Source organism: Campylobacter sp. CNRCH_2015_1657, from assembly GCF_025772685.1.
Lineage (GTDB): Bacteria > Campylobacterota > Campylobacteria > Campylobacterales > Campylobacteraceae > Campylobacter_D > Campylobacter_D lari_D.
The window spans coordinates 1-57,671 of record NZ_JAKMSO010000004.1 but is presented as its reverse complement, the minus strand read 5'-3'; the positions used below and the strand labels follow the sequence as shown (position 1 = coordinate 57,671).

At 29.9% G+C, this 57,671-nt stretch carries 56 protein-coding genes, 1 tRNA gene, 1 other RNA gene and 1 pseudogene (1 of these 59 running past the window's edge); 45 read left to right on the top strand and 14 right to left on the bottom strand.

The features are described 5' to 3' along the window. The 20 genes from L8X27_RS04060 to L8X27_RS03965 form a co-directional block, all read left to right on the top strand. Window positions 1-657, top strand: the 3' portion of a protein-coding gene (locus L8X27_RS04060) for a 3'-5' exonuclease (RefSeq protein ID WP_263671144.1). 123 nt of this gene lie to the left of the window's left edge; only the last 657 of its 780 coding nucleotides appear in the window; its start codon lies beyond the left edge, outside the window; the stop codon is at window positions 655-657. Window positions 658-715: 58 nt separating this feature from the next. Then, window positions 716-1,702 (top strand): UDP-glucose 4-epimerase GalE, encoded by a 987-nt coding sequence (gene galE / locus L8X27_RS04055; RefSeq protein ID WP_263671143.1) that lies wholly within the window; start codon window positions 716-718, stop codon window positions 1,700-1,702. After that, window positions 1,696-3,390 carry an ABC transporter ATP-binding protein gene (locus tag L8X27_RS04050; RefSeq protein WP_263662223.1) on the top strand — a complete coding sequence of 565 codons (1,695 nt, stop codon included), beginning with the start codon at window positions 1,696-1,698 and terminating at the stop codon, window positions 3,388-3,390. Before galE ends, L8X27_RS04050 begins: the two co-directional genes overlap by 7 nt. Continuing rightward, the gene (locus tag L8X27_RS04045) at window positions 3,387-4,451 is read left to right on the top strand and encodes a glycosyltransferase (protein ID WP_263671142.1); all 1,065 of its coding nucleotides are present in this window, start codon (window positions 3,387-3,389) and stop codon (window positions 4,449-4,451) included. Before L8X27_RS04050 ends, L8X27_RS04045 begins: the two co-directional genes overlap by 4 nt. A gap of 1 nt (window position 4,452) precedes the next feature. Next, window positions 4,453-5,553: a glycosyltransferase gene (locus tag L8X27_RS04040; RefSeq protein WP_263668096.1), complete on the top strand. Its 1,101-nt coding sequence runs from the start codon at window positions 4,453-4,455 to the stop codon at window positions 5,551-5,553. Between the two features lies 1 nt (window position 5,554). Beyond that, window positions 5,555-7,693, top strand: a complete 2,139-nt coding sequence (locus tag L8X27_RS04035) for an STT3 domain-containing protein (protein ID WP_263671141.1) — start codon at window positions 5,555-5,557, stop codon at window positions 7,691-7,693. Then, a complete protein-coding gene (gene pglA / locus L8X27_RS04030; protein ID WP_133319735.1) occupies window positions 7,690-8,817 on the top strand; it encodes a N,N'-diacetylbacillosaminyl-diphospho-undecaprenol alpha-1,3-N-acetylgalactosaminyltransferase in 1,128 nt (375 codons plus the stop codon). Before L8X27_RS04035 ends, pglA begins: the two co-directional genes overlap by 4 nt. After that, on the top strand, window positions 8,810-9,412 hold the full coding sequence (pglC, locus tag L8X27_RS04025) for an undecaprenyl phosphate N,N'-diacetylbacillosamine 1-phosphate transferase (RefSeq protein WP_039626890.1): 603 nt from the start codon (window positions 8,810-8,812) through the stop codon (window positions 9,410-9,412). Before pglA ends, pglC begins: the two co-directional genes overlap by 8 nt. Next, window positions 9,399-9,995, top strand: a complete 597-nt coding sequence (gene pglD, locus L8X27_RS04020; protein ID WP_133319737.1) for a UDP-N-acetylbacillosamine N-acetyltransferase — start codon at window positions 9,399-9,401, stop codon at window positions 9,993-9,995. Before pglC ends, pglD begins: the two co-directional genes overlap by 14 nt. After that, complete coding sequence (gene pglE, locus L8X27_RS04015) at window positions 9,992-11,152, top strand: UDP-N-acetylbacillosamine transaminase (RefSeq protein ID WP_263681070.1); 1,161 nt, start codon at window positions 9,992-9,994, stop codon at window positions 11,150-11,152. The genes pglD and pglE overlap by 4 nt, the downstream gene beginning before the upstream one ends. Before the next feature lies 1 nt (window position 11,153). Beyond that, window positions 11,154-12,917, top strand: a complete 1,764-nt coding sequence (gene pglF, locus L8X27_RS04010; RefSeq protein WP_263666384.1) for a UDP-N-acetylglucosamine 4,6-dehydratase (configuration-retaining) — start codon at window positions 11,154-11,156, stop codon at window positions 12,915-12,917. A gap of 113 nt (window positions 12,918-13,030) precedes the next feature. Next, complete coding sequence (locus L8X27_RS04005; protein WP_039619063.1) at window positions 13,031-13,408, top strand: chemotaxis response regulator CheY; 378 nt, start codon at window positions 13,031-13,033, stop codon at window positions 13,406-13,408. 12 nt (window positions 13,409-13,420) lie between these two features. Further along, window positions 13,421-14,257: a 50S ribosomal protein L11 methyltransferase gene (locus L8X27_RS04000; RefSeq protein WP_133319740.1), complete on the top strand. Its 837-nt coding sequence runs from the start codon at window positions 13,421-13,423 to the stop codon at window positions 14,255-14,257. After that, entirely contained in the window at window positions 14,257-16,179 is a 1,923-nt protein-coding gene (gene ftsH, locus L8X27_RS03995) for an ATP-dependent zinc metalloprotease FtsH (protein ID WP_263671139.1), read from the top strand. Before L8X27_RS04000 ends, ftsH begins: the two co-directional genes overlap by 1 nt. Then, window positions 16,179-16,796, top strand: coding sequence for a phosphatidylserine decarboxylase (locus L8X27_RS03990; RefSeq protein ID WP_263681069.1), 618 nt, complete (start codon window positions 16,179-16,181; stop codon window positions 16,794-16,796). Before ftsH ends, L8X27_RS03990 begins: the two co-directional genes overlap by 1 nt. Beyond that, window positions 16,793-17,503 carry a CDP-diacylglycerol--serine O-phosphatidyltransferase gene (pssA, locus tag L8X27_RS03985; protein WP_133319743.1) on the top strand — a complete coding sequence of 237 codons (711 nt, stop codon included), beginning with the start codon at window positions 16,793-16,795 and terminating at the stop codon, window positions 17,501-17,503. The genes L8X27_RS03990 and pssA overlap by 4 nt, the downstream gene beginning before the upstream one ends. Before the next feature lie 61 nt (window positions 17,504-17,564). Next, on the top strand, window positions 17,565-18,119 hold the full coding sequence (locus L8X27_RS03980) for a PepSY-associated TM helix domain-containing protein (RefSeq protein ID WP_263671138.1): 555 nt from the start codon (window positions 17,565-17,567) through the stop codon (window positions 18,117-18,119). 49 nt (window positions 18,120-18,168) lie between these two features. Continuing rightward, window positions 18,169-18,258, top strand: a tRNA-Ser gene (locus L8X27_RS03975). A gap of 99 nt (window positions 18,259-18,357) precedes the next feature. Further along, window positions 18,358-19,827: a DNA methylase gene (locus L8X27_RS03970; protein ID WP_263671137.1), complete on the top strand. Its 1,470-nt coding sequence runs from the start codon at window positions 18,358-18,360 to the stop codon at window positions 19,825-19,827. Further along, window positions 19,820-20,014, top strand: coding sequence for a hypothetical protein (locus tag L8X27_RS03965; RefSeq protein WP_039668753.1), 195 nt, complete (start codon window positions 19,820-19,822; stop codon window positions 20,012-20,014). The genes L8X27_RS03970 and L8X27_RS03965 overlap by 8 nt, the downstream gene beginning before the upstream one ends. 18 nt (window positions 20,015-20,032) lie before the next feature. Here the strand turns inward: L8X27_RS03965 and ciaB are convergent, their stop codons facing one another. Continuing rightward, window positions 20,033-21,868, bottom strand: a complete 1,836-nt coding sequence (gene ciaB / locus L8X27_RS03960; RefSeq protein ID WP_220567233.1) for an invasion protein CiaB — start codon at window positions 21,866-21,868, stop codon at window positions 20,033-20,035. A 64-nt stretch (window positions 21,869-21,932) separates the two neighbouring features. Here ciaB and L8X27_RS03955 point away from each other — a divergent pair, with 64 nt between their 5' ends. The 3 genes from L8X27_RS03955 to L8X27_RS03945 all read left to right on the top strand — a co-directional run bounded on the left by L8X27_RS03955 (window position 21,933) and on the right by L8X27_RS03945 (window position 23,671). Continuing rightward, a complete protein-coding gene (locus tag L8X27_RS03955; RefSeq protein ID WP_133319755.1) occupies window positions 21,933-22,337 on the top strand; it encodes an acyl-CoA thioesterase in 405 nt (134 codons plus the stop codon). A 64-nt stretch (window positions 22,338-22,401) separates the two neighbouring features. Then, entirely contained in the window at window positions 22,402-23,331 is a 930-nt protein-coding gene (locus L8X27_RS03950) for a ribose-phosphate pyrophosphokinase (RefSeq protein ID WP_139470980.1), read from the top strand. A 118-nt stretch (window positions 23,332-23,449) separates the two neighbouring features. Then, on the top strand, window positions 23,450-23,671 hold the full coding sequence (locus L8X27_RS03945) for a hypothetical protein (RefSeq protein WP_133319756.1): 222 nt from the start codon (window positions 23,450-23,452) through the stop codon (window positions 23,669-23,671). A gap of 4 nt (window positions 23,672-23,675) precedes the next feature. Here L8X27_RS03945 and ssrA read toward each other — a convergent pair. Together ssrA and L8X27_RS03935 are read right to left on the bottom strand one after the other, a co-directional pair. Next, window positions 23,676-24,034: a transfer-messenger RNA gene (ssrA, locus tag L8X27_RS03940) on the bottom strand. A gap of 1 nt (window position 24,035) precedes the next feature. Beyond that, window positions 24,036-24,446, bottom strand: coding sequence for a hypothetical protein (locus L8X27_RS03935; protein WP_039619086.1), 411 nt, complete (start codon window positions 24,444-24,446; stop codon window positions 24,036-24,038). Between the two features lie 87 nt (window positions 24,447-24,533). Here L8X27_RS03935 and ruvB point away from each other — a divergent pair, with 87 nt between their 5' ends. Both ruvB and L8X27_RS03925 read left to right on the top strand, forming a co-directional pair. Beyond that, window positions 24,534-25,544, top strand: a complete 1,011-nt coding sequence (ruvB, locus tag L8X27_RS03930; RefSeq protein ID WP_039619088.1) for a Holliday junction branch migration DNA helicase RuvB — start codon at window positions 24,534-24,536, stop codon at window positions 25,542-25,544. Beyond that, window positions 25,534-26,577 carry an AI-2E family transporter gene (locus tag L8X27_RS03925; RefSeq protein WP_263671136.1) on the top strand — a complete coding sequence of 348 codons (1,044 nt, stop codon included), beginning with the start codon at window positions 25,534-25,536 and terminating at the stop codon, window positions 26,575-26,577. The genes ruvB and L8X27_RS03925 overlap by 11 nt, the downstream gene beginning before the upstream one ends. A 6-nt stretch (window positions 26,578-26,583) precedes the next feature. Here L8X27_RS03925 and L8X27_RS03920 read toward each other — a convergent pair whose 3' ends face one another. After that, the gene (locus tag L8X27_RS03920) at window positions 26,584-27,885 is read right to left on the bottom strand and encodes an MFS transporter (protein WP_263681068.1); all 1,302 of its coding nucleotides are present in this window, start codon (window positions 27,883-27,885) and stop codon (window positions 26,584-26,586) included. A 76-nt stretch (window positions 27,886-27,961) separates the two neighbouring features. Here L8X27_RS03920 and L8X27_RS03915 point away from each other — a divergent pair, with 76 nt between their 5' ends. After that, window positions 27,962-28,579, top strand: a complete 618-nt coding sequence (locus L8X27_RS03915) for a non-canonical purine NTP pyrophosphatase (protein ID WP_263671134.1) — start codon at window positions 27,962-27,964, stop codon at window positions 28,577-28,579. Window positions 28,580-28,640: 61 nt separating this feature from the next. On the opposite strand, the gene L8X27_RS03910 is transcribed toward L8X27_RS03915, so the two are convergent. The 3 genes from L8X27_RS03910 to L8X27_RS03900 are packed head-to-tail and all read right to left on the bottom strand — an operon-like array spanning window position 28,641 to window position 32,335. Then, window positions 28,641-31,070, bottom strand: a complete 2,430-nt coding sequence (locus tag L8X27_RS03910) for an efflux RND transporter permease subunit (RefSeq protein WP_263671133.1) — start codon at window positions 31,068-31,070, stop codon at window positions 28,641-28,643. Beyond that, the gene (locus L8X27_RS03905) at window positions 31,070-31,639 is read right to left on the bottom strand and encodes an ABC transporter substrate-binding protein (protein ID WP_263659270.1); all 570 of its coding nucleotides are present in this window, start codon (window positions 31,637-31,639) and stop codon (window positions 31,070-31,072) included. The genes L8X27_RS03910 and L8X27_RS03905 overlap by 1 nt, the downstream gene beginning before the upstream one ends. A 9-nt stretch (window positions 31,640-31,648) precedes the next feature. Further along, window positions 31,649-32,335, bottom strand: a complete 687-nt coding sequence (locus L8X27_RS03900; RefSeq protein WP_133319762.1) for a VacJ family lipoprotein — start codon at window positions 32,333-32,335, stop codon at window positions 31,649-31,651. Between the two features lie 211 nt (window positions 32,336-32,546). Between L8X27_RS03900 and modA the strand changes: the two genes are divergently transcribed. From modA to L8X27_RS03885, 3 genes are read left to right on the top strand one after another with little or no spacing between them, the layout of a single operon-like run. Then, complete coding sequence (gene modA / locus L8X27_RS03895) at window positions 32,547-33,293, top strand: molybdate ABC transporter substrate-binding protein (RefSeq protein ID WP_263671132.1); 747 nt, start codon at window positions 32,547-32,549, stop codon at window positions 33,291-33,293. Beyond that, the gene (locus L8X27_RS03890) at window positions 33,290-33,679 is read left to right on the top strand and encodes a hypothetical protein (protein ID WP_263662211.1); all 390 of its coding nucleotides are present in this window, start codon (window positions 33,290-33,292) and stop codon (window positions 33,677-33,679) included. Before modA ends, L8X27_RS03890 begins: the two co-directional genes overlap by 4 nt. Next, the gene (locus L8X27_RS03885; protein WP_263662210.1) at window positions 33,673-34,527 is read left to right on the top strand and encodes an ABC transporter ATP-binding protein; all 855 of its coding nucleotides are present in this window, start codon (window positions 33,673-33,675) and stop codon (window positions 34,525-34,527) included. Before L8X27_RS03890 ends, L8X27_RS03885 begins: the two co-directional genes overlap by 7 nt. Before the next feature lie 86 nt (window positions 34,528-34,613). On the opposite strand, the gene L8X27_RS03880 is transcribed toward L8X27_RS03885, so the two are convergent. After that, window positions 34,614-36,266 (bottom strand): 4Fe-4S dicluster domain-containing protein, encoded by a 1,653-nt coding sequence (locus tag L8X27_RS03880; protein WP_263671131.1) that lies wholly within the window; start codon window positions 36,264-36,266, stop codon window positions 34,614-34,616. Between the two features lie 89 nt (window positions 36,267-36,355). Here L8X27_RS03880 and selA point away from each other — a divergent pair, with 89 nt between their 5' ends. The 4 genes from selA to L8X27_RS03860 are packed head-to-tail and all read left to right on the top strand — an operon-like array spanning window position 36,356 to window position 40,766. Further along, the gene (gene selA, locus L8X27_RS03875) at window positions 36,356-37,687 is read left to right on the top strand and encodes an L-seryl-tRNA(Sec) selenium transferase (protein ID WP_263671130.1); all 1,332 of its coding nucleotides are present in this window, start codon (window positions 36,356-36,358) and stop codon (window positions 37,685-37,687) included. Further along, entirely contained in the window at window positions 37,680-39,485 is a 1,806-nt protein-coding gene (gene selB / locus L8X27_RS03870) for a selenocysteine-specific translation elongation factor (RefSeq protein WP_263681066.1), read from the top strand. Before selA ends, selB begins: the two co-directional genes overlap by 8 nt. Window positions 39,486-39,538: 53 nt before the next feature. Then, the gene (locus L8X27_RS03865; protein WP_220566922.1) at window positions 39,539-40,252 is read left to right on the top strand and encodes a thioredoxin fold domain-containing protein; all 714 of its coding nucleotides are present in this window, start codon (window positions 39,539-39,541) and stop codon (window positions 40,250-40,252) included. Further along, window positions 40,239-40,766 carry a hypothetical protein gene (locus L8X27_RS03860; RefSeq protein WP_133319770.1) on the top strand — a complete coding sequence of 176 codons (528 nt, stop codon included), beginning with the start codon at window positions 40,239-40,241 and terminating at the stop codon, window positions 40,764-40,766. Before L8X27_RS03865 ends, L8X27_RS03860 begins: the two co-directional genes overlap by 14 nt. 22 nt (window positions 40,767-40,788) lie before the next feature. Here the strand turns inward: L8X27_RS03860 and gdhA are convergent, their stop codons facing one another. The 4 genes from gdhA to gltX form a co-directional block, all read right to left on the bottom strand. After that, window positions 40,789-42,156 carry an NADP-specific glutamate dehydrogenase gene (gene gdhA / locus L8X27_RS03855; protein WP_263664924.1) on the bottom strand — a complete coding sequence of 456 codons (1,368 nt, stop codon included), beginning with the start codon at window positions 42,154-42,156 and terminating at the stop codon, window positions 40,789-40,791. 12 nt (window positions 42,157-42,168) lie between these two features. After that, entirely contained in the window at window positions 42,169-42,834 is a 666-nt protein-coding gene (locus tag L8X27_RS03850; protein WP_133319772.1) for an MqnA/MqnD/SBP family protein, read from the bottom strand. Between the two features lie 247 nt (window positions 42,835-43,081). After that, window positions 43,082-44,317, bottom strand: a complete 1,236-nt coding sequence (locus tag L8X27_RS03845; protein WP_263671128.1) for a malic enzyme-like NAD(P)-binding protein — start codon at window positions 44,315-44,317, stop codon at window positions 43,082-43,084. Then, the gene (gene gltX / locus L8X27_RS03840; RefSeq protein ID WP_263671127.1) at window positions 44,317-45,708 is read right to left on the bottom strand and encodes a glutamate--tRNA ligase; all 1,392 of its coding nucleotides are present in this window, start codon (window positions 45,706-45,708) and stop codon (window positions 44,317-44,319) included. The genes L8X27_RS03845 and gltX overlap by 1 nt, the downstream gene beginning before the upstream one ends. Window positions 45,709-45,772: 64 nt before the next feature. On the opposite strand from gltX, the gene L8X27_RS03835 reads away from it, so the two are divergent. Then, window positions 45,773-46,600: a peptidylprolyl isomerase gene (locus L8X27_RS03835; protein ID WP_263660169.1), complete on the top strand. Its 828-nt coding sequence runs from the start codon at window positions 45,773-45,775 to the stop codon at window positions 46,598-46,600. Between the two features lie 18 nt (window positions 46,601-46,618). On the opposite strand, the gene L8X27_RS03830 is transcribed toward L8X27_RS03835, so the two are convergent. Beyond that, window positions 46,619-47,950 (bottom strand): acetyl-CoA carboxylase biotin carboxylase subunit, encoded by a 1,332-nt coding sequence (locus tag L8X27_RS03830; protein WP_039619123.1) that lies wholly within the window; start codon window positions 47,948-47,950, stop codon window positions 46,619-46,621. Window position 47,951: 1 nt separating this feature from the next. Continuing rightward, window positions 47,952-48,401, bottom strand: coding sequence for an acetyl-CoA carboxylase biotin carboxyl carrier protein (gene accB / locus L8X27_RS03825; protein ID WP_263666362.1), 450 nt, complete (start codon window positions 48,399-48,401; stop codon window positions 47,952-47,954). A 131-nt stretch (window positions 48,402-48,532) separates the two neighbouring features. Between accB and dcd the strand changes: the two genes are divergently transcribed. The 11 genes and pseudogenes from dcd (at window position 48,533) to L8X27_RS03770 (ending at window position 57,631) form a co-directional block, all read left to right on the top strand. Next, the gene (gene dcd, locus L8X27_RS03820) at window positions 48,533-49,093 is read left to right on the top strand and encodes a dCTP deaminase (protein WP_012661997.1); all 561 of its coding nucleotides are present in this window, start codon (window positions 48,533-48,535) and stop codon (window positions 49,091-49,093) included. Window positions 49,094-49,143: 50 nt separating this feature from the next. Beyond that, window positions 49,144-50,151 (top strand): UDP-N-acetylglucosamine 4,6-dehydratase (inverting), encoded by a 1,008-nt coding sequence (gene pseB / locus L8X27_RS03815; RefSeq protein WP_220566915.1) that lies wholly within the window; start codon window positions 49,144-49,146, stop codon window positions 50,149-50,151. After that, window positions 50,148-51,278, top strand: a complete 1,131-nt coding sequence (gene pseC, locus L8X27_RS03810) for a UDP-4-amino-4,6-dideoxy-N-acetyl-beta-L-altrosamine transaminase (protein WP_263671126.1) — start codon at window positions 50,148-50,150, stop codon at window positions 51,276-51,278. Before pseB ends, pseC begins: the two co-directional genes overlap by 4 nt. Before the next feature lie 4 nt (window positions 51,279-51,282). Next, window positions 51,283-52,546 (top strand): annotated as a pseudogene (locus tag L8X27_RS03805) (DUF4910 domain-containing protein). Then, window positions 52,543-53,325 (top strand): AAC(3) family N-acetyltransferase, encoded by a 783-nt coding sequence (locus L8X27_RS03800; RefSeq protein WP_263671125.1) that lies wholly within the window; start codon window positions 52,543-52,545, stop codon window positions 53,323-53,325. Before L8X27_RS03805 ends, L8X27_RS03800 begins: the two are co-directional and overlap by 4 nt. Window positions 53,326-53,328: 3 nt before the next feature. Next, the gene (locus L8X27_RS03795; RefSeq protein WP_220566911.1) at window positions 53,329-53,565 is read left to right on the top strand and encodes an acyl carrier protein; all 237 of its coding nucleotides are present in this window, start codon (window positions 53,329-53,331) and stop codon (window positions 53,563-53,565) included. After that, window positions 53,552-54,442: a class I SAM-dependent methyltransferase gene (locus tag L8X27_RS03790; protein WP_263659256.1), complete on the top strand. Its 891-nt coding sequence runs from the start codon at window positions 53,552-53,554 to the stop codon at window positions 54,440-54,442. The genes L8X27_RS03795 and L8X27_RS03790 overlap by 14 nt, the downstream gene beginning before the upstream one ends. Then, a complete protein-coding gene (locus tag L8X27_RS03785) occupies window positions 54,439-54,843 on the top strand; it encodes a VOC family protein (protein WP_263659255.1) in 405 nt (134 codons plus the stop codon). Before L8X27_RS03790 ends, L8X27_RS03785 begins: the two co-directional genes overlap by 4 nt. Further along, window positions 54,840-56,363 carry an HAD-IIIC family phosphatase gene (locus L8X27_RS03780; protein WP_263671124.1) on the top strand — a complete coding sequence of 508 codons (1,524 nt, stop codon included), beginning with the start codon at window positions 54,840-54,842 and terminating at the stop codon, window positions 56,361-56,363. The genes L8X27_RS03785 and L8X27_RS03780 overlap by 4 nt, the downstream gene beginning before the upstream one ends. Continuing rightward, window positions 56,353-57,420 carry a beta-ketoacyl-ACP synthase III gene (locus L8X27_RS03775; RefSeq protein ID WP_263671123.1) on the top strand — a complete coding sequence of 356 codons (1,068 nt, stop codon included), beginning with the start codon at window positions 56,353-56,355 and terminating at the stop codon, window positions 57,418-57,420. The genes L8X27_RS03780 and L8X27_RS03775 overlap by 11 nt, the downstream gene beginning before the upstream one ends. Continuing rightward, window positions 57,413-57,631, top strand: coding sequence for an acyl carrier protein (locus L8X27_RS03770; protein WP_214100219.1), 219 nt, complete (start codon window positions 57,413-57,415; stop codon window positions 57,629-57,631). The genes L8X27_RS03775 and L8X27_RS03770 overlap by 8 nt, the downstream gene beginning before the upstream one ends. The last annotated feature ends 40 nt before the right edge of the window (window positions 57,632-57,671 follow it).

The following is a 57,671-nucleotide window of genomic DNA, read 5'->3' as shown; positions in this document are numbered from 1 at the left end:
GAAGAAAGCGGAAGTGAATTTTTACCCCTGCCTTTTCATAAAGTTGTAAGCATTTGTGCAGTGATTGCAGATAAATTTGGAAATTTCATCAAAGTCAATAAAATCAAAGGCGAAAATGAAAAGCAAATGCTAGAAGAGTTTTTTAACTTCATAGATAAACACCAACCCCGCCTTGTAAGTTTTAATGGTAAAAGCTATGACATGCCTTTGCTTGTTATAAGAGCATTAAAATACAATATCAACGCAAGTGCTTATTTGGACGCAAGCGATAAATGGAATAACTACAAAAGCAAATTTGTAGAAAATAAACATTGTGATTTATTAGAATCTTTAGGAAGTTTTGGTCAAAAAGGCTTAAGACTTGACACGCTTTGTGCTATGGCAGGACTTCCTGGAAAATATGATGTGCATGGAAATGAAGTATTAGAACTTTTTTATCAAAACAAATTAGAAAAAATTCACGAATACTGCGAAAGTGATGTGTTAAACACCTATATGCTATTTTTAAAATACGAACTCATTAAAGGTAATTTAACCCAAGAAGATTATCTTAATATTTTAGAAAATTTCAAAGAAGAACTTTTGCAAAAACATAGCGATAAAAGCTATCAAAAGCCATTTTTAGAGGCCATAGAAAAAGAAAAGAGCAAGTTTTAAATTAATTAAGAAAAGTATATTAAAATAACTATTATTAAATATCACAAAAAGGATAAAAATGAAAATTTTAATCACCGGTGGCGCAGGATACATAGGCTCTCATACTTTAAAACAATTTTTAGAAACAAATCATGAAATTTGTGTATTGGATAATCTTTCAAAAGGCAGTAAAAAAAGTTTGGATGAACTTTCTAAAATCAGACCTTTTAAGTTTTTTGAGCAAGATTTAAGCGATTATGCTGGGATTAAAAAACTTTTCAAAGAAGAAAAATTTGATGCAATTGTGCATTTTGCAGCTAGTATTGAAGTTCCTGAAAGTATGGAAAATCCTTTAAAATATTATATGAACAATACCGCAAACACAAGTAATCTAATCCAAACTTGTTTAGAAACAGGTGTGAAAAAATTCATTTTTTCTTCAACTGCAGCGACTTATGGAGAGCCACAAACTCCTATCGTAGATGAGCAAAGTCCATTAGCACCGATTAATCCTTATGGACAAAGCAAACTAATGAGCGAAAAAGTCTTGCAAGATACTAATATGGCTAATCCTGAATTTAAATACTGCATTTTAAGATACTTCAATGTAGCAGGTGCTTGCATGAGTTATCCTATAGGTCAACGCTATCCAAAAGCTACTTTACTTATCAAGGTTGCTGCTGAAGTAGCCACAGGAAAAAGAGAAAAGCTTTATATTTTTGGCGATGATTATAATACTAAAGATGGCACTTGTATTAGAGATTTTATCCATGTTGATGATATTTCAAGTGCGCATTTAGCTGCTTTAGAATACCTAGAAAACAATGAAAGTAATATTTTCAATGTAGGCTATGGACATGGCTTTAGCGTAAAAGAAGTTATTGAAACTATGAAAAAAGTAAGCGGGGTGGATTTCACAGTAGAACTTGCACCAAAAAGAGCTGGAGATCCTTCTGTGCTTATTTCAAATGCTGATAAAATCAAAACCCTAACTAATTGGAAACCAAAATATGATAATTTAGAATTAATCTGTAAAAGTGCTTATGAGTGGGAAAAACAGTGTTAAAAAAACTTTTTTTCATACTCAATGCTCATGATAAGAAATTTTTATTTGCTTTGCTAATTTTTTCTATTTTTATAGGATTCATAGAAAGCTTTGCTATTTCTTTAATCATGCCCTTTGTATCGGTAGCGAGTAATTTTGAGCTTTTAGAAAAAAGCTCCTATTTTCAACCTGTATATGAGTATTTAAATTTACCAAGTTATAAGATTATTGCTTATTTTGGCTGTATATTAATCGCCTTTTATATTTTTAGAGCCTTTTTAAATGCCTTTTATTTTCATTTGCTTGCGCGCTTTTCTAAAGGGCGTTACCACAGCCTTGCTTGTCGTATTTTTGATAAATACCTACACCTTGAATATGAAAATTTTACTAACAAAAATCAATCAGAACTTTTAAAAACCATCACACAAGAAGTATTTCATTTAAGCACTTTAATTAGTGCTTTTTTACTTATGCTAAGTGAAAGCTTTGTGGTGTTTTTACTTTATACTTTATTGCTAATTATCAACTATAAAATCACCCTAGCTTTAAGTGCTTTTTTACTTTTAAATGCTTTTATTTTGATTAAAATCCTCTCACCCTTGGTAAAAAAAGCTTCCATAGCTAGAGAAGAGGCGATGAAAAATTATTTTGAAATTTTAAATGCAAATTTAAACAACCTTAAAATCATCAAACTCAAAACCAAAGAACAAAGCACACAAAAACTTTATGAAATTCAAAGTGGGCTTTTTGCCAAAGCAAACATTAGCAATGAAAGCATGTCAAGCATTCCTAGAATTTACCTTGAAGGTATAGGTTTTTGTATGCTTTGTTTTATCGTAGTGTATTTAGTTTTAAGATATGAAAGTGATATTTCATCTATCTTAGCAACTATTACTATTTTTGTGGTGGCTCTTTATAGGCTTATGCCAAGTGCTAATCGTATCATCACAAGTTATAATGAAATTACATATTATAAAAACTCTTTAGATATTATTTATAACATGCTCAATGAAAAAGAAGAAAAGCTAGGCGATGAAAGTATTGAATTTAAAGAAAAAATCGTTTTAAAAAATCTTTTCTTTGCTTATAAGGGTAAGAAAAACTTATTTAAAAATTTAAATTTTGAGCTTAATAAAAATGAAAAAATCGCTTTTATAGGTAAAAGTGGAAGTGGTAAAAGTACTTTAGTTGATCTTATCATAGGACTTTTAAAACCAAGCGATGGAGCTATTTTTGTAGATGGAATTAAGCTTGATGAGAGCAATATAAAAAGTTTTAGAAGTAAAATTGGCTACATACCTCAACAAATTTATCTTTTTAATGATTCTATTGCTAAAAATATTAGCTTTGGAGAAGAAGTAGATGAAGCGCTTTTACACAAAGTGATCAAACAAGCTAATCTTGAAAGCTTTGTAAATTCACTTGAAGATGGAGTGCATACTAAGGTAGGTGATTCAGGTTCGTTTTTAAGTGGAGGCCAAAGACAAAGAATAGCCATAGCAAGAGCGCTTTATCAACAACCTGAAATTTTAGTTTTAGATGAAGCAACTAGTGCTCTTGATCAAGAAAGTGAAGCAAAAATCATGGAAGAAATCTATAAAATTTCAAAAGATAAAACTCTCATCATCATAGCCCATAGGCTCTCAACTATACAAGGTTGCGATAGAGTATTTGAAGTAAAACATGGGCATTTAAAGGAACAAGTATGAAAATCACTTTCATCATAGCTACTTTAAATTCAGGCGGTGCTGAAAGAGTATTAGTCACTTTAGCTAATGAACTTTGTAAAAATCATGAAATAAATATTATTAAATTCCACAAAGAAGACTCTTTTTACAAGCTTGAGCCAAAAATCAAACTTTTTACCCTAGAGCAGTTTGACTTTTCCACTCTTTATAATAAAATAGCCTCACGCATTAAAAAATTCAAAGCCTTAAAACAAGCACTTAAAGACCACAAAAGCGATGTTTTTATCTCATTTTTAGATACAACTAATATTGCTTGCATTTGGGCAAACAAAGGTTTAAATACACCTTTAATCATTAGCGAACATAGCTCTTATACTTATTTAAAATCTAAAATTTGGAAGTTTTTACGCCGTATAAGTTTTCCTCATGCAAATGCTTTAACCGTGCTAAGTAATGATGATAAAAATTACTATGAAAACTTTGTTAAAAAAGTTATCAATATGCCAAATCCTTGTCATTTTAGCCCTGTTAAAGAAAATTTAGAAAAAGAAAATAATGTCATTTTCGTAGGCAGACTTGATCATAATAAAAATACTTCTATGTTTTTAAAAGCCATAGCAAGGCTAGATACAAATTTACAAAAACAATACAACTTTTTCATAGCAGGCGATGGAGAATTAAGACAAGATTTAGAACAAGAAGCTAAGAATTTAAATATCAAGGTTAATTTTTTAGGTAAAGTTGAAAATATACAAGAGCTTTATAAAAAAGCAAAAATAATCTGCCTTTGCTCTTTCATAGAAGGCTTGCCAACGGTTTTGCTTGAAAGTTTATATTATCAAGTAGCACGCATTAGCACTAAATACACAAGCGGCCATAAAGATTTAATTGATGATGGAAAAGATGGATTTTTAGTAGATTTAGATGATGAAAAAGCTTTAAGCGAGAAACTCGCCCTTTTAATGCAAGATGAAAATTTAAGAAAAACACTAGCACTTAATGCACAGCAGCGATGTAAAGATTATGAAGTGGCCAATGTAGCACAAAAATGGCTTGATTTAATCAAAGAAGTAAGGGTTTAATATGAAAAAACTAGCAATTTTTATTTATTCTTTAGGAAGCGGTGGTGCTGAAAGGGTTGTATCTACGCTATTGCCTGTATTAAATTTAAAATATGAAGTACATTTGATTTTAATGAATGATAAAATATCATATGATATTCCTGAAGTTAATATCCACTACCTTGAAAAATCAAATCCAAGCGAAAGTAATTTAGCTAAATTTTTAAAACTACCCTTGCTAGCTATGAAATACAAAAAGCTTTGCGAAGATTTAAAAATCAATTTACAATTTGTATTATTAAATAGACCTAATTATATTGCTTTAATGGCAAAATCCCTAGGACTTAAATCAACCCTTATTATCAATGAATGTACTACTCCAAGTGTGATTTATAAACATAATAATCTAAATTCTTTTATCAATAAATTTCTTATTAAAAAACTTTATAACAAAGCAGATTTAATCTTAGCAAATTCTATAGGAAACAAAGAAGATTTAATACAAAATTTCAATATAGAGGCTAAAAAATGCGATATTTTATACAATGCCATAGACTTAGAAAACATTATAGAAAAATCTAAAGAAAAAATAGACTTTAAAGATCCCTTTATATTAAGTGTTGGAAGGCTTGATCATGGTAAAAATCATGCTATGCTTATAAGAGCTTATGCAAAAGTTAAAACTGATTTAAAATTAGTCATTTTAGGCGAGGGTATTTTAAAAGATGAGCTTTTAGCTTTAATAGAAACTTTAAATTTAAAAGACAAAGTCTTTTTGCTAGGTTTTGATAAAAATCCTTATAAATACATGAGTAAATGTGACTTTTTTGCTTTTGCTTCAAGTTTTGAAGGCTTTTCCAATGTTTTAATCGAGTGCTTAGCTTGTAATACTGCCGTACTTTGCACTGATCATAAAAGTGGGGCAAGGGAGCTATTTTTAGATGATGAGTTTGGACTTTTAGTAAAAGTAGATGATGAAAAAGCCATGCAAGAAGGCTTAGAAAAAATGTGCAATGATGAAGCATTAAAAGCTTCATATAGACAAAAGGCTTTTTTGCGTGCAAAAGAATTTGATAAAATTAGCATAGCAAAGCAATTATTTGAATTTTTCAACAAGGCATAAAATGAAACTGCAACAAAATTTCACTGATAATAATTCTATAAAATATACCTGTATTTTAATCCTTATAGCCTTTGCTTTTAGTGTTTTGTGTAGGTTATACTGGGCAGCTTGGGCAAGTGAGTTTTATGAGTTTTTCTTTAATGATCAACTTATGATTACTACTAATGATGGCTATGCTTTTGCAGAAGGTGCAAGGGATATGATAGCAGGTTTTCACCAACCTAATGACTTATCTTATTTTGGAAGCTCACTTTCTACTTTGACTTATTGGCTTTATAATATTTTGCCTTTTAGCTTTGAAAGTATTATTTTATATATGAGTACTTTTTTTGCTTCTTTGATTGTTGTGCCTATTATATTAATCGCAAGAGAGTATAAACTCACTACCTATGGCTTTATAGCAGCCTTACTTGGAAGCATTGCAAATAGTTATTATAACCGCACTATGAGTGGGTATTATGATACTGATATGCTAGTGTTAGTTTTGCCAATGCTTATTTTGCTTACCTTTATACGCTTAACTATTAATAAAGACATTTTTACCCTACTTTTAAGTCCGGTTTTCATCATGATTTATTTGTGGTGGTATCCATCAAGTTATTCTTTAAATTTTGCCATGATAGGACTTTTTGGTCTTTATACTTTAGTATTTCATAGAAAAGAAAAGATTTTTTATCTAGCTATTGCTTTAATGATCATAGCTTTAAGTATGCTAGCATGGCAATATAAACTTGCTTTGACTGTATTGTTATTTGCTATTTTTGCCTTTAAAGAAGAAAAAATTAATTTTTATATGATTTGGGCTTTGATTTTTATTAGCATTTTGATATTACATTTAAGTGGTGGTTTAGATCCTGTTTTATATCAACTTAAATTTTATGTTTTCAAAGCTTCTGATGTGCAAAATTTAAAAGATGCTGCCTTTATGTATTTTAATGTTAATGAAACTATTATGGAAGTAAATACTATCGATCCTGAAGTATTTATGCAAAGAATTAGTTCTAGTGTTTTAGTATTTATCCTTTCTTTTATAGGTTTTATCTTACTTTGCAAAGATCACAAAAGTATGCTTTTGGCTCTACCTATGCTTGCACTAGGTTTTATGGCTTTAAGAGCTGGACTTAGATTTACCATTTATGCAGTTCCTGTGATGGCTTTGGGTTTTGGGTATTTTTTATATGCTTTTTTTAATTTTTTAGAAAAAAAACAAATCAAACTTAGTCTGAAAAATAAAAATATCTTGCTCATACTCATTGCATTTTTTAGTATAAGTCCTGCCCTAATGCATATTTATTATTATAAATCCTCTACTGTTTTTACTTCTTATGAAGCTAGTATTTTAAATGATTTAAAAAATAAAGCTCAAAGAGAAGATTATGTCGTTGCTTGGTGGGATTATGGTTATCCAATACGCTATTATAGCGATGTAAAAACCTTAATCGATGGTGGAAAACACCTAGGAAAAGATAATTTTTTCTCATCTTTTGTCTTAAGCAAAGAACAAATTCCAGCAGCTAATATGGCAAGACTTAGCGTAGAATACACTGAAAAATCTTTCAAAGAAAATTATCCTGATGTTTTAAAAGCTATGGTAAAAGATTATAACCAAACAAGTGCTAAAGATTTTTTAGAAAGTTTAAATGATAAAGATTTTAAATTTGATACCAATAAAACTAGAGATGTATATATTTACATGCCTTATAGAATGTTGCGTATCATGCCCGTGGTAGCACAATTTGCAAATACAAATCCTGACAATGGAGAGCAAGAAAAAAGTTTATTTTTCTCTCAAGCCAATGCCATAGCTCAAGATAAAACAACAGGTTCTGTTATGCTTGATAATGGAGTAGAAATTATTAATGATTTTAGAGCTTTAAAACTAGAAGGTACAACTATACCTTTAAAAGCTTTTGTAGATATAGAATCCATCACTAATGGCAAATTTTATTACAATGAAATTGATTCAAAAGCTCAAATTTATTTACTCTTTTTAAGAGAATATAAAAGCTTTGTGATTTTAGATGAAAATCTTTATAATAGTGCTTACATACAAATGTTTTTATTAAATCAATACGATCAAGATTTATTTGAGCAAGTCACTAATGATGCAAGAGCGAAAATTTATAGGCTAAAAAGATGAAAATAGGAATTTTAACCCATAGTGCAATGAGTGTGTATTATTTTCGTCTTGCACTCATTAGAGCTTTAGAAAAAAATAATCATGAAGTTATAATCATCACTCCAAAAGATGATTTTGCTATTAAGTTACAAGAGCTAGGCTATAAGGTTTGCTTTTATGATTTAGCTAGATCAAGTGTTAATCCTTTGATTGTTTTTAAAAATCTACTTAGTTTAAAAAATACACTCAAAAGTTTAAATTTAGATCTTTTACAAACAAGCGCTCACAAAAGCAATACAACAGGTATTATAGCAACTAAAATGGCGGGCATTAAATACACTTTTGGTTTAGTTGAGGGCTTAGGAAGTTTTTATATAGATGATGATTTTAAAAGCAAATTAGTAAGAATGAGCATTAATTTACTTTATAAAATTTCTTTTAAACTTGCTAATGGTTTTATTTTTGTCAATGAAAGCAATGCTTTATTTATGAAAAATTTAGGCTTAAAAGAAGAAAAAATCAAAATCATAAAATCCGTAGGGCTAAATTTAAAACAATTTTTACCTTTAAAAATTAGCACAGAAGAAAAACAAGCTTTTTTAAAAGAACACAATATGCCTGATAAACCTATCGTTTTAATGATTTCAAGAGCACTTTGGCATAAAGGAATTAAAGAATTTTATGAAGCAAGCCAAATTTTAAAAGATAAGGCAAATTTTGTTTTAGTGGGTGGAAGAGATGATAATAAATCTTGTGCACCATTAGAATTTTTAAACTCAAATGATGTTTTTTATCTTGGCGCAAGAAGTGATATTGCACATTTATTAAATTTATGCGATATTTTTGTTTTACCAAGTTATAAAGAAGGCTATCCAAGAACGGTTTTAGAAGCACAAGCTTGTAAAAAAGCATGCGTGGTAAGTGATGCTGAGGGTTGCATTGAAGCAGTGAATAATGCCATAGACGGTTTAATTTGTAAAAGCAAAGATAGCAAGGATTTAGCTGAAAAAATCGCAGTTTTACTAGAAGATGAAAAACTAAAAAATACTTTAGCGCAAAATGCTTTTCTTAGAGCACAAAATTATGATGAAAATATCATAGCTTTGAAATATCTTGACTTTTATAGGGGTTTTATAAATGTATAAAAATGGTTTAAAGCGTGTTTTTGACTTTTTTTTGGCTTTGATTTTATTGATTATTTTTTTACCCTTTATAGTGCTTATAGGTATTGTTTTAAAAATCGTTCAAGGAAGTGTGCTTTTTAAACAAGCAAGACCAGGATTAAATGAAAAAATTTTTTATATTTATAAATTTAAAACTATGAGTGATGAAACCGATGAAAATGGAGAATTACTTCCTGATGAATTACGCTTAAAGCCTTTTGGTAAGCTAGTTAGAAGCTTGAGTTTAGATGAATTACCGCAGCTTTTTAATGTATTAAAAGGCGATATGAGCTTCATAGGCCCAAGACCTTTACTTGTAGAATACTTGCCCTTATACAATCAAGAGCAAAAAAAACGCCACGATGTAAGACCAGGCATTACAGGTTGGGCACAGATTAATGGACGCAATGCTATTTCTTGGGAGCAAAAATTTAAATATGATGTAGAATATGTGCAAAATTGCTCTTTTTTATTTGATCTTAAAATCTTTTTTATGACCATTATTAAAGTTTTAAAAAGAAGCGGGGTTAATAAAGAAGGAGTAGCTACAACGGATAAATTCAATGGACACAACTAAAAGTATTTATATATATGGTTCTAGTGGGCATGGTTTAGTCTGTGCTGATGTAGCTAGAAATTTAGGATATGAAAAAATCATCTTTTTAGATGATAATAAAGGCTTAAAATATCACTCCAATTTAGAAAAACACGATATGTTTATTGCTATTGGCGCAAACTCTATTAGAGAAAAACTTTTCAAAAAAGCAAAAGATGATGGATTTAGATTAGTTAATTTGATACACAAAAGTGCTATTATTAGCCCAAGTGCTTTTTTAGATGATGAGGGTATTTTAATCATGCCAAATGTCGTAGTTAATGCTAAAGCTAGTATTGCAAAAGGTGTGATTTTAAATACTGCTTGTGTGATTGAGCATGAGTGTTTTGTAGATGAGTTTAGCCATATTAGCGTTGGAGCTAAACTAACAGGAAATGTAAAAATAGGAAAGCGTTGTTTTTTAGGAGTTAATTCAAGTGTTATTCCTTGTATAAGTTTAAATGATGATATAACTTTAGGAGCAGGAGCAGTTGTAGTTAAAAACTTAACTTCTAAAGGCATTTATGCTGGAGTTCCTGCCAAGAAAATAAAGGAGGTAAAATGAGATTTTTTCTATCAGCACCACATATAAGTGGAAAAGAATTAGAATACATACACAAAGCTTTTGAAAGTAATTATATAGCACCTTTGGGTGAATTTGTTAATGCCTTAGAACAAAGTGTTAAAGATTATACAAAAAGTTCTAACGCACTTGCTCTAAATGCAGCCACTGCAGCTATTCATTTAGCTTTAAGAGTTTTGGGCATCAAAGAAGGCGATATAGTTCTAGCTTCAAGTTTTACCTTTATTGCTTCAGTAGCACCTATTTCTTACATGAATGCTACGCCTGTATTTATTGATTGTGATGAAACTTATAATTTAGATGTAAATTTATTAAAAAAAGCTATCAAAGAAAGTCCTAAAAAGCCAAAAGCTCTCATTTTAACACACCTTTATGGTAATGCTTCTAAAATGGATGAGATTGTCCAAATTTGTAAAGAAAATGAGATTTTTTTAATCGAAGATGCTGCTGAAGCTTTGGGAAGTTTTTACAAAAATAAAGCTTTAGGTACTTTTGGGGATTTTGGAGTATATTCTTTTAATGGTAATAAAATCATCACAACAGGTGGTGGTGGCATGCTTGTGAGTGAAAGTCATACTAATCTTGAAAAAGCAAGATTTTATAGCACCCAAGCTAGAGAAAATTGCCTTCATTATGAGCATAAAGAATATGGCTATAATTATAGAATGAGCAATATCTTAGGTGCAATCGGTACTGCTCAAATGGAAGTTTTAGAAGAAAGAGTGAGTAAAAAGCGTGAAATTTATAGCTGGTATAAAGAATTTTTAAGTGGAACTTTTACTTTTTTAGATGAGCTTGAAAATACCAAGTCAAATCGCTGGTTAAGCACTGCTTTACTTGATTTTGATTTAAATAAACTTAATACTTATGAAAAACATTGTATATGTGAAAATAAAAATGTTCAAATTCAAGATAAAATTTTAAAAATCATACAAGTTTTAAAAGATAATAAAATCGAAAGTCGTCCACTTTGGAAGCCAATGCATTTGCAAGAACTTTACAAAGGCTGCGATGCTTACTTAAATGGTAATAGTGAGTTTTTCTTTAGTAATGGAATTTGTCTTCCAAGTGCAACTACTATGAGCAAAGCTGATGTAGAGGAAGTTTCTACTTTAATCTTAAACACCTTAAAGGACTAAGATGGATTATAAAAGCAAACGCTTAGGATTTTTTCTAGGCGCTGATATTTTACTTTTTGTTATAAGTATTTATTTGTCTTTTTCTTTACGCTTTAGTGCAGACATCCCAAGTGAATTTTATGAAGGTATGTTTAAAAGTGCTGTGATTTTGATTTTACTTAAAATCATTTTTCTAGCTTTTTTTAAAATTTATCAAGTTGCTTGGAGATTTTTCTCCCTTAATGAAGCGCGTAAATTAGTCATCGCTTTAGCTTTGGCTGAGCTTGTATTTTTAGCAATTTATTATTTTTATGATGATTTTTTTAATCCTTTTCCAAGAAGCGTTATAGGAATAGACTTTGTTTTATCTTGTATGCTAATTGGAAGTTTGCGTATAAGCAAAAGAATGATAGTTGATTTTAGAAAGCCAAAATACAACGAAGAACATCCTTGTATAGTAGTTGGCGCCACTTCAAAGGCTTTGCATTTATTAAAAGGAGCTAAAGAAGGGAGCTTAGGACTTTTCCCTGTAGCTGTGGTAGATGAGCGTAAAAATTTAATAGGTACTTATTGTGATAAATTTATAGTTGAAGAAAAAGAAGCAATCAGAAAATATACCGCTGAAGGAATTCATACTGCTATCATTGCTTTAAAACTTGAGCAAGAAGAATTAAAAAAGCTTTTTGACGAACTCATTGCTTATGGGATTAATGATATAAAGCTTTTTTCTTTTACGCAAAATGAAGCAAGAGATATAAGTATCGAAGATTTATTAGCGCGTAAGCCAAAAGATTTGGATAATGCTTGCGTGATTGATTTTATCAAAGATAAAGTAGTTTTAGTTAGTGGAGCTGGTGGAACTATAGGAAGTGAACTTTGCAAACAATGCATTAAATTTGGTGCAAAACACTTAATCATGCTTGATCATAGTGAGTATAATTTATATAAAATCAATGAAGAATTAAGCTTACATAAAGAAAAAATCGAACCTATTATGATGAGTATATTAGACAAAGAAGCGTTAGAAAAACTTTTACAAGAAAAAAACATAGATTTGATTTTACATGCAGCAGCTTACAAACATGTGCCTTTATGTGAGCAAAATCCACATTCAGCTATTTTAAATAACATTATTGGTACTAAAAATTTAATCGATCTTGCAAAAGCTTATAAAGTTGCTAAATTTGTTATGATAAGCACCGATAAGGCTGTAAGACCGACTAACATCATGGGTTGCACAAAAAGAATTTGTGAACTTTATACATTAAGCTCAAGTTGTGAAAATTTTGAAGTAGCTTGTGTGCGTTTTGGTAATGTTTTAGGATCAAGTGGAAGTGTAATACCTAAATTTAAAGCTCAAATTGCAGCTAATGAGCCACTTACTCTTACTCATCCTGATATAGTGCGTTATTTTATGTTAGTAGATGAGGCTGTGCAACTTGTTTTACAAGCTGCGGCTATTGCCAAAGGTGGAGAATTATTTGTACTTGATATGGGTGAGCCTGTTAAAATCATGGATTTAGCTAAAAAAATGCTTTTACTTTCTAATAAAAAGTTAGAAATCAAAATCACTGGACTTAGAAAAGGTGAAAAACTTTACGAAGAGCTTTTAATCCATGAAAATGATTTAAAAACTCAATATGAAAGTATATTTGTTACCACTAGTGATCTTAAAGATTTAAAAATTTTAAATCAAGAAATAGAAAAATTACTCCAAAGCACAGATCCTGCAAAAGTTTTAAAGGAGATTGTGCCTGAATTTAATCACAATAAAAACGGAGAGTGATTAAATTCTAATTTTATTTTAAAATGATATAATATAAACTTTTAATTGATTAATAAAAATAAAAACGATACAATTACAGTTTTATGTAATTACATCAAGATAAAGGAAAAAAAGTGAAGTTATTAGTAGTTGATGATAGTTCTACCATGAGAAGAATAATCAAAAATACCCTTGTAAGATTAGGCCACAAGGATGTTTTAGAAGCTGAACACGGAGTTGAAGCTTGGGATTTACTTTCACAAAATGATGATATTAAAATTTTAATTACTGACTGGAATATGCCTGAAATGAATGGCTTGGAATTAGTAAAAAAAGTAAGAGCGGAAGAAAAATATGCTGATATGCCAATTATTATGGTAACTACAGAAGGTGGTAAAGCAGAAGTTATTACCGCCTTAAAAGCAGGCGTAAATAACTATATTGTAAAACCTTTTACTCCTCAAGTGTTAAAAGAAAAACTTGAAGATGTTTTAGGAACAAACGAAGGCTAATTATAAGTTTTTATGCAAACACATTATTACGAACTTTTTTTTCAAACAGACAAGGAATATTTAGATTTATTCCTTGATCTTATCTTTTCTCTAGAGATAGACGCTATAGAAGAAAAAAACAATGGTATTTATATAAGATCAGAAGAAGATATAGAACTCATTAAAATAGCCTTGCATGATTTTCATCAAAAATTATGTCAAAAACTAAATACTCATATTAATTTCCACTCTACCTTAGAAAAAAAAGAAAATAAAAATTGGATAGAAGAGTATAAAAAAGGTATACAAGCTTTGACGATCGATAATATCCATATTCACACCACTTGGCAAGAAGCTAAACAAGATAAAATTAATATCATTATAGATCCTGCTCTAGCTTTTGGCTCAGGACATCATGAGAGTACTTATACTTGTATAGAATTTCTACAAAAATATACAGATAATTCCAAATTTTGCTTAGATGTGGGTTGTGGAAGTGGAATTTTAAGCATTATCATGGCAAAACTTGGAGCCAAAGTACAAGCTTGCGATACAGATGAATTAGCTATAGTTGCAAGTAAAGAAAACGCAAAATTAAATCAAGTTAGCTTTGATGATATTTGGGTAGGTTCTATTAATAAAAGCTTACATAAATATGATATAGTTGTGGCAAATATCATTGCCGATATATTGATCATACTAGAAAAAGATCTTAAAGAAAAAACCAAAGAAGGTGGAATTTTGATCTTATCTGGTATATTAAATAAATATGAAGAAAGGATTAAAAATAAATTCAAAGATTTCACTTTGTTAGAATGCAAACACAAAGGAGAATGGTTGAGTTTAGTTTATAAAAAGGAATTGCAATAATGAATAAAAAACCAAATGATTTAAAAGATAATCAAAACAATAATAACTTTTTTAACAAAAATCCCATTTTTATTTTTGCTATTTTTGCCATTGTGATGATTCTTTTATTTAAAGGATTTTCAGATGATGGTAGCATGGGTATTATGGGCGGAGAAAACACTAAAAAAGTTACTTATTCTGAATTAAAAACTTTAATTGAAAATAATCAAATTGCCCAAGTTAATATAGGTCAAACTACTATAAAAGCTGTATCTAAAGCAGGAAATATGGTATATATTACCAAAAAAGTTCCAAATGATGCTACTTTTGTTCCTTTACTTGACTCAAAAGGCGTTTCCTATGGTGCTTTTAATGAAAGCAATTGGTTTATAGATATCTTACTTTCTTGGGTTTTGCCAGTATTTATTTTCTTTGGTATATGGATGTTTTTAGCTTCTCGTATGCAAAAAAATATGGGTGGATCTATACTTGGTATAGGAAGTTCTAAAAAACTTGTAAATTCAGAAAAACCGAAGGTTAAATTTAATGATGTTGCAGGTGTTGAAGAAGCAAAAGAAGAAGTTAAAGAAATTGTTGATTTTCTAAAATATCCTGAAAGATACATCAATCTTGGAGCAAAAATTCCAAAAGGACTTTTGCTTGTTGGTCCTCCAGGTACAGGTAAAACTTTGCTTGCAAAAGCAGTGGCAGGCGAAGCTGATGTGCCATTTTTTAGCGTATCAGGTTCATCTTTTATAGAAATGTTTGTAGGAGTTGGTGCTTCTAGAGTAAGAGATTTGTTTGAAAATGCTAAAAAAGAAGCTCCAGCTATTGTATTTATAGATGAAATCGATGCTATAGGTAAATCACGTGCAGCAAGCGGTATGATGGGCGGAAATGATGAAAGAGAGCAAACTTTAAATCAACTTCTAGCTGAAATGGATGGTTTTGGTACCGAAAGCTCACCAGTAATTGTTCTAGCAGCGACAAATCGCCCTGAAGTACTTGATGCAGCACTACTTAGACCGGGGCGTTTTGATAGGCAAGTTTTGGTAGATAAGCCTGATTTTAAAGGTAGATGTGATATTTTAAAAGTCCATATGAAAGATGTTAAAATTTCACCTGAAGTAAAAGTAGAAGATATTGCAAGATTAACAGCAGGTCTTGCGGGTGCTGATTTGGCAAATATCATTAATGAAGCGGCTTTGCTTGCAGGTAGGGATTCTAAAAAACATGTGGAGCAAAAAGACTTAGTAGAGGCAGTAGAAAGAGCCATAGCAGGACTTGAGAAAAAATCACGCAGAATTAATGATAAAGAGAAAAAAATCGTAACTTATCATGAGTGCGGCCATGCTTTAATAGCTGAAACTACAAAAGGTGCTAAAAAAGTAAGTAAAGTTTCTGTTATTCCTCGTGGTTTAGCAGCTTTAGGATATACACTCAATACCCCTGAAGAAAATAAATTTTTAATGCAAAAACATGAACTTTTAGCTGAAGTTGATGTGCTTTTAGGAGGACGCGCGGCTGAAGAAATTTTCATTAAAGAAATTTCGACAGGTGCAAGCAATGACCTTGAGCGTGCAACTGATATTATCAAAGCTATGATTTCTATGTATGGTATGAGTGAAATTGCAGGCTTAATGGTACTTGAAAAGCAAAGAAATACTTTCTTAAGTGGCGGGCAAACTGTAAAAGATTATTCTGATAAAATGGCTCAAGATTTAGATGAGTATGTAAAGAAAACATTGGATGAACGCTATGCAGGCGTAAAAGAAATTTTAAAAACCTATAGCGGTGCTATAGAGGTGATGGTGCAAGCACTCTATGAAGAAGAAACTATTGATGGTACCAAAGTAAGAGAGATTATTAAAAACTATGAAGAAGAAAATAATCTTCCAACACGCCTAGAAGAAAAAGAGCGAGAAGCTACTAAGGAAGACTAATGAAAACAAATTTTATTGCAAAAACTGGTTGGAGTTTGCTTATAGATCTAGCTATAGTTTTTGCAATATTTCAATTTATATGGGGATTTTCTTGGCTTTTATGGTGTATTTTTATATTTTTTATTTATCTTTTTAGAGCTAAAAAAATTGATTATATAGCAGATCCAAACACCATTATAGCTCCCATAGAAGGAAAAATCAAATGTATCAAAACAAGCTCGTATAAAGAACTTGGCGAGTGTATAGAAGTGCAAATTATCAATAATATTTTTTCCCAAGGAAATATCATAGCTCCGCTTGATATGAATATAGAAGAAACTAGAATAAGGCATGGACTTTTTTTATGTCCATTTATGAAAAATACAAATTTAATGGGTGAAAGAATGTTATTTTTAGCTAATTCCAAGAGCAAACAATGGGCATTACGCGTTATTTTTGGAGCATTAAATAGAAAAGCTCATATTGATGATTTTGGCCATCATTTAAACCATGGACAAAATATAGGTTTTATGTTTGATGGCAGTGTGAGTTTATTACTTCCAAAAGACACTAGAATTTGCGTAAATGAAAATGATAAAGTACGCATTGGTACATTAATAGGGTATTTAAATCCATGAATTTTAAACTAATTTATATTTTACCTAATCTTTTTACAGCCGCTTCCATATTTTTAGGTATTATTTCAGTGATTGCTTCTATTAATCAAAACTTTGATAAAGCATTAATTTATATCATTTTATCATTAATTTGCGATGGTTTAGATGGACGCGTTGCAAGAGCTACCAACTCTACTTCTAAATTTGGAGTTGAGTTTGACTCACTAGCTGATTTAATAGCCTTTGGTGTAGCACCTGCTATGCTTTTTTATATGAGCATAGGTTATGAATATGGTCGTTTTGGCTCATTAATAGCTGGTTTATTTGTAGTTTTTGGCGCTATACGCTTGGCAAGATTTAATGTCACAACAGGAACTTATGAACCATCGGTTTTCATAGGTCTACCTATACCAACAGCAGCAGTTGTAAGTGCTTTATGGGTAAGTGCTTATTTATATTATGATTTTTTACATGATTTTTCTTTAATAATAATATGTATCCAAATGCTTCTAGCCTTTTTAATGGTAAGCAACATAAGGTATCCAAGTTTTAAGAAAATCGATTTAAAAAGAGCAAATGTTTTGAAGGTGTTAATCCTTTTAGTAATTTTATTTTCTATGCTTTATCTGTATTTTTTAGAAAGTGCATTGATTATTGCTAGTTTATATGTGCTTTATGGGATTGTTCGTAGTTTTTTTACCCTAGCTCGTAAATTTAAAAAATATTAATTTTACTTTCACTTCATTTTCTATCAATATACTTTTTATTATTTTTCAAAAAGGAGTAAAAATGAATAAAAACAAATTATTCAGACAAATTCACATTTACATTAGTTTATTTTTCTTACCACTTGCATTTTTATATGCAATCACAGGTTTTGCTTATATAGCTGGTTTTGATGGAGAAAGTGGAGCTAAAATTCAAAATTACAAAGTTCAAGCTATTATTCAAGAGGGTGCTGAAGCTGAATTTTTAATTGATTTTTTAAAGAAAAACAACTTAAAAATTCCTTCATCTTTGGAACCAAAACTCAACAAAAAAGGTGATGGTATAGAACTTGGGACTATAAATTATATAGCAAGTATTATAAAATTAGATGAGAATGACTATAAAATTACAACAAAAGATAGAAGCTTGCTTGGAAATATGATTTTGCTTCATAAAGATAAAGGTATGTGGTACTTTTCTGTACTTGGGTTAGCTTTTGCACTTGCTATGATAATACTTTATATTTCAGGACTTTTAATCACTATTATAGCTATACGCAAAGATAGAGGTAAACAAATAGCAGTTTTAGGTGCTGGTTTTATTATAACTTTAATCATAGCTTATTTCAGTGTATAAATTTAAGGTATATCTTATAAACAATAAGATATACTTTACCTTTTAATACGGACAGATGGGTGAGTGGCTGAAACCACACCCCTGCTAAGGGTGCAGATCTTAACGGGTCTCGAGGGTTCAAATCCCTCTCTGTCCGCCACCTTATAAATTTCATTTTATTTCATCTATTTTAGTAATTTTTATTGTTATAATTAATACCATCAAAACTTAATAAATCTAAAGGCAAGCTTCACATACTATGCAAATTTACGCTTCTATTGACTTGAAATCTTTTTATGCATCAGCTGAGTGCGTTTTAAGAAATTTAGATCCTTTAACAACTAATCTTATTGTAGCAGATGAAACAAGAACGGACAAAACCATCATACTAGCAGTTTCACCTGCGCTAAAAACTTACAATATACCCGGTAGGTTAAGGCTTTTTGAGTTTAAACAAAAAATCCATTCAATCAACCAAGAAAGACTAAAACAAGCTCAAAAACACCACTTTAAAGCTAAAAGTTTTAGTATATTAGAACTTGAAAATGATTTAAATTTAGAATTAGACTACATTATTGCTAAGCCCAGAATGGCTACTTATATAGAATTTAGCACAAAAATATACAGCATTTATTTGAAGTATTTTGATGCTAAAGATATTCATATATACTCTATTGATGAAGTTTTTATCGATCTTAGTTCTTATCTTGAAAAATACAAACTATCAGCTTATGAGCTACTTACTAAGGTTTTACTTGATATTTCACACACAAGTAAAATCACCGCAACAGCAGGCATAGGCACAAATTTATACTTAGCTAAAATTGCTATGGATATACTCGCTAAAAGACAAAAAGTAGATGAAAATGACTTGCTTATAGCCTTTTTAGATGAAAAATTATATAGATATAAATTGTGGCAGCATAAACCTTTAAAAGATTTTTGGCGTATAGGTAAAGGTATTGCCTTAAAACTTGCAGATTTAAACATTTATACTATGGGAGATCTTGCAAGATTTTCTTTAAAACATGAAGACTTGCTTTATAAACACTTTGGTGTTAATGCTGAACTTTTGATCGATCATGCATGGGGTATTGAAACTTGCACAATGAAAGATATTAAAAATTACAAATCACAAAATCACTCTAAAATCATGGCTAAAGTTTTACCTTTTGCATATGATAATAATCAAACAATAAAGGTTTTAAAAGAACTTGTAGATCATTTGGTACTTGAACTTATACAAAATAACCTTAAAACAAACCATATCACACTAGATATACAATATGATAAAAGCAATTTAGAAAATTCAAGTTTTTTGAGTTCTTATAAAGGAGCTATTACTAAAGATAATTACGGAAGAGCTATACCTAAAAATGCTCACGGAAGTATGAATTTAGAAAATTTTACCCATTCTTTAAAAATCATCAACAAAAAAACCTTAGAACTTTTTTATAAAATCAGTGATAAAAACTTAAGTATTAGAAAAATCAGCCTAAGTTTAAATAATATCACAGATAAAGCTCAAGAAAATTTCCAAGAATTAAATTTATTTAGTGATTTTAACGCAATTTCACAAGAAAAAAATCAACTTGAAAAAGAAGAAAAGCTCCAAAAAGCAAGACTTCAAATCATGCAAAAATTTGGTAAAAAAGCTATTTTAAAAGCTTCAAGCTTGGATGATGAGACTAAAGAAATTACTTCTTTAATAGGAGGTCATAATGCATGATGATTATAAAGATATAATAGATATAAAATATCAAAAATCAAAACAATTTCCACCAATGTCAAGAGAAAAAAGAGCGGCACAATTTGCTCCATTTTCAGTACTAAATGGCTTTAGTAAAGCTATTTTAAAAACGCAAAAAGATATGGAAAAAGCATTAGAAAATAGTAAATATCAAGAAGAAAGCTAAGTTCTTCTTGATAAAATTTTATTTTGCATTAGAGTATTTTTCAAACTCTCCACTTTCATCGATTTCATTGCCATAAAGTTTGTGTAATTCATAGTAGTATTTTACAAATTCCTTACACTCTTCATCAAGCGGTAAAAACACCTCATCTTCTAAAACACAAAATTCATCTAAATAATTTTTAGCATCTTCTTTTAACATATAATGTCTTGCTAGCTTATAATAATTTTGCATAAACACAGCCTTAAAACTCTCGTAAGCTTCCTCATCAAATTTAATGTTTAATTTCTCATTTGCAAAAGATAACACCCCTGATTTAAACAACAATGACAAATGAATCAAACCTTCTGTATAATAAGGCTTAACCTCCTCTACTCTTTGCCAAGCAATTAATCCTATAGCCCTTTTAATAAGCTCATAAAATACAGGAAGCTTTAAATCATCTTCTTCATGTAAAAAGAAATTTACAAGCCCGCCCGCAGTAGCTTTAAACTCTTCTATATTTTTAAACACACCACTTTCATTCATTTTCTTTTCGCTATCATTTGCCACAAAGAAAATATGCCCAAACTCATGACCTATGGTAGAAACTTCATAAATTCTTTTCCATAATTTTTCATTGTAAAATAAAATTTCTCTACCATAATCTAAAAATTCTTTTTCAAATACCATAGAAGAAAGCTTCATAAAAGGCTTGGTTTTAGCATTTTCATAAACATAATTTAAAAAAGCAAAGATCTTTTTACCTGCTATATTGCTTACATACTCATCATTTGGCACTACTTGAGCAGAAAAAAGCCCCTTAAGCTCTGCTCCATAAAAAATCATAGGCATACAAATATAAAGCTGAGTTTTTTCAAGATTAAAATTCACTTCATCAAACAAAGCTTCATCTTCTTCATCTAAATTTGCATACACCATTGCAAAGCTTTCTTTGATTTTATCTTTAAACTCGCTCCCATTAAAATCACTCACATCTTCTAAGCGTATATCCCACTCAAGTGCTACTGCATGCGTATAAGAGTCTTCATAGTATTCTAAAGGATGGCCAATTTGTAATGGACATTTTACTTCCATCCATGCAAGCTCTGCTTCTTGCCATTTTTTAACTACTTCATTATTATCTTTTTCACAAAATGCAAATTTTAATTTTTCTATATAATCAATATAAGCATTTTTTTCATCATCTAGCACACAATTTCTTAGTTTTTCTAAAAGTTTATCAAATTCATATTCAAGCTTTAAAACTTCATTTTCAAAAGCTTTTGCATAAGGTAAAAATCTCCAAAGTGTTCCTATTTTAACTAAAGCTCCATAGCTTCTTTCACAAATTTCACCATCTTGATTAAGCTGATAAAGCTCATTTTGTTTTAAAAACTCCAAAGCATCGCTTAAATTTGGAAATTGTTCTTTTAAGATTTTATTATTTGTATCTAAAATTTGCTTGCTCCAAACAAGCTCAAAAGAATTCATAACTACGCCTATATTATGCACACCTTGAACTAAAGCCAAATAAAACTCATCAAGTAAATTTTTACTCTTAATCTCATCGATTAAATCTTGATGTTCTACTTCATAAAAGGCTCTTACTAAAGAAAAAACTTTATATTTTATTTGAGAAATTTCTTCTTCATTTAAACCTTTTTTCTCAAGTTCTTGGACTAAATTTTCCTCTTTTAAATCCACCAAACGACGCAACATTGCCAAAACATTGCTTTTTTCATTTTCAAGATTAGCTAGTTCTAAAGCTCTATCTATCAAAGGATGACTTTGATTAGTTTGAAGTATATTATAAAGACTATTGATATTTTGTTTCCTATTTTTCACAATTTTTGCTATTTGCTTAAAATCATTCATTTTTTACCTTTCTTTATTTTTAAAACTTAATTATAATGTTTTTTTCAAAACACAAGGAGAATGTATGAAAGATATGGGAGAACCTAAACTAAGAGTTATAGCTATGCCAAGCAATACAAACCCCGCTGGTAATATCTTTGGTGGTTGGATCATGTCACAAATTGATCTAGCTGGAGCCATTGCAGCAAGGGAGCTTTCTCCGCAAAGAGTAGTAACTGTAGCAGTGGATAAGATCATTTTTAAAGAACCAATTTTCGTAGGTGATTTGGTATCTTGCTATGCAAAAATCATCAAAGCAGGTAATACTTCTATCACCGTAGAAGTAGAAGTAGTTACCCAAAGAGCCAATGATTATGGCCGTGTATATTGCATGCATGTAACTTCAGCTGTGGTAACTTATGTAAGTGTAGATAAAGACGGAAATAAACTTCCTATTGATGCGGATTTAAAAAGATTGCACGGCTTTTGATATGTTTTATTGTATTTTCAAAAAAAATTTTATATCATCACAGAAAACTTTCTAAGGCTTATATATGCGCGGATATAAAATATTTTCTGGTTCAGCAAATGAGGAATTTGCTAAAAAAATCTCAAAATACCTTTCACTGCCTCTAAGCAATGCGGGTGTGAAACGTTTTAGTGATGGTGAAATTAGCATTCAAATAGATGAAAGCGTGCGTGGTAAAGATGTATTTATCATTCAAAGTACTTGTGCTCCAACAAATGATAATCTAATGGAACTTTTAATCATGACAGATGCTCTGCGTCGCTCAAGTGCAAGCTCTATCACAGCTATCATCCCTTATTTTGGTTACGCTAGACAAGATAGAAAAGCAAGTCCTAGGGTGCCTATTACTGCAAAATTAGTAGCAAATCTTATAGAATCAGCCGGTGTGGATAGAGTAGCTACCATAGACTTACATGCTGGACAAATTCAAGGCTTTTTTGATATACCTGTAGATAATCTTTATGGGAGTATTATTTTTAATGATTATATTAAAAATAAAAACTATAAAAATCCTATCATTGCAAGTCCTGATATAGGCGGTATAGCAAGAGCTAGGAGCGTAGCAAAAGCTTTAGGACTTGATATAGTTATAGTAGATAAAAGACGCGAAAAGGCTAATGAAAGCGAAGTGATGAATGTCATCGGTGATGTAAAAGATAAAGAAGTTATTTTGGTAGATGATATCATTGATACAGCAGGAACCATAGTAAAAGCTGCTGAAGTATTTAAAAACAAAGGTGCAAAGTCAGTTATAGCTTGCTGTACCCACCCTGTACTTAGCGGCGTAGCTTATGAAAGAATAGCCAAAGATGCGCTTGATGAGCTAGTAGTAACTGACACTATACCTTTAAAACAACAAATGGATAAAATCAAAGTCCTAAGCGTAGCACCTATTTTTGGCGAGGTAATACGCAGAGTTTATCACAATGAAAGCGTAAATTCTTTATTTGTATAAATTCTTTGCAAGGATAGCCTTGCAAAGAAAATCTAAACTTCAATAATTCTACAATTTTATATTAATTAAAAATATATTTTGATATAATTAATAAATTATTATTAATTAAGGAGTTATTATGATTAAAAATTTAATCATAAAATTTGGTAGAACTTTGCTAGATATAGCAGCTGCATTAAGCTTTATTATAGCGATTATTTATTCTATTGCGCTGATGTTTACTCTAGGATTTATAGTAGGTCTAGTAACACTTATTGGATCTTTAGTTGCGATATTTTTAAGCTTTTTTGTGATTTACCTTGTCATAGATATAAGAGATGCACTAGTTAATAAAAACTAATTACTGGTGGAGACGAGGGGAATTGAACCCCTGTCCAAAAATAAAACAACCATGGCATCTACATGCTTAGCAAAGGTGAAAATTTCATCTAGCCAAACTCACCTTCCAAAATTTCAAGCTAGACTAAGACTTTAACTTCAATCAAAACTTGTCAAATTTCAATCTACACTATCGAAAATGACCAAATCCTAAGCTAGATAGTATCACTTAAAATTCAGGCTCAACTGAACTTACGCAGCTTTAGCGTAAGCAGGAGCAAATTTAACGTTGTTTGCGTTTAATTTTAATTTGAGCTTTATACGCTTTGCTCAAAGCGACATGCCACCAAGGCCACTCTACTCCTGTCGAAGCCAAGTCGTCCCCGTTATTTAGAAATTTTATCAGGAACATTTGCAATTTGAGGGTTAAATACACTTAAAAAAGAAGCATTTTTTTCATAATCACTGCAATATCTATCAAGCTGCTCACCCACTAAAAACATCCAATCCACAAATTCATCGCTAGCAGGCCCATCAAATTTAGCTGCTTCTTGCATAATTTCCTCACAAAATGTGCAAAAATTTGCAATCTCATCTAAATTTAATCTTTTAGCAGCCCAAACTACATTGTGAATATTTTGTTCTAAGTCTTTTAAAGCTTCTTTGTATTTTGAGCTATCACTGCTTAGCTTTACTATCAAAGGCTCTAAAACATCACAAAGACTTCTAAAAAAATACAAAAAACGCTCGATTTCTTCAAGCTCGTAATCTAACTCTAATTGCTCTAAAATTCCCATAAAAACTTCTGTAATCTAAGTTTAAATGTTTATTTTAGCAAATTTTAGATAAAATTAAAATTTCTTACAAAATAAAATGGAAAAAATATGGATAGAATCGTAGAGATTGAAAAATTCTCCCCTGATGAAACTTATGAAACAAGCCTTAGACCTTCAAATTTTGACGGCTACATAGGACAAGAAAACATTAAAAAAAATTTAGAAATTTTTATCAAAGCTGCTAAAAAAAGAAATGAATGTCTAGATCATATCCTTTTTAGTGGGCCTGCAGGACTAGGTAAGACAACTTTAGCAAACATTATCTCATATGAAATGAATGCAAATATCAAAACTACTGCTGCGCCTATGATAGAAAAAAGCGGGGATTTAGCTGCGATTTTAACTAACCTTAGCGAAGGAGATATTTTATTTATCGATGAAATTCATCGCTTAAGTCCTGCCATAGAAGAAGTGCTTTACCCTGCTATGGAGGATTTTCGTCTTGATATCATCATCGGTAGTGGCCCTGCTGCACAAACAATCAAAATCGATTTGCCCAAATTTACTTTAATAGGTGCTACTACAAGAGCAGGTATGCTAAGTAATCCTTTACGCGATCGCTTTGGTATGCAATTTCGCTTGGAATTTTATAAAAATGAAGAGCTTGCTATTATTTTAGAAAAAGCAGCTCTAAAGCTTAATAAAACTTGTGAAAAAAAAGCTTCTTTAGAAATAGCCAAACGCAGTCGCTCAACCCCAAGAATAGCATTAAGATTGCTTAAGCGTGTAAGAGACTTTGCTGATGTAAATGATGAAGAAATTATTAGCGAAAAAAGAGCTAAAGAAGCGCTTGATTCTTTAGGGGTAAATGAGCTTGGTTTTGACGCGATGGATTTGCGGTATTTAGAGCTTTTAACTGAAGCTAAAAGAAAACCTATAGGACTTTCTAGTATAGCTGCAGCATTAAGTGAGGATGAAAATACCATAGAAGATGTGATAGAGCCATATTTACTAGCAAATGGCTATATAGAAAGAACAGCCAAAGGTCGCATTGCAAGCTTAAAAAGCTTTGATGTTTTAAAATTAAAATATAACAAAGGTTTATTTGATGAAAAGTAGTAATTTTTTCTTGATTAGTTTTATTTTAATCATTTTATTTTGGGTGCTTTTTTTATTTAAACCTTTTTTGATGAATATAGCCATAGCAAGTTTAATGGCTGTTTCTACTTCTAATGTTAATGTTAAATTCTTAAATATTTTCAAAGGTAAAAAAGTCGTTGCTGCAGCAGCTACTACTGCTTTTATGTTAGCTTTATTTTTTATCCCTTTTGTATATGCCATTATAGAGCTAGTAAAGGCTGCAAAAGGTTTTGATATAAGCTATTTTCACAATACCATAGAATATTTTAAAAATTATTCTTTGCACCTACCCGAATCTTTAAGTTTTATAGAACCCAAAATCAAAGAAGCACTAGCAAGTATTGACTTAAATTCTATCTCTAAAAATGTTTTAACCTATCTTTCAAGCGCAACTAAATTTGGCACTAAATTTCTAACTGATATGGTGTTAATTTGTGTGTTTTATTTCTTTGCTAATCTTTATGGAGCCCAACTCATTGGCTATATCAAAACCATAGTGCCTATGAAAAAAGAAGAAACTCAAGGCATTTTAAGTGAAGTGAGCAATGTAATGTCTGTGGTGTTTTATTCTATGGTGCTAAATGCCATTTTACAAGGGGTGCTTTTTGCTATTATTACTAAATTTTATGGTTATGATGCGATTTTAATGGGGATATTATTTTGCTTTAGCTCTTTAATCCCTGTGGTAGGTGGGGCCTTAGTTTATGTGCCTGTCTCTTTATATGAATTTGCAAATAACAATCTAAGTGGCGCTTTAGTGATTTTCATTTATAGCGTGGTGATGATATCTTTTATCGCAGATACTTTAGTAAAGCCTTACATCATTAAATGGATCAATGAAAAACTTGTTCAAATTCCAACACAAATTAACGAACTTTTAATTTTCTTTGCGATGATAGCAGGAATTTCAAGTTTTGGCTTTTGGGGTATTATCCTTGGACCTGCTATTTTAACTTTCTTTATTTCTACTTTAAAATTATATGTGATTTTAAAAGAAAAGCATTTTGTATAAAAGCGATTATTTTTCAATAATCGCTAAAATTTCTTCTTCGCTTGTAAGTTTTTTATTGTATTTAATCACTAAAAATTTAGAGTTTTTATACACATCTAAAACTCCATTTATGCCTTTAATATTATTTAAATCATGTTTTTTTTCTAAAGATAAATAGACATTTTTAAAATCTGCTGGACTTTGTAAAAACAAAAGCAATACAAACCAAATTACAGACAAAGCTATCAAAATAAAAGCAAGAGAAACTAAACTAAAATGGTGTAAAAAATACCCTCCAACAATACCACCTAAAAAGCTTCCAAAATAGCCAAAAGCATTAAACACACCCAAAGCTGCGCCTTTTTCATTTACCTTAGCAAATTTACTCGCACAGCTTTGCATAATAGGCTCATGTAAATTAAATCCTATAAAAAACACTATAACACCCACCATAAACACTAAAGCATTATGCGAAAAAGCAAATATAATATAAGCTATGATAAAAAACGCCACACCTAAAAGCAATATCTCTTTACTTAAGCCTCTTTTTTCTCCTAAAGAACCCGATAAACCCATAGCTAAAAACCCAAGCACCATAGAACTAACATAAACATGCCATAAATTCTCACTCGGGTAATTAAACTCATGTACTAAAACCAAAGGAATACTTAAAAACGCAATACTCATAAGCATTTTTTGCATACAATTAGTAAGATTCATCAAAGCTAAGTTTTTTTCTTTTAAAAGTTTTTTTAATGGGGTTTTAGTATTTTCATGTACTATTGTATGCTCTTTTGGCACAACGCTAAATAAAAGCACTATACAAATTAAACTCAAAATAGCACTTAAATCAAACAAACTTGAAAGTCCAAATTTAGCACTCATTAAAGGAGAAAGCACCAAAGAAGCTGCAAAAGAAAGTCCTATAAATGAACCCATGATAGCCATAGCCTTACCGCGATTTTCTTCATTGATAAAATCACTTATCATAGCAGTAGCTACTGCTCCTATGGCTCCTGCACCTTGTAAAAGCCTTCCAAACATCATCGTATAAATATCATCAGCATATGAACATACCAAAGAACCTATGATAAACACCACAAGTCCTATTAGCATAGTTTTTTTACGCCCTATTTTATCTGAGATGATTCCAAAAGGAACTTGCAATGCCATTTGAGTTAGAGCATACACACCTACTAAAAGCCCTACTAAAAACTCATTGGCTCCTTTTAAATTTAAAGCATATAAACTTAAAACCGGCAAAACTATAAATAATCCAAAAAATCTAGTTCCTACAATAAAAGACAAAGGTAAAACGGTTTTTAACATCTTTTCTCCTTATAAAGGATAATTTTACTATGATTTTGATAAACTTTTTTTAAAGTCAAAACAAAAAGAGTAATTTATGAAGAAAAAATTAAAAATCATTCTAGCAACTTCTAACGCACACAAAGTAGAAGAAATCAAAAAATTTTTAACTACTTATGAAATTTATGCCTTAAATGAAATCATCACCCCTTTTGAAATCATCGAAGATGGTGTGAGTTTTAAAGAAAATGCTTTGATAAAATCTAAAGCTATTTTTAATGCTTTAGGCAAAAAACAAAATGAATTTATCACCTTAAGCGATGATAGTGGTATAAGCGTAGAGGCTTTAGACAATGCGCCAGGGATTTTTTCTGCAAGATACTCTCAAGAAGGCACTGATGAGGCCAATAGAAACAAGCTCATCCAAGCTTTACATGAAAAAAATCTACATCAAAGCAAAGCTTTTTACACTGCAGCCATAGCCATAAGCTCAAAATATGGACATTTTAGCACGCATGGATATATGCATGGCCTTGCTATTGATACTCCAAGAGGTAATAATGGCTTTGGATATGATCCTTTATTTATCCCAAAAGGTTTTGATAAAACCTTAGGTGAATTAGATGAGCAAGTAAAATTAAAAATTTCACACCGCTCACAAGCGCTAATGTTTGCTACTTATATCTTAAGGGTATTAGAAAAAATGGAGTATTGATGAAACAATTTATAAAATATATGCTTATTGCTTTTGGTGTTTATGTGATTTGGATTTTACTTTATTTTAATTTTGTTTTAAAATAATGATAAGTTAAAATAAAACTTGGTAATAAAAAAAGCGAACCAAATAAAAGCAAACTCATAGCCAAAACCGTAAGCAAACCAAAATAAATCGTCGGGATAAAATTACTGCTAATCATCACTAAAAAACCTAGAATAATCGTAACACTAGTATAATAAATCGCACTTCCTATACCTATATGTGAAGCTTTTATAGCCTCTTCTAAGCTTTTATGTTTTAATTCTTCTTTAAAACGATGAATATAATGAATCATATCATCAACTCCTATTCCTATACAAATAGCAGCTATGGTAATACTCATAATATCAAGTGGTATATTTAAAACACCCATTAAGCCAAACACTAAAGCTAAAGGTATGAGATTGGCCAAAATCGCCACAAAAGCATAAACAAAACTTCTAAAAATCACCACAAACAAAGCAAAAATCACAAGCACCACAAAGACTAAAGTGTCAAATTGTGATGAAAAAAGACTTTGAAGCATATTATTATACAAAGGCATAATACCACTGATTTTAACCTCTACATTATCATTTTGTAAAAGTTCTTTTAGGTCTTTTTCAAGCTGTTTTAAAAAAGCATCGCGTCTTAAATTTGGATCACTATCTAGCATACGCACGCTAAATCGCAACTCATTATTTTCTACACTAACAAAAGGGGTTAAAACTTGCTTTTTAAAATTCTCATCTAAATTTTCATACAAAAACGCTAGAGCAAAATCATCTAAAGTCTTACCATCATTAATGCTTTTTCCAAGCTCTAGCAAACTTTGCAAGCTAAGCACAGAACCTACATATTTTTGCTTACTTAAAAACTCATGAACCTTAGCAGCTATTCTTGTTTTTTCACTACTAAAAAAATACCTATCATCTTTGGATAAATCATCAAATTCTTGTTCAAACTCATCTAAGCTTTCATTTTGTTTTAGATTTTGCTTAAATTTGACAATCACATCTAAAGGCATAGTTCCACCTAGCTCTTTATCTATAATCAACAAACCTTGTTTAATCCTAGAACTATCTTTAAAATAACTCACAAAACTATTTTCTACTTTAATTTGCAAAATTCCATACAAAGCAAAAGCTACACAAAATAAACTTATACTATAGATAAATTTTCTATGTTTTAAACTTACATTTGCACAAAAACTTAAAAATTTCAACGAATTTTGATTAAGCTCTTTAAAATTTAAACGCGGCATTAATACTAAAATACTTGCAAAATAAATATAAGCTAAAATCAAACTCACACTGATGCCAAGGCTCATCATAATACCAAGTTTAATAATAGGCTCAATATCTGAAAAAACAAAACTTAAAAACCCAACAACCGTGGTTAAAATAGCAAAAAAACTAGGACTTGCTTTATCAAGTAAGGTTGAGAGCAAAAGCTTATAAACGCTAGCTTTTGGGTGTTTGTGTAAATTTTCTATAAAATGCACGATTAAGTGTATCACAACAGAGACAGTGATAATGAGTACCAAAGCTACATAGTTTGAAGACACCACAGTAATATCAAAGCCCAAAAGCGCGAAAATCCCGCTTGAAGTAAAAAGTGAAACCACACAAATTCCCAAAGCCAAAAACACTAAACGCAAAGAGCCAAAAAACCACCAAAGTGCTATAAATAAAAGCCCTATTAAACTAAGTCCATAAATTTTTAAATCACTTTTTACATAATTAATCATATCATTAGCGATCATTTCAACACCACCAAGGTGTAAAAAGTCTCCATTTTGACTATATTTAGATACTATTTTAGTAATTTCTTCTAATCTTTTTGCACTAAATTCCCTTGAGCTTTCTTGGTACTTTTTAATCAAGGCTCTAAAATGCTCTTTTTCATTTTCATTTTGCGTATTATCCCTTGAATTAATCAAGTCATTATAAACAAGATCAGGTGCTAGATAAATCAAAATTCCCGTTGTTTTTCCATCTTTTGAGATGATATTATTTTTATAAAAGGGTTGATTTAAAATTTCTTTTTTAGCTAGATTAATATCCACATCTTGACTAAAAATATTAGGTATATTTTGGATAAGCTCTTTTAACTCTTTACCTTTAGAACTTGCAAGTAAAGGTGCATTAGCGATAGAAAATACCTTTTGCACTCCATTGATTTTTTCTAAATCAAGGGTTAAGTTTTTGATAGTTTCTAAATTTTCTTTAGCAAAAATATCTTTATTTTTAGGAGCAAAAGCAAGCATTAAAAAATTATCATTGCCATAACGTGCTGAAACTTCTCTATATAGTTTCAAACCCTCATCATGCTCTAAAAGCAAGCTTTCAGCACTTGCATCAACACTTAAATTTTTAGCAAAAAAACTAAAAAATATACAAAAGATTAAAGTAATCCCCAAAGTTAGCTTTGGGAAATTAAGAAAGATTTTTAAAATTTTACTTAGCATTATTTAGAAAAATCAACACTAGAAAGCTTTTCAAGCAAGGTTTTAAAATCACCATTTTGTAAGACATCTTTAAATTGTGAGCGATAAGTTTGTATAATACTTATACCAAAAATATCTACATCATAAATTTGCCAATCATTATTTTTATCATAAAATTTAAAGATTACAAAATTTTCTTTACCATCTACTATCATAGAAGTTTTCAAAAAAGCTCTTTTATTTTTTTCTTCTAAATTAATCACTTTTAATTTTTGAGAATCATACAAAGCAAGCTTATCTGTGAAACTTTTTTTAAGGTTTTTTTCAAAAGCTTTGTTAAATTCATTTTTTTCATTTTCACTTAATTTTTCATATCTTGTAGAAAGACTAAGCTTAGCCATAAACTCATAATCAAAAACACCATCAAATAAAGCAAAGATTTTTTCCGCTGCTTTAGCTTTATCGTTTTTATTTTGATCTAGAATTTTTAAGCTCTCATCAATTTTTTCTTGCATGGTTTTAGAAATATCTTGCAAATTTAAAGCAAAAGCAAATACTACGCTAAAAAACAAAGCTATGATTTTTTTCATTTTATCTCCTTATTTGATGAGTTCTTGGCGTCTTTGTTCATACGCATCGCGTATAAAAATGTAATAATCTACACTATTTTGGTAAATATCATCTATTTTTTCATACTCAAAACTTAATTCATTGAGTTTTAATGCAGCATTTACACCCACACCAACCCAAAAATTCTCAATATACCCCTCAGGCACCATAAACCAATTTACAGGCAAAGCTAAAGCATCTCTTACATTATAAGGACCTAAAAGTGGAAGCACTAAGTGTGGTCCACTACCTACTCCCCATTTACCCAAAGTCGTTCCAAAATCAGCTTCATAACTTTTTAAAGGAGTTTTACTCGCACTATCTAACAAACCAAATCCAAAAATCACATTCACACAAAATCTTCCAAATTCCTCACCAGCTTTTCTAAATTCTAAACTTAAAAGATGATTAATAAATCTAAAAGGTGATCTTGTGGTATCAAAAGCATTTTTTACACCTGTTCTTATAAAGCTTGGAGTAATGCTTTTATAAGAAAGCACAACCGGTCTTAAAAAATAAGTATAAAGATCATAATTAAATTTACTCATAGCTTTATTATAGGTATAAAAGCTATCTTTGACTTCTTTTTTTTGATATTCTTGTTCAAAATCTTCAAAGTCATTTGCTAAAATCAAAGTGTTAAAAAATAAACACAAAGTTAGTATGTATTTTAACAAGCTTTTTCCTTTTAAAATTTCATAAATTGAAATCTTATATTATACAAAAATTAAAATAAATTTTTACATTAAAAATATTCTTTAAAAAAAATTAGTAATTTTTATTTACTTATGAAATAAGTCTTAGAAAATATGCAAAAAATATAAATTTATTTTTGCTTTTAAAAATAAGCTATAATTTTTTTAAAATTTACTATTAAAAGGATAAAAAATGAAAAAAATTTTTACCCTACTTTTTTTGTGTATTTTTGGCTATAGTGCTGATGTAAATATCGCTGCAGCTGCAAATGTAGCTTACGCTTTTAAAGCCTTGCAAAAAGAATTTCAAAAAGAAAACCCTGATATTAGTATCAATGTAAGCTTAGGCGCTAGTGGAAATTTAGTCTCACAAATTAAAAATGGTGCGCCATTTGATATATTTATGGCTGCAAATATGAAATTTGCACAAAGCTTGTATGATGATAATTTTACTAGCACAAAACCTGTTATTTATGCTCAAGGAGCTTTAGCTTTACTCAGTGTTAGAATGGATTTAAGCAAAGGATTAGACACACTTAAAGAAGAAAAAGTAAAAATCATCACCATAGCTAATCCCAAAGCTGCTCCTTATGGTCAAGCTAGCATAGAAACTTTACAAAATACTAAAATTTATGAGCAAACAAAAGCTAAAATCATCGAGGCAAAATCTATAGGAGAAGCACTTACTCAAACATTAAAAGCAGCCGATGTGGGTTTTATAGCAGCAAGTGCTTTATATGAAGATACGCTAAAATCTTATAAACTCCAAGAAGGAAAAAATTATATTTTAATCAATCCAAAGCTTTATGAACCAATCAATCAAGGCATTGTTATCACTTCTTATGGTAAAGATAATGCTAAAGCTAAGAAATTTTATAATTTTATTTTAAGCAAAAAGGCTAAGGAAATTTTCAAAGCTTATGGCTATAATATCCCATGATTAAAGCTAAAATAAATATTATAAAAAATCATGAAAATATAAACTGGGTAGAATTTCTTATAAATAAACATAAATTATTTATGCTTGCTTTAGAACTTGATGAAAAAGCAAGCATTGATCAAGAAGTTTTACTAGCTTTTAAAAGTAGCGAGTGCTTGCTTAGTAAAAAAAATTTAGAAAATTCATTTTTAAATACCTTTTATGCAAAAATCATTGATATTTTTCAAGGACAAATCATCACTATCGTAAGATTAGAAAATGAAATTTGCACTTTCGAAGCTCAAATTAGCACCCATGAGTTTTTAGAGCAAAATTATCAAAAAAATGATTTTGTATTTGCTTATGTACATCCTAGTGCTTTATTTATCAAAGAGTATTTATGCTAAAACTTGACTTTGAAAAAATCTTTAAAAATAAAGAAAAAGAATTTAAACTTAAGGTTAAATTTGAAGTTAAAGAAGGAGAATTTTGTGCTATTTTTGGAAAAAGTGGTAGTGGCAAAACTACGCTTTTGAGAATTTTAGCAGGTTTTGAAAAAGCACAAGGAATTTGCACTTTTAATAATACGATATTTTTTGATGATAAAAACTTTCTAAGCCCACAAAAAAGAAAACTTGGCTTTGTTTTTCAAGATTATGCTTTATTTGAAAATATGAATGTAGAGCAAAACTTACTTTTTGCCAAAAAAGATCTAAAATTTGCTAATGAACTTTTAGAACTTTTAGATTTAAGCAAACACAAAAAAAGTCATATTTTAGAACTAAGCGGGGGACAAAAACAACGCGTAGCTTTAGCAAGAGCCATTATGCAAAAACCCAAACTTTTACTTTTAGATGAGCCATTTAGCGCCTTAGATAATGAGATAAAACTACACTTGCATGATTATCTTTTAAATATACATAAAACTTATAAAATCACTACTATTTTAATCAGCCATGATGTAAGTGAAGTTTATAAACTAGCTAATAAAGTCATCATTTTAGAAAATGGAGCCATCATCAAAGAAGGCTCGCCTAATGAAGTTTTTTTAAAGACACAAGGCTCGCAAAAATTTGCCATAAAAGCACGCATTTTAAAACTACAAAAACAAGATAGCATATTTATAGCCATACTTGCCATAGGTAATCAAATCAGCCAAGTAACACTAAGTCCTTTAGAAGCTAAAGATTTTAAAGAAAACGATGAAGTGCTTTTGAGCCAAAAAGCTTTTGCGCTAAATTTAAGCAAAGTATAAAAACTATAATTTAAATTAACTTGTATATTAAAAAATTATATAAAATTTTTAATACAAGCTAAAACTTAGTGCTTAAGCCTTTTGGCTTAAAGCACATTCATACTTTGTATCATTACTTTTGCTTTACATTCAGCACAGCAATATAGTGTTTTTATCTTAGCTTCATCACCTATAAATCTTGGTTTCATAATGCTAGCAATTTTTTCAATGGCCTTTTTAGTAGCAAATTCTTTCCCACACTCTACACAAGCAAAAAGTTCATCTTGAGCTAAAACCATAAAAGAAAAATACTCTTTTTCCAAATCTATCCCACTTCTTTGAAGCATTAAAGTATCTTTTTCAGCACAACTTGCCTCACAATACCCACAGGTAGTACATAAGCTTGCATTAAATTTCAAAGAATTATCCTTAGTATCAGCCACTAAAGCTCCTACATTACAAGCTCCCACACAAGAAAGACATAAGGTACAGGTGTCTGCATTGATGGTGATTTTTCCATAGCGTATCCATTCTTTACTTGGGATATTGCCTAAATTTTCTTCCTTTATAAGCTCTCTTAATCTTATAGCAAAATCTTCTCTTTTTAAAAGCGCAGGATTATAAGAAATAAATTTGAGATTTTCTATAAAATGTGCTTGATTTATAGCCTCTAAAAGTTCTTTTTCATCTTTAGCTAGAAAAATTGCGTTTTGTTTAAATTTTCTTTGAAAAATTTCATTCATCAAAGCTATCACTTCTAAAGCACCTTGCGATAAGCCATCACTATAAAAAATCACACTCGCACCACTTGTTTGAAGCATAGCTAAAAAATGTGCTTGATCAAGATAATTCTCGCCTTTAATCATAAAAGGCATTACATCTTCTTTTAAAGTGATATTTAAATTTTCTATAGACATTTTCTCAGGGATTATTAAAATGATTTTATCTTCATAAAATTTTAAAATTTCATAAAAGCTATTGCGTGGCATAGGTGCATAATCAAGCGCTCCACTAGGACAAATTCCTACACAATCACCACAGCTTAAACAATCCACATGAGAAAATTCTAATTTTCTTTGCTCATCATCTTTTAAAATAGCCACACTAGGACAAATTTCAGCACATTTTCCACAATGGATACTTCTTCTTTCATGGTATTGGCAAATGCTATCATCATAACTAATATAATTTCTAAATTTATATTTTGGAGAATTAGAATTTAAAAGTTTTATAAGTTCTTCTTGACTTAAAGTAGTTAAATCATAACAACCACTTTGTTGATCAAAACTTTCTTTTTTTACATCATATAAGAAAAAATCACAATCAATCTCTACTTGCTCATTATCTTTTAAAGCTATCACGCAAAGCTCGCCCACGCAACCTAAAACACCCAAACATTGCTCATTACTTAATTTTAAAACCTTGTATTCTTGTTTTTTTAAGCTTTCAATAAGCTCATTTTGATCCTCATTGCTTACAATAATTACATTTTTACCCACTTCTTTGGTGTATTCTAAATCAAGCCCTAAATCATAAACTTTAGATCTAATCTTATATAAAGACTCAATAGTTTTAGCTTTTTTTAGTGCATCATCTTGTGAGTTTTTAAGATAAAAATTAATCTCAGGCGCATAAACTTCAGGGTTTAAAAGCTTTGAATTTCCTATAAAAACTTCTTCATCACAGGCTTTTTGAACTATGCTAATATCATCACTTAAAGGAATCAAATCTTCATTTTCTAAAAATACAAAATCTTTCATAATGCTCTCTTTTAAATTTTTTAATCTTAATTATATAAATTTCATTATAAAAAAGTTATAATTTTACTAATTTATTCTTAAGGTTTAAGATGAACAAATTTAGAAATTTTCCACCCATAAACACGCTTATAAACGATGAAAACTTGGCTAATTACCCTTTGTATTTAAGATCTCATTTTGCAAAAATAGTTGTTTCAAATTGTAAAAAAGAACTAAGTAAAAATGAAAATTTAAATTTTAGTTTGCAAGATTTGCTAAGTAAAATTGCCCAAAGTATTGATGAGTTTTTAAACATGCAAAGTCAAAGTTTGATCAATGCTAGTGGAGTTATCATTCATACTAATCTTGGTCGTAGCATTATTGATGAGAGTATTTTTGAAAGAACTAAAGAAATCATCTGCTCTTATTCAAATTTAGAGTTTAACATGCAAAGTGGCAAAAGAGGCTCAAGGTATGACGCACTTAGTGCGAATTTAAAAATATTGTTTGATTGTGAAGATTGCTTGGTTGTTAATAATAATGCCTCGGCTGTATTTTTGATCTTAAACACCTTAGCAAAAAATGAGGAAGTTATTACTTCAAGAAGTGAGCTAGTTGAGATTGGGGGAAATTTTAGAATTCCTGAAGTTATGCTAGCAGCTGGTGTTAGGCTAAAAGAAATAGGCACGACTAATAAAACTCATCTGTATGATTATGAAAAAGCCATCAATGAAAATACTAAGATGATTTTAAAAACTCATCGTTCTAATTTTGCTTTTAAAGGATTTTTTGAAGAAGTAAGCTTGAACGAAATTCATGCTTTAACAAAAAAGAAAAAACTCATATCTTATTATGATTTGGGTGCTGGCTGGTGTGAAAAAATTAATAAACAACTTAGCAAAAACGAGCCAAGCGTAAAAGAGCTTTTAAAACATTGTGATATTTTAAGTTTTAGCGGTGATAAACTTTTTGGTTCTACTCAAGCAGGCATTATACTTGGAAAGAAAAAATACATTCAACAATTAAAGAAAAATCAACTTCTAAGAATGTTAAGGGTTGATAAAATCACTCTAGCTTTTTTAAATGAAACTACCAAAGCTTACTTAGAAAAAGAATATGAAAAAATCCCTACACTAAAACTTTTAAATGATAATTTAAAAACCATAGAAAAAAAAGCACTCTTTGTCAAAGAAAAAATTCCTATAAAATGTGAGTTAAAAGCTTCTAAAAGTTTAGTAGGTGGTGGCTCTATGCCTGATAAAAGCTTAGATACTTTTGTGTTAAGTTTTGATGAGAAAGCTTTGCTTTTACAAGAAAAATTTAGAAAAAAAGGCGTAATCGGCCGTGTTGAAAATGGGCATTTTGTGCTAGATTTTAGAAGTATTTTAGAAAAAGATTTAAATAAAATAATAAGCATTATTAAAGAGGTATTTCATGCATAGTATCATCATAGGCACTGCTGGGCATATTGATCATGGTAAAACTTCGCTTATTAAAGCTTTAAATGGTTTTGAAGGTGATGATTTAAAAGAAGAGCAAGAAAAAGGCATTACGATTAATCTTAGCTTTTCAAATTTAAAAAGTGAAAATTTAAATATTGCTTTTATCGATGTGCCTGGGCATGAAAGTTTAATTAAAACTATGATAAGTGGTGCTTTTGGCTTTAGAGTGTGTATGTTTGTCATAGATATAAACGAGGGTTTAAAGGCTCAAAGTATAGAGCATTTAAGGGTTTTGGAATTTTTAGGCGTAAAAGATGTAGTGCTTATTTTGAGTAAGGTTGATTTATGCAAGGATTTAGTACAAAAGCAAGCAGAGCTTTTAAAAGAATTAAAAGCCTTTAAAATCAATATCTTAAAAGTTTTTCCAACTAGCATTTATGATGAGCAAAGTATATTAAATTTAAAAAACTATCTACTTAGTTTAAAGCCTAAAGAAAATGATGAAAATTTGATTTTTAGATACTACATTGATAGGGTTTTTTCTCTAAAAGGTATAGGAACGGTAGTAACAGGGAGTTTAAATGAAGGAAAAATAAGCAAAAATGAAAAAATATTTTGCCTTGAAAATCAAAAAGATATCATTGTAAAAAACATACAAATTCATGAAGAAAATGTTTTAGAAGCAAAAGCTTATAATAGAGTTGCTTTGAGTTTAAATTGTGATTATCATGAGTTAAAAAAAGGCTATATATTAAGTAAAAAAGGTGTTTTTAAAAGTTTTAAAAGTATCGATGGAGTTGTTTTTAATACAGAGATTAAACACGGGAGTATTTTAGAATTTTGTAGTGGCTCAAAAAAGCTTAATGCAAAAATTAGTGTAATCAAAGAATTTGAAGATAAAACTTATATTAGCTTAGAGTTTGATAAAAACCTACCTTTGTGTTTTGATGATAAATTCATCTTGCTTGAAAATGGGCGTATTAAAAGCGGTGGTGTGGTTCTTAATGCGGTAAGTGAGCCTTTAAAAAAAGATATAAAAGCTAAGTATTTAGCACTTTTAGAACAAAAAGATTTAAAAAAGGTATTTGAGTTTTTAAAACAAACTCACAAACTTGGCTTTGGATTACTTTCAAGCTATCAACGCTTTAAACTCACTCATGAGCAAGCCCTAAACCTAGCAAAAAGCTTAAATCATGTTTTTGTCGATGAGCAAGCTTTAAATGTATATGATTTAAATGCTATGCAAACTTTGAAAGAATTTATTGATTTTATTTTCTCTAAAAATCCTTATGCTTTAATCTCGCCTCATTCTATCGCCTTAAGGCTTAGCTGGGCAAGTGAGAGCTTTTGCGCTTATACACTCAAGCAAATGCAAGAAAAATTAGATTTTAAAGATGGCATATGGTTTTTAAAAGGACAAGATTTTGGAAAATTACAAGAAAAGGCTCATTGTGAGCTTTATGAAATTTTAAAAAAAGAAGGTATAAAACCTACCGCACCTTACAATCTTTATGAATATTTAGAGCTTGATAGGAAAAATGGAGATCTTATCTTAAAAAAACTCACTAAAGAAAACAAAGTCAAAAGATTAGCACATAATCTTTTTATAGAAAAAAATACTCTTGAAAATCTCATGCAAGAGTTTTTAAAACTTTTGCAAAATCATCATTTAGATGTAGCTTTTGTTAAAAATCATTTTCAAATTTCAAGAAAATATGCCATAGCTTATTTAGAATATCTTGATAAAAACTATCCTCAAGTTAAAAAAATAGAGGAAAAAAGAATATTAAAAATCTAAGTGTTAAAGATTACATTTTATAATGTGCAAAAATTTTAAAACAAAGGAAAATGATGAAAAAATCTTTAGCTCTCTTAACCCTTGCTAGCTCTTTATTTGCTGCAAGTAATGAAGAAATTATTAATTTTTTTAAGAAAAATCCAAATTTATCAAATGCAAACATTAGTGTTTCTAGTAGAGAAAAAATTCCTGATACTAACTTTGAAGCTGTGATAGTTAATTTTGAAATTAGTGGTAAAAATTTCCAAGAAATCGTTTTCACTCAAGATAATATCATCACAACTGAAGTAATTGATGTAAAAAAAGGTGAATTTTACTCTCAAGTTTATCAAGCAAAACTCATGGAAAAACAACAAGCTGAATTTTCAAAAAAAGCTCTAGTTGAACTTAAAAAAGAAAAAATGTTTATTTCTTTAGGCGATAAAAACAAACCTTTACTTTATGTTTTTAGCGATCCTGAATGTCCATATTGTAGAATGCATTTAGATAAAATAGAAGAAACACTAAAAACCCATCAAGTGAAATTTATCTTAACCCCTATCCATGATACTAGTGCTTTTGAAAAATCTGCATTAATTTACAAAGAAAGTAAAAATGCTAAAGATGATGCACAAAAAATCGCTATCATGAAAAAATATTATGATAAAAATTTAAAAGATTATAAAAAACCTAGTGAAGCTGAGGTTAAAGCAGTAAGAGAAACTTTCGCAAAATACTCTAAACTTGGTCTTCGTGCTGTGCCAACTATAATCGATGCTCAAAAATAATTTTTTCTTGCTTGTGTTTGCACTATTTTTAAGTGCTTGCACAGGCCCTATGCAAACTTTTATCCAAACAAATAATGAAGGTATTTTCCTGCATGCTAATAAAAATCAAAGTTTTTCTTTACACATCAATAATCCTTCAAAATTAAACACAAATTTAGAAGCCAAGCTCGCTCAAAAATTACAAAATTTAGGCTTAGTTTTAAATAATGTTCAAAGTGATTATAAAATTTATATCAATATAGTAGATTTTAAGAAATTTTCTTACGCACAAAGATTACGCGCTTCTAATGCGAGATTTTTTTATAATGACTTTGATAAAATAGATGATGTTTTTGAAATGGAAGTAGAAAATTACTATCTTTTGCAAGTTAATTTACAAATTAGCTCCAAAAACTCTACTCAAAGCACCTCGCTTTTAGCAAGAACTGCTTATCTTGGCAATATAGACAGAGCCAAAGAGTCTTTAGAAGAAAAAATCGCTAATCAAATAACAAGCTTTTTTTATATACACTAAAGATGGCATTTAAGCCATCTTTTTAAATATAACCATGATCAATCATCGCATCAGCTACTTTTTTAAAGCCTGCTATGTTTGAACCTACTACTAAATTTCCTTCATGATTATAAGCTTTTGCACACTCGTATGAATTTTCAAAAATATTTTTCATAATCTTATATAATTTTGCATCAACCTCCTCAAAGCTCCATTGACACATACTTGCATTTTGTTGCATTTCAAGTTGAGAAGTCGCTACACCACCTGCATTAGCAGCCTTAGCTGGCGCAAATAAAAAGTCTTTTTGATTTAACATAAAATCGATCGCTTCAAGTGTGCTTGGCATATTAGCTCCCTCTGCTACCATACGACAACCATTGTGATATAAGGTTTTAATATCTTCTAAATTTAATTCATTTTGCGTAGCACTTGGAAAAGCTATATCACAAGGTATACTCCATACTCCATTACAACCTTGTTTATACGCACTTTTTGGAGTAAAAATAGCACCTTTTTTAAGCATTGCATAATCACTCACTCTAGCTCTTTTTACTTCCTTAATTTCTTTTAATAAATCTAAATCTATCCCATCTTTATCATAAACAAATCCATCGCTATCGCTTATTGTGATTGCTTTTGCACCAAGTTGATGTAATTTTTCTATGGTATAAATTGCCACATTTCCGCTACCTGAAACTGCACACTCTTTTCCTTCTAATGCATTGTTATATTTTGCTAGCATTTCTTGAGTAAAATACACACAGCCATACCCTGTTGCTTCTGTTCTTACTAAACTTCCACCCCATGGAATTTTCTTTCCCGTTAAAGTTCCATCAAAATTAGAGCTAATTTTCTTATAAGCTCCAAACATATATCCAATTTCTCTAGCACCAACCCCTATATCACCTGCTGGCACATCAGTGCTTGCACCTATGATTTTTGAAAGCTCGGCCATAAAAGCTTGACAAAAACGCATAATTTCTGCTTCGCTTTTGCCTTTAGGGTCAAAATTTGCTCCTCCTTTAGCTCCCCCTATCATTAAACCTGTTAGAGAATTTTTGAAAATTTGTTCAAAACCTAAAAATTTCAAAACATCTAAATCTACACTAGGATGAAATCTGATCCCACCTTTATAAGGTCCTAAACTAGAATTAAACTGTACTCTATAACCAAAATGCGTTTGAGCTTTACCTGCATCATCAATATATACTACTCTAAAAATAGTCGTTTTTTCAGGCATAACAATACGCTCTAATATAGCATGATCTTGATAAGTTTTGTTAGATTCAAGTAAAGGTTCTAAAGAATTTAACACCTCAGTTGCTGCTTGAAAAAAGATAGGTTGTCTTGGGGAAGTTGCTTGAATTTTTTCTAAGGTTTCATTGATATATTGTTTAGCTATACTCATAAATTGTCCTTTTTATAGTATCTTGCTGTTTGCATTGGCTAAAAATTTTTTTAGCGCCTTTTGCTCCTTTGTTCCTATTTTGTAGTAAATTAGCTTTAAATATGCACTAATTTCTTTTTGAGAAAGATTTCTTGACTTAGAATAATCTAGCAAAATATATTGCGGAATGAAAATTTTACTTTTTGTGAAATTTTTCATCATTTTTTTATAAATAGAAAAATTTTTAATACAAGAAAATCGAGCAAAAACAAAAGGTAGTTTTGTCTTTTCATACCATAATTCACATAAATCAATATAATCTTTTGGATTTTGCAAATAAAGTTTTAAAGCCTTATCACCGATGATAACCTCCCCTTTTTGCTTTAAAACTTTTGCAAGAGCATTAGAAGTTGCAGAGCTTGCATCTTCTTTGCTTTCAGATTGTTTTTTCACTAAAACGCTTTTTACCTTTTTGCTTGCGCAAATCCCCACATTTAAGGTTTTGTATTTTTTTCTACGACTTTCAACACTTGAGATAATCGCTGCATCAATGCGTCTAAAATACAAATGGCGATTTAGCTTACTAGGAACCCCTTTTTTGTATTCTGTAGTTTGCTTAACATAGCTAGGAAAAGCTGATTTTTTAAGATAGATATGTAAAGGGAGTAAATTAAGATAATCTATCTTACCAAAAATCATCTCGACCTTTCTATGATTAAGTAAAAATATCCTATTAAAAAATATCTTAAATATAAATTAATTTTATTAAAAACACTAGTAATATCAAATTTATATAATTTAAAAAGAAAAAAAGTAACATTTAAAACATATTTTTTAAATGATTTTTAAAAAATATGTTTTTATAACTCATATAAACAATAAAAAATAGATAAAATTAAGTTTTATAATAAAAAATTATTTTAAATAAAACTTAATTTATAAAAAATTATTTTAAACTATCAAAATATCTCTGATAATCAAAATTATTTATCAAAGCTACTCCATCTTCAACCGCAGCTTTTGCTACCGCAGCACTTACCACAGCTTTTACTCTGCTATCAAATGGTTTTGGTATCACATAATCTCTACCAAAACTAAGCTCTTCTACTCCATAAGCTTGTTTTACCTCATCAGTTACTTCAAGCTTAGCTAAATCAGCCAAAGCTTTTGCGGCTGCTATTTTCATATTTTCAGTAATTTTAGTTGCCTTTACATCTAAAGCTCCTCTAAAGATAAAAGGAAAACCTAAAACATTATTAATTTGATTTGGATAATCACTTCTACCTGTTCCAACTATAGCATCGTTTCTAACTCTTTTAACATCTTCTGGCATCACTTCAGGCACTGGATTAGCTAAAGCGAAAATCACGGGATCTTTAGCCATACTTAAAATCATCTCATCATCTAAAATTTTAGGTGCACTTAAACCTAAAAATACATCAGCCCCTCTTAAAGCTTCTCTTAAAGTGCTATCTTTAGTATCACTTACAAATTCTAATTTATATTTATTTAAATCATCTCTTTGAGTATTAATCACTCCCTTGCTATCTACTAAAATAATATTTTTTACACCTAAATTTCTATACATTCTAGCACTTGCAATACCTGCAGCACCTGCACCACTTACTACTACTTTAATGTCTTCAAATTTTTTACCACTAATCTCCATAGCATTCATTAATCCTGCTGTAGAAATGATCGCAGTTCCATGTTGGTCATCATGCATTACAGGAATTCCAAGATCTTGTAAAGCGGCTTCTATTTCAAAACATTTTGGTGCTGAAATATCTTCTAAATTAATCCCTCCAAAAGTAGGTGCTATAGCTTTACAAAAGGTAACAATCTCATCTATACTATGAGCATTAATTTCTAAATCATAAGCATTAACATTAGCAAATTTTTTAAACAAACAAGCTTTTCCTTCCATAACAGGTTTGCTTGCACTCGCTCCTATATTGCCAAGCCCTAAAACTGCACTACCATCGCTTACTATAGCAACTAAATTAGCTTTATTAGTGTATTTATAAGCTAAAGTTTCATCTTTTGCTATCTCAATACAAGGTTCAGCAACCCCAGGAGAATACGCCAAAGATAAATCATGTGCACTATCCATAGGCTTTCTAGCAACAATATCTACTTTACCACCTAAGTGATATTCTAAAGCCTCTTCTTTTAAATTCATTATTTTTCCTTCATATAATTTAGTAAATTTTTTATCCTAAGTTTAGCCTTTTGCACTCCTAAAAATTCCAATACTTCAAATATACTAGGACTAACCGAGTTTCCTGTGAGTGCGATGCGTATAGCTTGAGCTAGATCTTTTAACTTAAGATTATTTTCTTCTAAGAATTGATTAGTTAATTCTTCAAATTCACAAGCATTTTTTTGCTCATTTAAAACCATAGCGTATTTTTCCAAATAAGTTAAATTTGTAACATTGAGAAATTTATCTACAGCCTTTTGATCATATTCTTTTGGGTCATTTAGTAACACTTTAGCCCCGCTAATAATATCATGCAAAGTTTTAGCTCTCTCTCTTAACATATCTAGCAAAAAGCCTGCTTTTTCATACTGACTTAAATCAAAACCTAAATCTTTTAATTGTCTATTGATTTCTTCAAAAGGTAAAGTTTTAATATAATGAGCATTAAGCCATTCTAATTTTTTAAAATTATAGCAAGAAGCACTTTTGTTAATATGATTTGGATCAAAAAGCTCTTGCATACTTTCTAAAGAAAAAATTTCATCATCGCCATGACTCCAACCAAGACGCACTAAGAAATTAAGCAAGGCTTGAGGTAAAATCCCCATATTTTTATATTCCATCACATCAGTTGCTCCATGACGCTTAGAAAGTTTCTTACCATCTTCACCATGTATCATAGCTACATGATAAAATTTAGGTATTTTAAAGCCTAGTGCTTCATAAAGGACAATTTGTTTTGGAGTATTTGATAAATGATCATCTCCTCTTATAACATCACTCACACCCATTAGTGCATCATCAATTACAACGGTTAAATTATAAATTGGGCTACCATCGCTTCTTGCAATTACAAAATCATCTAAGATATCTTCAGCCTTAAAACTAACCTCGCCTTTAATGCCATCTATAAATTTAATCTCTCCACTTTGTGGTGCTTTTATACGCACCACAGGCTCAATACCACTTGGGGGAGTTCCTTTAAAATCTCTATATCTACCATCATATTTTGGACGCTCTTTAGCTGCTTCTTGCTTAGCTCTTAACTCATCAAGCTCTTCTTTGCTCATATAACAATAATAAGCCTTGCCCTCATCTAATAATTTTTGAATGTATTTTTTATAAATATCAAATCTTTGAGATTGATACTCAATCGTCCCATCATAATCAAGCCCACACCATTTAAATGCTTCTATAATAGCTTGCGTAGCTTCTTGTGAATTTCTTTTTAAATCCGTATCTTCAATACGCAATAAAAATTTACCCTTATTTTTTCTTGCATAAAGATAATTATATAAAGCTGTTCTAAGCCCCCCTATGTGCAAATATCCTGTTGGAGAAGGAGCAAAACGCGTTGTGATTTCTTGCATATTTTTACCTTTTTTAAATTTTTATTGTTATAATGCTATATTTACACTTAAATAAAGGTTTTATATGAGAAAATTTTTAATATCTTGTTGTTTTGCTGCAAATATTTTATATGCTCAAACCCTTGGTGGTGTAGCAATGGTAGTAGAAAATCAACCTATTACTCTTTATGATATAGAACAAACTATGAAAGAATTAAAAACTAATGACAAACAAAAAGCTATAGCATTTTTAGTAGATGATAAAGTTCAACAAAGCGAAGCTAAAAAGCTAGGAATTTATGTAAGCACTTTTGAACTTAATGAAAAATTAGCCCAAATAGCAAAAGGCAATAAAACTGACATTAATGGTTTGCAAGCAAAGATAGAAAAAGATGGTTTAAGTTTTGAAGTTTTTAAAAACAAAGTTAGAAAAGATCTTGAAAGAGAAAAACTTTATAGAAGCATAATGCAAAATGCAAAAATCAATATTGATGATGAAACACTAAAACATTTTTATGAAAGCAATCTTGATAAATTTAGCACTTTTTCAAATATAGACTTAGTTGTTTATAATTCTACCAATCCTGAACTTTTACAACAGCTTGCACAAAATCCTATGTATAAAAATTCTCAAATTAAATCAAAAGCCATTAGTTTAAACGCAGCTAGTTTAGATCCAAGATTACTTGCTTTGTTAAATAATACAAAAATAGGAGAATTTACTCCAGTGTTAAATGGCGAAAACGCTTATATAGTGTATTTTGTAAAAGAAAAATATGGTAAAAATCCTATCGAATTTGATTTAATCAAAGATCAAGTTAGCAATGTCTATACCCTAACTCAAAAAGAACAAGCCTTAAAAAATCATCTTGATAAAATAAGAGCAAATGCTCATATAGAAGAATTAAGATAGGTTAAAACCTATCTTCAATTAATGTCTTGAAAGATAATTTGTATCATAATTATTATTGATAAAATCTGCATTATCCATCATCGCTAAATGAAAATCCTTGGTTGTTTTTATCCCACCTACAATAAGCTCTTGCAAGGCTATTTTCATTTTAGCTATAGCTGTGTTTCTATCTTCTCCCCAAACGACTAATTTTCCAATCATAGAATCATAATAAGGAGGCACACTATAATCTTGATAACAATGGCTTTCCATTCTTACATTGCGTCCTGCAGGAGCTACATATTTTGTGATTTTACCTGGGCAAGGCAAGAAAGTTTTAGAATCTTCAGCAGTAATTCTACATTCTATAGAATGACCTTTAAGTTTAATTTCTTCTTGTTTTGGTAAAGGATACCCTTCTGCTACTTTAATCATAAGCTCGATAATATCTACCCCGCTCACCATCTCACTCACACAATGCTCAACCTGCAAACGCGTATTCATCTCGATAAAATAAAAATCTAAATTTTTATCCACTAAAAACTCAAAAGTTCCCGCACCCTCATAATCAATAGCCTTAGCAGCTTTAACTGCTGTTTCATGAAGTCTTGCTCTTGTTTTTTCATCTAGTAAAATTGCAGGAGATTCTTCTATAAGTTTTTGATGGCGTCTTTGCATAGAGCAATCTCTCTCACCCAAATGTATCACATTTCCAAAGCTATCTCCTATGATTTGCACTTCTATATGGCGTGGGTTTTGGATGTATTTTTCCATATACATAGTTCCATCACCAAAAGCACTCATCGCTTCACTTTCTGCTGACCAGTAAGCTTTTTCTAAATCTTTTTCATCTTCAACTACACGCATACCACGGCCGCCACCACCTGCTGCTGCCTTTAAAATCACAGGATAGCCTATTTCTTTAGCAAGTTTTTTTGCTGCTTCAACCCCACCTAAAGCCCCATCGCTTCCTGGGATTACAGGCACACCTGCTCTTTGCATTACTTGTTTTGCTTTACTTTTATCACTCATTAGTGCCATAGCAGCTACTGAAGGGCCTATGAATTTGATATTATGTTTTGCACAAATTTCAACAAAATTTTGATTTTCACTTAAAAATCCATATCCTGGAAAAATCGCATCCGCTTCGCTAATTTCAGCTGCACTAATAATAGCTGGGATATTTAAATAGCTTTCTGAACTTCTAGCATTTCCTATGCAAATACTCGCATCAGCATATTTTAAATACAAAGCATCTTTATCTGCAGTAGAATACACACAAATTGCTTTTTTTCCCATTTCTTTTACAGTTCTTAAAGCTCTTAATGCAATTTCTCCACGATTTGCTATTAAAACTTTTTTAATTTCCATTTTATAATTTCTCCACCACAAATAAAGGCATACCAAATTCTACAGGCTGACCATCTGCAACTAATACTTCTACTATCCTACAATCATATTCAGCTTCGATTTCATTCATAATTTTCATCGCTTCAATAATTGCTATAGTACTTCCTTTTTTAATAGTTTGTCCTGCTTTAGCAAAAGGTGCTGCACCTGGGCTTGGAGCTTGATAAAAAGTACCTACCATAGGGCTATTGATAGTCGGTTTATTAGAAGAGCTTGAGCTTGCTTTGGTTTCATTAACTACATTTACATTAATTGGCTGTGGAGCTGGAGCAACAGGAGCTGGAGCTGGTAATTCACAACACATATCTCTTTCAAGTTCTATTTCAAATCCATCTTGTTCTTTTATTTTAATCTTGCTTATATTTGCTTCTGCAAAAAGTTGCATTAGTTCTTTGATTTCTTCTTTTGTCATATATTCTCCTTAATTTATAAGACTTAATTTATAATTATATATAAAAATACTAAAAATAACTTCAATTATTTATTTTTTACTTTTATTTTAAGATATAATTTAAAAATTCACTTTAATTATAAAGGACAAAAATGGGCTTAAAAGCAGATAATTGGATCAAAAAAATGGCATTAGAGCACAATATGATAGAGCCATTTTGTGAAGCAAATATAGGTAAAGGTATAGTTAGTTATGGGCTTTCAAGCTATGGATATGATATAAGAGTTGGAAGAGAATTTAAGATTTTCACTAATGTAAATTCCACTGTTGTAGATCCTAAAAATTTTGTAGAAGAAAATGTAGTAGATTTTGTAGGCGATGTATGTATAGTACCTGCAAATTCTTTCGCACTTGCAAGAACAGTTGAGTATTTTAAAATGCCAAATGATGTTTTGGCTATTTGTCTTGGCAAAAGCACTTATGCAAGATGTGGCATTATAGTAAATGTAACTCCTTTTGAGCCAGGTTTTGAAGGACATATCACTATAGAAATTTCAAACACAACCCCACTACCTGCTAAAATTTATGCTAATGAGGGTATAGCTCAAGTTTTATTTTTACAAGGAGATGAGCCTTGTGATGTAACATATGCTGATAAAAAGGGTAAATACCAAGCTCAAACAGGTATAACTTTACCAAGAATTTTAAAATAATTTTATTTTCAACCGATATAAAAACTTAGTCAAGTAATAGGAAAATATATATGTTTAATGGAAAAAGCATTTTAATCACCGGTGGTACAGGAAGTTTTGGAAAAACTTATACTAAAACTTTACTTCAAAAATACAAACCTAAAAAAATCATCATTTATTCAAGAGATGAGTTAAAACAATTTGAAATGGCAAGAGAATTTAATGATGATTGTATGCGTTATTTTATAGGTGATGTAAGAGATAAAGAAAGATTGAGCATAGCAATGAAAGATGTTGATTTTGTCATTCATGCAGCTGCTATGAAACATGTGCCAATTGCAGAATATAATCCAATGGAATGTATAAAAACTAATATCCATGGAGCACAAAATGTAATCGATGCGTGTTTGGAAAATAATGTAGAAAAATGTATCGCTCTTTCAACCGATAAAGCTTGTAATCCTATTAATTTATACGGAGCTACAAAGCTTGCAAGTGATAAGCTTTTTGTAGCAGCAAACAACATAGCAGGAAATTCTCATACTAAATTTAGCGTTACAAGATATGGTAATGTAGTGGGTTCAAGAGGTTCTGTCATACCATTTTTTAAAAAACTCATCAATGAAGGCGCTAAAGAACTTCCTATCACAGATGAGAGAATGACAAGATTTTGGATATCTTTAGAAGATGGAGTTAATTTCGTGCTGAATAATTTTGCCTATATGCATGGAGGGGAAATTTTCGTGCCAAAAATTCCTTCTATGAAAATCGTTGATTTAGCTAAGACTATGGCTCCTAATTTAGCTCATAAAATCATAGGTATAAGAGCAGGTGAAAAACTACATGAAATTATGATTTCAAGTGATGATAGTCATTTAACTTATGAATTTGAAAATTATTATGCCATTAGTCCAAGCATTCAATTTAATAACACTAATGTTAATTTTAGTATAAATGCAAAAGGACAAAAGGGTAAAAAAGTTTCTAATGGCTTTTCTTATAGCTCTGATAATAATCCATCATGGATTAGCCAAGAAGAGCTTTTAAATATAATAAATCATACAGAGCTTGAAAAATGATAACTTATTCTCATCAAAATATTGACGAACAAGACATACAAGTAGTTTGTGAGGCTTTAAAAGATGATTTTTTAACCGGTGGAAAAAAGGTTGAAGAATTTGAACAAGCCCTTTGTGAATATGTAGGTGTAAAATATGCTTGCGTGCTAAATTCAGCTACTTCTGCTTTACACCTTGCGTATTTATCTTTAGATGTAAAAGAAAAAATTGTCTTAACAACCCCCATTACCTTTGCTGCAACTGCAAATGCAGCTTTAATGGCAGGTGCTAGGGTTGAGTTTATAGATGTAAAAAGCGATGGAAATATTGATGAGAAAAAACTTGCTTTAAGACTGAGCCAAGATAGCTCTAATATAGGAGCAATTTGCGTGGTTGATTTTGCGGGAAATAGTGTAGAAATGGATGAAATTTTAGCCTTAGCTAAACAACACAACATCCCACTAATTGATGATGCAAGTCATGCTCTAGGTGCTATTTATAAAGATCAAAAAGTAGGCTCTATGGGGGATTTGAGCATATTTTCTTTTCATCCGGTTAAACCTATTACAACCTTTGAGGGTGGTGCGGTTGTTAGCAATGATAAGGAATTAATCTCAAAAATCAAGCTTTTAAGAAGTCATGGCATAGTCAAAAAAAGACTTTGGGATAGTGATATGATTGAACTAGGCTATAATTATCGTTTAAGTGATGTAGCTTGTGCTTTAGGCATAAATCAACTAAAAAAACTTGATAATATGCTAGAAAAAAGAGAAATCATCACAAGTTTTTACGATAAAGAATTTGAAAAAAATCCTTATTTTAGCACTATAAAAATCAAAGATTACAAAAAAAGCTCAAGACATTTATATCCTATTTTGCTTTTTCCTGAGTTTTATTGCCAAAAAGAGATTATTTTTGAAAAATTATTAAATTTGGGCATAGGTGTACAAGTGCATTATAAGCCTACTTATGAGTTTAGTTATTATAAAAACTTATATGGAAATTTATTCTTAGAAAATGCGGATAATTTTTATAAAGCTGAACTTAGCATACCTGCTCATCAAGAAATGAATTTAAAAGAAGCACAATTTATTAAAGATAATTTATTTAAGATTTTAGAAGAAACTAAAAAGGCTTGTTGTGAGTAAAAGTATGTATGAGCTAGTTTGTGAGCTTTTTCCTATATGCAGAAGTATTACCGGGAAAGGCTTTAGACAAAGCTTAAAAATACTTGATGAAGCTATGGGGGGGGGGTATATTAAAAATTCACTCTATAGCAAGCGGGAGCAAAGTGTTTGACTGGGAAGTACCTGCTGAATGGGAGATAAACAATGCTTATATCATCACTCCAAATGGAGAAAAAATTTGTGATTTTAAGCAAAATAATCTTCATGTATTAAACTATAGCACAGGCATAGACACAGAGCTTGATCTAGCAAGCTTACAAGAACACCTTTACTCTATAGAGGGTATGCCTGATGCTATACCTTATGTGACAAGCTATTATAAAAGGCGTTGGGGTTTTTGTATAAAACATGAAGATAGAGTTAAACTAAAAGAAGGAAAATATAAAGTTTTCATCGATGCAAAACACCATGAAAATGGGGTTTTAAACTATGCTGATTTACTCATACCTAGCACGCAAGAAACAAAAGATGAAATTTTAATTTCCACTTACCTTTGTCATCCATCTATGGCAAATAACGAGCTAAGCGGCCCTGTAGTAGCTGCATTTTTAGCTAAATGGCTTTTAGAACTTAAAGAGAGAAAATATAATTATCGTTTTGTTTTTATTCCTGAAACCATAGGGAGTATAGTTTATCTTAGTAAACATTTAAAACATTTACAAAAACACACTAAAGCAGGTTTTGTACTCTCTTGCATAGGCGATGATAATGCTTACTCACTCATTCACACTCCAAGTGAAAATACCCTAGCAGATAAAGTAGCTTTGCATACTTTAAAAGAAAAAAATAATTTTAAAGAATTTAGCTTTTTAGATAGAGGAAGCGATGAGAGACAATACTGCTCTCCTTTGGTAAATTTACCCGTAGTTGGAATTTGTAGAAGCAAGTATCTAGAGTATAAAGAATATCATACTAGCAAGGATGACTTAAATTTCATCAGTAAAGAGGGATTGCAAGGTGGCTTAAAAGCTATGCAAGAAATCATTATGAATTTAGAGGTTAATGAAATTTATCAAAATACGATATTTTGTGAACCAAATTTAGGCAAAAGAGACTTATACCATACTATCAATACTTCTTCAACCAATGATATACCAATATCATGTAACTTTTTAGCATATTGTGATGGTAAAAACGATGTTTTAGATATAGCCTCAAAGCTAAACATGCAAGCTTATGAATTAAAAGATTTAATAGAAAAATTAAAATTTCACGGATTGATAAAATGAAATATTTCTTAGAACATAATGATAAAAAATACTCTAATATTGACTTAATAGAAGCTTTCAAAAAACTTGGCATCAAAAAAGGCGATATTTTGTGTGTGCATACTGAACTTTTTAATTTTGGCACACCCTTGCTTCCTAGAAATGAATTTTTACAAACTATATTAGATTGTTTTTTTGAAGTTATAGGTAAAGAAGGTACTTTAATCATGCCTACTTTTACTTATAGTTTTTGCAAAAATGAAGTTTATGATAAATTAAATTCTCCTACAAAAATGGGTGCTTTAAATGAATATTTTCGCAAACAAGCAGGAGTAAAACGCACTAATGATCCTATATTTTCCTTTGCTATAAAAGGAGCCAAAGAAGAATTGTTTTTAAAAGACACTACAAGTTGTTTTGGTGAAAATTGTGTGTATGATGTTTTAATAAAAGAAAATGGAAAATTTCTTACTTTTGGGGGTATTGGACACACCATAACCCACCATATTGAAGAAAAATATCAAGTAGATTATAGATATTTTAAAAAATTCCAGGGTTTTATTCTTGATGAAAATGGAGAAAAACAAAAAAAAGAAATCTTATATTTTGTTAGAGATTTAAACAAACACTCTCTTCCTAATATTAAAAATATTATTAAAATAGCTTTATCATCTTTTAAAAGCGATATGATAAAATTTGCCAATGATTACATAAGTATTTTTATTGCTCAAGAATATGAAAATGCCATAATAAGAGCCTTAAACATGAATAAAAATGTACTTATTCTAAAGGATAGTTAAAAAATGGAAAATAAATTTTATGAAATTTTAGAAAATATACTAGAAGTAAAAGTTGATGAAAATTCAAATTTAAGCATGCAAAATTGCAAAAATTGGACTTCTTTAAATCATATTGATATAATCATGAGCTTAGAAGAAGAATTTGAAATCAAATTTAGCAAAGATGAATTAAGTCAGCTAAAATCACAAAATGAACTTTTGCAAGCTATCAAATCAAAGGTAAAAAATGAAAAATATTAAAAACTTATTTGAGTTAATAGCTATAAAAAATCCAATTCACGCAAAATATTTAAATAAAATCAGTCTAACAAATGAAGATGAAATAGAATTTGAAAATCTCATTTCATATTATCTTCAAAACAATATTTCTTTACAAGAGCAGTGCGAATGCTATTTAACTATACTTAATGACACTTTAGAAGAAACAAAATATTTCATAGAAAATAACTCATATAGATATAAAAGTTTTGAAGAAGTAAAAGATAAAGTCTATTTTAATGAAACTTATATGAAAAAATACATGATAGGGCTTGCGCTTTCATCTTATATTTGGATTGCTCATATAAAAGTTAGAAAGTATTTTGAAAATTATCTTCAACCAAAAAGCAAACATGATAATTATTTTGAAATAGGCCCAGGACATGGAGAATTTTTTACTAAAGCTGTTAAAAGTTTGAAATTTGATTATTATTTAGGTTTAGATTTATCCCCTACTAGTTGCGAATTGACAAAAAATATGGTGGAAAATCAAGTTAAAAATTTAATTAATAATTGTGAATTTTTATGTAAAGATTTTTTTCAATTTCAATTTCACAAAAAAGCTGATTTAATAGTAATTGGAGAAGTTTTAGAACATGTTGAACGGCCTTTAGAATTTTTAAAAAGAGCAAAAGACTTATTAAGCGATGAAGGTGAAATTTTTGCAACCATACCTATCAACGCACCTGCAATTGATCATATATACTTATTTACACATCCAACTGAAATTTTTGAAATGGCAAAAAAAGCAGATTTAAAAATAAAACAATATGAATGTTTTATGGCAAATGACTATTCTTTAGAAAAAGCTTTAAAATTTAAAAATGCTATAACTATGGCTGTGGTATTTGAAAAATGAATTTAAATTTACCAATCCACCATATAGGTGTAGCATGTAAATCTTTAGAAAAAGAAAGAAAAATATTTGAAAAGCTAGGTTTTATTAAAGAAGCTGAATTTATAGACGAACAACAAGGGGTAAAAGGAGAATTTATCATTCCAAAAAATAACTTATTCCCCCAATATCGCTTTGAACTTTTGTCAAATTTAAATGAAAAAGGCGTTTTAGATAACTATTTGAAAAATAAAACTAAAATGTATCATATAGCTTATGAAAGCAAAAATATAGAGCAAGATTTATCTTTGCTTTTAAATGATGGTTTGTTAGTTGTTGACATAATGAAAGCAAGTTATTTTGCAAAACTTTGCTTTGTGATGATGAGTAATAATTTATTAATAGAATTAGTAGAGCTAAAATGAATCTTTTTTCACCAAATTTAAAAAGAAATGATCTTATAAAACTTAGCAAGGAAAATCATTATAAAAAAATTGCTATTAATGTTTTTAGAAATCACTCTTTTGAAGTGATTTCAAGCATACTAAATGCATTTTTAGCCTTTAGTAAATTAAAGGCTGAATTTAACATAAGCTCTTATGATGATAGTTTAAGTTATGATAATTTTCAAAAAGCAGATTTAAATATTATATTTATAGATTTAAACAATTATAAAAAAAATGTAGATGATTTTATCAAAGAAAAAATACAAGAGCTATCAAGCATTAGCAACACTCCTATCATCACACTTTTACTTGGCGATACAAGCTTAAAAGAATATAGTATTTGCAAAATACTAAAGCCCTTTTTAGATGAAAATCTCATCATAGATGATAGTAATTTTGAAATAAATGCAAGCAGACTTAGTAATAAAGCTTGTGTAAAATTAGCCCAAATTCTAGGACTAAAAATCCTACCTAGCCTTTTACAACCAACTTTAAAAGCAATCATCATAGATCTTGATAATACCTTATACCAAGGAATTTTAGGCGAAGATGGCATTGAAAATCTTACTTTATCTAGCAATCATAAAGCCTTGCAAAGTGAGCTTTTAAATTTAAAAAATCAAGGTTTTTTACTCGCCATCGCTTCAAAAAATGAAGAAGAAGATGTAAAAAAACTTTTTTCACAAAGAAAAGACTTTTTATTACAACTTGATGATTTTAGTATGATCAAGGCTAATTGGAAAAGTAAAGACGAAAATATTAAAGAAATTGTAAATTTTTTTAATATAGCTTTTGATAGTGTGCTATTTATTGATGATAATATAGCCGAAATTGAAAATGTATCACACCTTCATATTAACACCTTACTAGCTGATGAAAATAGTGCTTATAGTTTAAAGCTCCATCCTAGACTTTTAAAAACAAGCTTTAGCAAAGAAGATGAGTTAAGAAGTGCTGATATTAAAGCAAATTTACAAAGACAAGAGCTTGTCAAGCTTAGCCCTAAAGAGTATTTTGAAAAATTACAAATTTGTTTGAAATTTCATATCAACCACGCGAATGAACTTGAAAGAATCTCACAACTACTTAATAAAACTAATCAATTTATATCAAATTACTCAAGATTAAGCTTAAAAGAGTGTGAGGAATTTATGCAAAAACATGCTATTTTGACTATAAGCATGAGTGATAAATTAAGTGATAGTGGTATTATAGCAATTTTTTTAGCTTATAAAGATGAAACAAATTTAATCATAAAAGATCTTTGTATAAGCTGTAGAGCCTTAGGAAGAAAGCTTGAAAAAATTATGCTATATAAGGCTATAGAGTTATTACATGTGTATTTTAATACAAAAGAATGTATTTTATACTTTCAAAAAGGCGAAAGAAATATACCATTTTTAGAATTTTTATATAGTTTAAATGCAAATATAAAAGAAAATTTTACTCTAATCCAAAAAGAAATGATAAATTACGAAGGACTTATAATTGAAAGCTAGTTTTAATAAAGCCAAAATAGCAGGCATAAGCGTTTGCGTGCCTAATAAATGTATAAATATAGATGATTGCTTAGAAGATGTTTTTCAAAATGATGTCAAAATGCTAAAAAGAATGAAAAAAATTTCAGGCATACAAGAAAGATTTATCGCTGATGAAAATATTAGCACAACAGATTTAGCCTATGAAGCAAGTATAAATTTATTTAAAATGCTCGATTTTGATAAAAATAAGCTTGATATGGTGATTTTTGTTACACAAACTCCTGATTTTTTTATGCCATCATGCGCAAACTATCTTCACAAACGATTAAATTTAAAACCTCAAACCATAGCTTTTGATGTAAATCAAGCGTGTTCGGGGTATTTATACGGCTTATTTATAGCTTTTTCTTTTTTAGAAAATCAAAATGCAAAAAATATTTTATTAATTTGTGGTGATACTTTAAGCAAAACCATAAACCCTTTAAATGCAAATTTAGCTCCAATTTTTGGCGATGGAGTAAGCGCAACACTCATAAGCTGTGCAAATGAAAAATCGTTTTTTAAGCTTTATTCTAATGGAGAAGGTTTTGACAAACTCATCATACCCAATAGAGCTTTTGCTAAACTTGATGAGAGTAAAAGCTCCAATAAAGAAATATTTCAAACCAATAAGCATAGGAGCTTAGATAATCTTTACATGGATGGGGCTGAAATTTTTAACCAAGCACTTAATCTTGAGAGCCAAAGTATAAAAGAAATACTTGATTTTTGTGAAAAAAGTAAAGATGAAGTGGATTATTTTTTATTACATCAATCCAGTCAATTTTTAGTTGATTCTATTATAAATGACTTGGGTATTGATAGCTCTAAAGCACCAAATTTTTTGATGTCAAAATATGCTAATTTAAGTGCTTGCTCTTTACCTGCTTTACTTTGTGAAATACAAAAAAATGATTTTAATGCCATTTTAAGTGCTTTTGGTGCTGGATATGCCTGGGGGAGTGCTTATATAAATTTTGATAAAAACTTTAAAACTGATACAATTTCAATTTATAAAGGAGAAAAAAATGACTAAAGAAGAATTATTAGAAGCTATTAGCGAAGCTATGCATATGGATGAAACACTAAAAGAAGATATGATTTTAGATGATATTGATGAATGGGATAGCTTAGCTTTTGTATCTATCATGGTATTATTTAAAAACTCACTTGGCAAGCAAATTAGCGGTGATGATCTTAAAAAATGTGAAAAAGTAAGCGATCTTTTAGCTTTAGCTGGTGTTTAAACAAATATTTGTTTAAACCCTTTCCACACTTAAAACAATC

Bases quoted from the DNA above. Each gene is read 5' to 3' on its own strand.
- L8X27_RS04035 (WP_263671141.1), top strand. From the start codon at position 5,555: ATGAAACTGCAACAAAATTTCACTGATAATAATTCTATAAAATATACC.
- L8X27_RS03905 (WP_263659270.1), bottom strand. From the start codon at position 31,639: ATGAAAAAAATCATAGCTTTGTTTTTTAGCGTAGTATTTGCTTTTGCT.
- L8X27_RS03880 (WP_263671131.1), bottom strand. From the start codon at position 36,266: ATGAAAGATTTTGTATTTTTAGAAAATGAAGATTTGATTCCTTTAAGT.
- pglA (WP_133319735.1), top strand. From the start codon at position 7,690: ATGAAAATAGGAATTTTAACCCATAGTGCAATGAGTGTGTATTATTTT.
- L8X27_RS04000 (WP_133319740.1), top strand. From the start codon at position 13,421: ATGCAAACACATTATTACGAACTTTTTTTTCAAACAGACAAGGAATAT.
- modA (WP_263671132.1), top strand. From the start codon at position 32,547: ATGAAAAAAATTTTTACCCTACTTTTTTTGTGTATTTTTGGCTATAGT.
- L8X27_RS03830 (WP_039619123.1), bottom strand. From the start codon at position 47,950: ATGGAAATTAAAAAAGTTTTAATAGCAAATCGTGGAGAAATTGCATTA.
- L8X27_RS03945 (WP_133319756.1), top strand. From the start codon at position 23,450: ATGATTAAAAATTTAATCATAAAATTTGGTAGAACTTTGCTAGATATA.
- pseC (WP_263671126.1), top strand. From the start codon at position 50,148: ATGATAACTTATTCTCATCAAAATATTGACGAACAAGACATACAAGTA.
- L8X27_RS03925 (WP_263671136.1), top strand. From the start codon at position 25,534: ATGAAAAGTAGTAATTTTTTCTTGATTAGTTTTATTTTAATCATTTTA.
- pseB (WP_220566915.1), top strand. From the start codon at position 49,144: ATGTTTAATGGAAAAAGCATTTTAATCACCGGTGGTACAGGAAGTTTT.
- L8X27_RS03915 (WP_263671134.1), top strand. From the start codon at position 27,962: ATGAAGAAAAAATTAAAAATCATTCTAGCAACTTCTAACGCACACAAA.
- L8X27_RS03990 (WP_263681069.1), top strand. From the start codon at position 16,179: ATGAAAACAAATTTTATTGCAAAAACTGGTTGGAGTTTGCTTATAGAT.
- L8X27_RS04045 (WP_263671142.1), top strand. From the start codon at position 3,387: ATGAAAATCACTTTCATCATAGCTACTTTAAATTCAGGCGGTGCTGAA.
- L8X27_RS03800 (WP_263671125.1), top strand. From the start codon at position 52,543: ATGAAATATTTCTTAGAACATAATGATAAAAAATACTCTAATATTGAC.
- L8X27_RS03950 (WP_139470980.1), top strand. From the start codon at position 22,402: ATGCGCGGATATAAAATATTTTCTGGTTCAGCAAATGAGGAATTTGCT.
- gdhA (WP_263664924.1), bottom strand. From the start codon at position 42,156: ATGAGTATAGCTAAACAATATATCAATGAAACCTTAGAAAAAATTCAA.
- L8X27_RS03780 (WP_263671124.1), top strand. From the start codon at position 54,840: ATGAATCTTTTTTCACCAAATTTAAAAAGAAATGATCTTATAAAACTT.
- L8X27_RS03935 (WP_039619086.1), bottom strand. From the start codon at position 24,446: ATGGGAATTTTAGAGCAATTAGAGTTAGATTACGAGCTTGAAGAAATC.
- L8X27_RS03845 (WP_263671128.1), bottom strand. From the start codon at position 44,317: ATGAATTTAAAAGAAGAGGCTTTAGAATATCACTTAGGTGGTAAAGTA.
- accB (WP_263666362.1), bottom strand. From the start codon at position 48,401: ATGACAAAAGAAGAAATCAAAGAACTAATGCAACTTTTTGCAGAAGCA.
- gltX (WP_263671127.1), bottom strand. From the start codon at position 45,708: ATGCAAGAAATCACAACGCGTTTTGCTCCTTCTCCAACAGGATATTTG.
- L8X27_RS03770 (WP_214100219.1), top strand. From the start codon at position 57,413: ATGACTAAAGAAGAATTATTAGAAGCTATTAGCGAAGCTATGCATATG.
- pglC (WP_039626890.1), top strand. From the start codon at position 8,810: ATGTATAAAAATGGTTTAAAGCGTGTTTTTGACTTTTTTTTGGCTTTG.
- L8X27_RS03795 (WP_220566911.1), top strand. From the start codon at position 53,329: ATGGAAAATAAATTTTATGAAATTTTAGAAAATATACTAGAAGTAAAA.
- pssA (WP_133319743.1), top strand. From the start codon at position 16,793: ATGAATTTTAAACTAATTTATATTTTACCTAATCTTTTTACAGCCGCT.
- L8X27_RS03885 (WP_263662210.1), top strand. From the start codon at position 33,673: ATGCTAAAACTTGACTTTGAAAAAATCTTTAAAAATAAAGAAAAAGAA.
- L8X27_RS03850 (WP_133319772.1), bottom strand. From the start codon at position 42,834: ATGATTTTTGGTAAGATAGATTATCTTAATTTACTCCCTTTACATATC.
- selA (WP_263671130.1), top strand. From the start codon at position 36,356: ATGAACAAATTTAGAAATTTTCCACCCATAAACACGCTTATAAACGAT.
- L8X27_RS03970 (WP_263671137.1), top strand. From the start codon at position 18,358: ATGCAAATTTACGCTTCTATTGACTTGAAATCTTTTTATGCATCAGCT.
- pglD (WP_133319737.1), top strand. From the start codon at position 9,399: ATGGACACAACTAAAAGTATTTATATATATGGTTCTAGTGGGCATGGT.
- L8X27_RS03835 (WP_263660169.1), top strand. From the start codon at position 45,773: ATGAGAAAATTTTTAATATCTTGTTGTTTTGCTGCAAATATTTTATAT.
- L8X27_RS03965 (WP_039668753.1), top strand. From the start codon at position 19,820: ATGCATGATGATTATAAAGATATAATAGATATAAAATATCAAAAATCA.
- ruvB (WP_039619088.1), top strand. From the start codon at position 24,534: ATGGATAGAATCGTAGAGATTGAAAAATTCTCCCCTGATGAAACTTAT.
- L8X27_RS03790 (WP_263659256.1), top strand. From the start codon at position 53,552: ATGAAAAATATTAAAAACTTATTTGAGTTAATAGCTATAAAAAATCCA.
- dcd (WP_012661997.1), top strand. From the start codon at position 48,533: ATGGGCTTAAAAGCAGATAATTGGATCAAAAAAATGGCATTAGAGCAC.
- L8X27_RS03865 (WP_220566922.1), top strand. From the start codon at position 39,539: ATGAAAAAATCTTTAGCTCTCTTAACCCTTGCTAGCTCTTTATTTGCT.
- galE (WP_263671143.1), top strand. From the start codon at position 716: ATGAAAATTTTAATCACCGGTGGCGCAGGATACATAGGCTCTCATACT.
- pglE (WP_263681070.1), top strand. From the start codon at position 9,992: ATGAGATTTTTTCTATCAGCACCACATATAAGTGGAAAAGAATTAGAA.
- L8X27_RS03910 (WP_263671133.1), bottom strand. From the start codon at position 31,070: ATGCTAAGTAAAATTTTAAAAATCTTTCTTAATTTCCCAAAGCTAACT.
- pglF (WP_263666384.1), top strand. From the start codon at position 11,154: ATGGATTATAAAAGCAAACGCTTAGGATTTTTTCTAGGCGCTGATATT.
- L8X27_RS03955 (WP_133319755.1), top strand. From the start codon at position 21,933: ATGAAAGATATGGGAGAACCTAAACTAAGAGTTATAGCTATGCCAAGC.
- L8X27_RS03980 (WP_263671138.1), top strand. From the start codon at position 17,565: ATGAATAAAAACAAATTATTCAGACAAATTCACATTTACATTAGTTTA.
- L8X27_RS03785 (WP_263659255.1), top strand. From the start codon at position 54,439: ATGAATTTAAATTTACCAATCCACCATATAGGTGTAGCATGTAAATCT.
- L8X27_RS04040 (WP_263668096.1), top strand. From the start codon at position 4,453: ATGAAAAAACTAGCAATTTTTATTTATTCTTTAGGAAGCGGTGGTGCT.
- L8X27_RS03920 (WP_263681068.1), bottom strand. From the start codon at position 27,885: ATGTTAAAAACCGTTTTACCTTTGTCTTTTATTGTAGGAACTAGATTT.
- L8X27_RS03890 (WP_263662211.1), top strand. From the start codon at position 33,290: ATGATTAAAGCTAAAATAAATATTATAAAAAATCATGAAAATATAAAC.
- L8X27_RS03860 (WP_133319770.1), top strand. From the start codon at position 40,239: ATGCTCAAAAATAATTTTTTCTTGCTTGTGTTTGCACTATTTTTAAGT.
- ftsH (WP_263671139.1), top strand. From the start codon at position 14,257: ATGAATAAAAAACCAAATGATTTAAAAGATAATCAAAACAATAATAAC.
- selB (WP_263681066.1), top strand. From the start codon at position 37,680: ATGCATAGTATCATCATAGGCACTGCTGGGCATATTGATCATGGTAAA.
- ciaB (WP_220567233.1), bottom strand. From the start codon at position 21,868: ATGAATGATTTTAAGCAAATAGCAAAAATTGTGAAAAATAGGAAACAA.